Raw genomic sequence first — 44,247 nt, forward strand, 5'->3', positions numbered from 1 at the left:
GAATCGCTGTTGAGCATCCACGACCAGGTCGAGGCCGACACGATCAGCGGCAGCAGCCACGGCACCAGGAACAGCGCCCGCAACGTGGCCGACAGGTCGCCGCCGGTCGGCGCGGGCGCCGTGCCGCCGGCCTTGCCCGGGATCGGGATGATGCCGTAGTCGAAGCCGGTCTCCTTGGCGTTGGCCAGCTGCCAGGTGCCGTTCTCGGCGAAGGCGAAGTCGCCGGTGGGAGCTCCTGCCAGCTGGTGGTCTGGGTGTTGTTGATGACGGAGTTGGGCGCCGCGCGGGGTGTGGCCGAGGCGCTGCGGGCGGTGGGGCGGCGGGTGCCGCAGGACGTGGCGCTGGTCGGGTTCGACAACTGGGGCGTCATGACCGAGGCCAGCCAGCCCCCGCTGACCAGCGTCGACATGGACCTCGAAGGGCTCGGCCGGGTGGCGGCCGAGATGCTGCTGGCCGCCATCAACGGCGACCCGTCTCCGGGCCGCCATGCCCGCCCCTGCCGGCTCGTGGTCCGCGAGTCCACCACGGTCCCGCTGGTGCCCGAAACCACCCCGTGATTCCTATGCTTGGCGGTATGGGACCGCTGCCCCCATGATCGTGCCCATGATCCCGCCCCTGACCCGCGCCGCCGACGGCCGCCCGGCCGCCCCCGTCCGCATGCTGCACCTCGGGCTGGGCGGGTTCTTCCGCGCCCACCAGGCCTGGTACACCGAGCACGCCCCCGACGCCGCCCAATGGGGGATCGCCGCCTTCACCGGCCGCAGCACGGACCTCGTCGCGCGCCTGGCCGCCCAGGACGGCGTGTACACGCTAGTCGCCCGGGGCGGTGACGGCGACGCCTTCGAGGTGATCAGCTCGGTCACGGCGGCGCACCCCGGGAGCGATCACGGGGCCTGGCTGGCGTACTGGCGGCGGCCCGAGCTGGCCGTGGTCACCCTGACGGTCACCGAGGCGGCCTACAGCACGGGGGACGACGTGCGCGCCGATCTCCTCGCGCTGCGCGCGGACCCGGAGGCGCCGGTGGGCACCGTGGCGGGGCGGTTGACGGCCGGTCTGGCGGCGCGGCGGCGGGCCGGGGGAGGGCCGGTGGCGATCGTGCCGTGCGACAACCTGCCGGGCAACGGCGAGGTGACCGCGCGGCTGGTCGAGGAGCTGGCCGACGCGGCCGGGCTGCGGACCTCCGCCTCCTACGTCACCACCATGGTGGACCGGATCACGCCGTACCCGGCCGGGGAGGACCCCGGCGTGGTGGCCGCCGCCACCGGCCGGGCCGACGCCGCGCCGGTGGTCGCCGAGCCGTTCGCCGAATGGGTGCTGTGCGGGGACTTCCCGGCGGGCAGGCCGCGCTGGGAGGACGCGGGCGCCCGCTTCGTCCCCGACGCGACCCCGTACGAGGAACGCAAGCTGTGGCTGCTGAACGGCGGCCATTCCCTCCTGGCCTACGCCGGGCCACCGCGCGGGCACGCCACGGTCGCCGAGGCCGTCGCCGACCCGGCCTGCCGGGCCTGGCTGGAGCAGTGGTGGGCCGAGGCCGCCCGCCACCTCGACCTCCCCGGACCCGAGCTGGCCGCCTACCGGGCCGCGCTGCTGGACCGGTTCGCCAACCCGCGCATCCGCCACACCCTCGCCAAGATCGCCGAGGACGGGTCGCGGAAGCTGCCCGTACGCGTCCTGCCCGTCCTGCGCGCCGAGCGGCGGCGCGGGGCGCTGCCCGCCGGGGCCGTCCGCATGATCGCGGCCTGGCTGCGCCACCTGCGCGGCGGCGGCGCCCCGGTACGCGACGCCGCCGCCCCGTCCGTCGCCGGCCCCTTGCGGGAGGCCGCCAGGACCGTCCTGGCCTGCCTCGACCCGGCGCTGGCCCACGACGCCGAGCTGATCGACGCCGTCACGGCGCGGGCCGCGGAGTTCGAGTGACGCGTGGCCGCGCCTCAGGCGGCCGGTGGCTTGGTGGCGCGGATGACGGCCGAGTGCATGCCGTCCGCCACCTGGTGGGTGGGACGCCCAACCGGCCGCCGGGCCTGAGCACCCGGTACGTCTCCGCGAACACCGACGGCTTGTCCACGGACAGGTTGATCACGCAGTTGGAGATCACCACGTCCACCGCCGCGTCGGGCAGCGGGACGGCCTCGATCGTGCCCTTGAGGAAGCTCACGTTCGCCGCCCCGGCCGCCGCCGCGTTCGCCCGGGCCAGGCGGAGCATCTCGTCGGTCATGTCCAGCCCGTACGCCATGCCGCCGGGCCCGACGCTCCGCGCCGACAGCAGCACGTCGATGCCGCCCCCGGAGCCGAGGTCGAGCACGGTCTCCCCCTCGCGCAATTCGGCGACGGCGACCGGGTTGCCGCAGCCCAGGCTGGCGGTCACGGCATCGGCGGGCAGCGCCGCCCGCTCCTCGGCGTCGTACAGGCCCCCGCCGAACACCTCCCCGCCGGCGGGACCGTCGCAGCCAAGGGCTCCGGTCCGGTCAGCTGTCCTTACGTGCATCTCACCCGATCTGGATAGATTCGAGCCGACAGGAAGGAGTCATGGAATGGCCTTGGCTAATGTCGGCATGCGGCGATTACTGGCGGACTCGGGGGAGGCCCGCGAGTGGGTCTCGCCGAGAACGGACCTGGTGACGGCCCTGTTCGGCGTCTGGTTCGGCGTCGGCCTGATGATCGACGCGTGGGCGCACAGCAACCTGGCGGAGCTGGAGACGTTCTTCACGCCCTGGCACGCGGTGTTCTACTCCGGGTTCGCCGTGGTCTCGGGCTGGATCATGTGGCAGGTGTGGCGTAACGTCCGCGCCGGGCGGCAGGGGCTGGCCGCCGTGCCGTCGGGATACCTGGCCGGGCTGGTGGCGGTGCCGGCGTTCGCCGCCTTCGGGTTCGCCGACATGATCTGGCACACCGTCCTCGGCATCGAGACCAGCCTCGACATCCTGTTCAGCCCCTCGCATCTCGGGCTCATCGTGACGATGCTCCTCATCATCACCACGCCGCTCCGCTCCGCGTGGAACGCCCCCGACGTGGGCGCGAGCCCGTCCCTGGTCCGCCTGCTCCCGGCGCTGATCGGGCTGGCGTTCGCCACCACGCTGGTGTCCCTCTTCCTCTCGTACGGCGACGCGATGCAGTACCGTTCCATGCGCATCGTCGAGGCGTTCTCCTCGGCGGACGACCAGGGCGCCAGCCGGCTCGCCCTCGCCATGGTCGTCACCAACGTCATCGTGCTCGCCCCCGTGCTCTTCCTGGCCCGCCGCTGGGCCCTGCCGTTCGGCTCGGTGACCGTCATGTACGCGATCGGCATCCTCATGCCGGGCGCGCAGACGCAGTTCGAGAACCTGCCGATGCTGCTGTCGTTCGTGGCCGCCGGATTCGTGAGCGACCTGCTGATCCGCTGGCTCCGCCCGTCCGGCGCGCGGCGGGGCGCCTACTGGACCTTCGCCGGGCTGTCGGCCTTCGCCACCTGGTCGCTCTACATCGGGGTCGCCTCGGCCACGGGCGGCGGTCTGCCCGGCGTGCCGGAGCTGTGGACCGGCGCCCCGATCATCGCCGGGCTCATCGGGCTGGCGCTCGGGGCGCTGATGCTGCCCAACGCGGTCGACGCAGAGCGGGCATGATCCGAGCCCTGTGCCTCGCCGCCGTCCTGGTGCTGGCGCTGGCCGCTCCCGCCGCGGCGCACAACGTCACGGCGGGGGCGGACCTCCGGATCGCCCAGACCATCGCCGGCGCCGAGGTCACGGTGGTGATCAAGGGCACGTCCCGGGTGCCGGGGCCGCTGCGGATCGGGGTCATCGCGTACCAGCCGGTCGCCGGGCTGCCCGTCGGCCTGGAGGTCCGCTCCGTCGAGGACGGCCGCACCGTGACGGGCACGGCCACGGCCGCGGCGCGGGACCCGCAGTACGCGCAGCTCAGAGTGGAGCGGACCGGGCCGCACGAGCTGAAGCTGAGCGCGGGGAACGAGGTCGCCGTCGTCCCGTTCCGCGTCCTCGTCGAACGCGGCTCGGCGGGGGACCTCCTGATCTACGGCGGCCTGTTCGTGGCAGGGCTGCTGCTGGTCGGCGGCCTGCTCACCGGGGGGCTGGCCCGGCGGGCCACGGCGATGCTGCTGTCGGCGGGCGCCGCGGCCGGGGTGACGGTCGCCGCCATGGTCATCGTGTTCGAACCGCAGCTGCCCCCCGCTCCGCCCGACGGTGCCGCGCCGGTGGCCGGGACGCCGGCGGGCGGGCGGCCGTACGCGCAGGCCCGGGTGGCCACGGTGCCGGCCCGGCCGGCGGCGGGACAGGACTTCACACTGCGGGTCGACCTCGTCGACGGCTCCACCGGGCGACCCGTGGACGACCTCGCCGTGCATCACGAGGCGCTCGCCCATGTGGTCGTCACCAGCGAGGACGGCCGGTACTTCCGCCACCTCCACCCCCTCCGCACGGCTCCCGGCCGCCTGGAGGTCAGGCTGCGCGCCGACCGGCCCGGCCGGTACCTGGCGTACGCCGAGCTGGAACGCGAGGACTCGGGCGGTCAGCTCGTCACCGCCGGCTTCGAGATCGGCGGCGAAGCGGTCCCGGAGACCTCCGTGCCGGCCGGCGAGGCGGTCTCGCCGCTGCTGCGTCCCGCCGTCCCGGTGGCCGGCCGTCCGGCGACGATCGAGCTGCCCGCCGCCGGCGGCGTGCGGCCCTGGCTGGGCATGACCGGCCACCTGCTCGTACGCAGCCAGGACGGCACGTTCTTCGGCCACGTGCACGAGATGGGCACCCCCGGCTCCCGGCTGCGCTTCACCTTCAGCTTCCCCGAGCCGGGCCGCTACCTCGCCTGGGCCCAGTACGCCACCGCCGACCGCATCGTCACCGCCCCCTTCACCGTCGACGTGACGGCCTCGGGGACCCTGCGATGAACGGCAGACGCGCACCGGCCGTCGCCGCCGCCCTCGTCGTGGCCGCCGCCCTCGTCGTGGCCGCCGTGGCGCTGTTCGTCGTGGGCAGGAGCGTGGCGGCCGAGCCGCTCAGCCTGAGCACCACGGGGACCCGCTACGCCGCCACCGTCCTGATCGAGGACCCCGCTCCCGGGCCCGGCACCGTGGAGGTCGTGGTGAACGCGGGCGACGCCGACACCGTGACCCTTTCGGCGGTGATGGCCGACATGGGGCACTCCACGCCCGAGCTCGCCGCCGCCGAGCGGGAGCCGGGCCGCTTCGTGGCCACCGGCGAGCTGTTCTCGATGAGCGGCGTCTGGGAGCTGTCGATCCGGCTCGACGGCCCGGCGGGCGAGGAGCAGCTTGCCGTCAAGGCACTGATCACCGACTAGACCGGCCGTTCCGCCCCTGGTCAGAGGGCGGGACGGCCGCGCTCGCGGAAGCTTCCTGCGGACCAGGGGTTGACAGAACGCCCGGCTCCTTAAATTATTATTCCTACTTGTATAGTAGGAATGGTAGGGAAGGGGAGATCGTGCGAGCGCTCATCCTGCTCGGGCTGGTCGGTCTCGCGGCCCAGCTCGTCGACGGCAGCCTCGGCATGGCCTATGGCGTCACGTCGACGACGCTGCTGCTGGCCATCGGCACCAACGCGGCGGCGGCCTCCGCCACCGTCCACCTCGCTGAGATCGGCACCACGCTGGCCTCGGGCATCTCCCACTGGCGCTTCGGCAACGTGGACTGGAAGGTCGTCGCCAAGATCGGCATCCCTGGCGCCATCGGCGCGTTCGCCGGCGCGACGTTCCTGTCCAGCCTGTCCACCGAGATCGCCGCCCCGGTCATGTCGCTCATCCTGCTGTCGCTGGGCGTCTACATCCTCATCCGCTTCACCGCCTTCGGCCTGCCGCGCGGCAACCTGGGCAAGCCGCTGCGCAGGCGGTTCCTGACCCCGCTCGGCCTGCTGGCCGGCTTCGTCGACGCCACCGGCGGTGGCGGCTGGGGCCCGGTCGGCACGCCCGCCATCCTGGCCAGCGGCCGCATGGCCCCGCGCAAGGTGATCGGCTCCATCGACGCCAGCGAGTTCCTCGTCGCCATCGCCGCCAGCGTGGGCTTCTTCGTCGGCATCGGCTCGGAGAACATCAACTTCGCGTGGGTGGGGGTGCTGCTGCTCGGCGGCGTCATCGCCGCACCGATCGCCGCCTGGCTGGTCCGTCACATCCCGCCGCGCATCCTGGGCTCCGCCGTGGGCGGCGTCATCGTGCTGACCAACGTACGGACGCTGCTGCGCAGTGACTGGATCGACGCCTCGGGCGGCGTCCAGGCGGTCGCCTACATCGCCATCGCCGTCATCTGGGCGGCCGCCATCGCCTACTCGGTCCGCGAATACCGCCGCGACAAGGCCAACGAGTCGGTCGAGGCCGTGGAGAGCGAGCTGCGGCAGCGTACGTCGGCCGAGGAGGAGACGGCCCCCGCCTGAGATCGCCCATGAGAATCTCGGCCCGCACCCAGTACGCCCTCGGCGCCATGCTCGCCCTGGCCGGGGCCGACCGCCCGGTGCACGCGGAGTGGATCGCCGGCTCGCAGGAGATCCCGCGCCGCTTCTGCGACAACATCCTGCTCCAGCTCCGCCGGGCCGGGCTCATCCGCAGCCAGCGCGGCCCGGACGGAGGCTACTGGCTGGCCCGCCCGGCCGGGGACATCGCCCTCGCCGACGTCATCCGCGTCACCGAGGGCGTCGAACCGGCCGCCCGGCCCTTCCCGGCGGCGGCCGCGCCGCTGGCCGAGATCTGGGACCGGCTGCGCAGCCACGAGGACGCCCTGCTCAGCGAGATCACCCTCGCCGACGTCGTCGCCTCCGGCACCCACCCGAGCGCCCTGGCCCAACAAGAAACCCACTGACCGCCCCCGGCCCCAGACCGGCCCTCGGGGCCCCGACCGAAGGCCCGGCGACCGCCCCCGCCCCCTGCTCGGGGCCATCGGCCGGAGGCGCGGTGACCGCCCCCGCCCTCACACCGGGCGCATCGGCCGGAGGCGAGCTGAGCGATCCAGACGCCCATGCCAGCCAGATCCCGGTCGCGCCGCGTCCGCCGGGTCACGCCGGTTACACCGTGCCTGCCGGGTCGCGCTGGCCGGGTCGTGCCCGCTCACCGTGCCCGCCGCTTCGAGCCCGGGCACTGCGTCCGGGCAGATTCCCGTCGTCGTGCCGGGGCGGTCGGAGGTGGGGGCGGGGGCTGGCAAGCTGGAGGGCATGGTCTTCGGGGTGCGGGAGTTCGAGCTGGCGCTGATGCACCGCATGCGGGACCTCAACCAGGCCAGGGTGGAGGAGGCGCTGCGCGACATGGGCGCCTCCCGGGCCGAGTTGCGCGAGGCGCATGCCCACTGGACGCGGCTGGCCCACGCCCCGAGGGCGCCGAAGGGGGTGGCAGCGCTGCGGATGGCCCTGGGCCCGGCCCCCTACCGGGGCAGGCGGCCGGTCGGCAGCCTCACCTGCGACGTCCTGCGCTGGCCGCTGCCGTCCTGGCCGGGGCTGGAGTTCGAGGCCCTGGCCGGCCCCGGCGGCGAGGTGTGGAACCAGTGGTTCGTCCGCCCCGCCGGCGCCGCCGCCCTGACCTTCGCCGACCTCACCCCCTGGACGTGCGTGGTGGCCGACCTCGGCGCGAGCTTCCCCGGCGCCGTACAGATCGAGGGCCCGGCACCGCACCACTGGAGCGTCGACTTCCCCCACGACGGTGTGACGTACCGGGCCCGTTTCGTCTACGGCCTGCATCAGGTCCTCACGAAGCCGTGAAGGGCCGGGCCTAGCGGGGGCTCTTCACCGCCAGCAGTGCCTGGTACGCGGGCTTGGGCGCCAGGTTCTCGTCGAACAGGCACGCCGAGCCCTGCCCCTCGAACCAGCCCGGCACCCACGAGTGCCGGTCGGTGAAGCCCCAGACGGTGAGCTCGCGGCAGGCCCGGACGCTGAGGCAGTCGGTGAGCGCCCGGCTGTAGTACGTGGCCTGCGTGGCCAGCTTCTCCGGGGTCACGGGCAGCTCCATGCGCACGTCCAGCTCGGTGATCGCGATCTCCAGACCCAGGTCGGCGAAGCGGCGCATGACGTTCGCCCAGTCGCCGGGGTAGTCGTACTGGATCCCGAGGTGGCCCTGGAAGCCGGCGCCGTGGATCGGCACGCCCTGCGCCTGGAGGTCCTTGACCAGGGACAGCGTGGTCTCGATCTTGGGGGCGTTCCATTCCAGGTTGTAGTCGTTGATGAAGAGCTTGGCGTGCGGGTCGGCGCGGTGCGCCCAGCGGAAGGCGTCGGCGATGTAGCCGGGGCCGAGGTGGGTGAGCCAGAGGCTCTGCCGCAGGGTGCCGTCCTCCTCCACGACCTCGTTGACCACGTCCCAGGCCCGGATCTTGCCCTTGTAGCGGCGTACCTGGGTGGTGATGTGGTCGCGCAGGATCGACCTGAGCTCGGCCGCGTCGATCGAGCCGTCCTCGACGCCGGTGGTCAGCCAGGCGGGGAGCTGGTTGTGCCAGACGAGGGTGTGGCCGCGTACCTGCTGGCGGTTGCGGCGCGCGCTCTCGACGAGGGCGTCGGCGTCGGCCCAGGTGAACACGCCGCGCTCCGGCTCCACGGACTCCCACTTCATCGCGTTCTCGGCGGTGACGTGGCTGAACTCGCGGTTGAGCACCTTGCGGTAGTCGGGCTCGGCGCGCAGGGCGGCGATGTCGACGGCGGAGCCGATCTTGATGCCGTGCTGCTGCGCCAGGGCCCGCAGGTCCCGGGGCGGTCGCGGGTGGGCGGACGCGGGCAGGGGGGCGGCGAGGACGAGTGCGAGGGCGATGATCAGTGGCTTCACCGAAAGACCTCCGATGCCGAAGCCGAGGGGGTGCCAGAGGGGGACACGCTTCCGAAAGTTTCGGGATTGTGACGATAATTTCACCGGTCGCCGGAACGGTATGGGTTCAGCGACGCTTCGTCAACCTCTGGCGCAGGCGGGAGACGGCCGATCTCGGCCGGGCCGCCATCCGGGAGGCCCCGGCCCGGCCCGCGAGCCGGGAAACGAGCGCGGTGAGCCCGACCGCGGCCAGGACGAGCAGCAGGTTGCGGAAGTAGTCGAGCGGCAGGATCGACGGGTTGTCGGCCCGCCGGCCCAGGGCCAGCACCGTCGGCAGGGTCGCCAGCGTGACCGCGCCCGCCACGATCAGGGCCGCCCTCGGCGCCGGGCCCAGACGGCCCGCGACCAGCCCGATCAGCAGGATCGCGGGCATCAGGACCGCGTCGTGCGCCACCAGGAGGACGCCGAACCACAACGCCCAGCCCACCGGATCGGTCTCCATCACCAGCCCGGCCAGGCCGAGCACCACGAGCCCGCCGCCGACCGCGTGACCGAGCCACCTCATGAGACCCTCACCCTCGCGACCCACTTGGTCTGCATGACACCCGGCCGGTTGGGCGCGATGAGCCGGGCCGGGTAGCCATGGTCGGGGTCGAGCGGGCGGCCGTTGAGCGTGAGCGCGAGCAGGGTGAGGGGGTCGTTCCAGTGCGGGGGCCGTACCTCGCTGGTGCGGTAGTAGCCGGACCGCTCCAGGGACTCGACCGTCAGGTACGCCTCCTGCGACCCGCCGGCCCGGCCGATCAGGTCGCGCAGGCGTACGCCCGACCACTCGCACTCCACGCTCCAGCCCTCCACGCACGCGATCGGCAACCTGACCGTGTGCTGCGGCAACCGCTGGAGGTCGGCGTAGCTGAGAGACAGCTCGGTGCGTACGGCTCCCGTCACGACCAGCCGGTACGCCGGGTCGCGCAGCACCTCCGTCACCCCCGCCGCGGCGGCCGACCGGTTCACCGGCACACCCTGCGGCCCCGCGTCCGGATCGCGCGGCGCCAGCACGGCCAGCCGCTCCAGGGGCGTGAGCGCCTCCCCTGCGGTGACCAGCGCCACCAGGCCCGACGCCGCGGCGACGGTGTACAGGAACCGGCGCCGCCCCGGTTCCTCGACGCGGGTGAACAGGTGCCGCCGGACCTTGGCCCACTCGTTGACGACGTGGATGACGAGCGCGCCGTACACGATGTACGCGGTCCAGTAGTGCGCCTGGAGGAAGCCGAACGGCCACGGGTACAGGTAGGCGATGTTGAACAGCCCCGTGACCAGCTGGAACAGCGCGCCCGCCACGAGCAGCAGCACGAACAGCCGCTCGACGGCGTGTCCGGCGGAGCGCAGCGGCGGCCACTGCCACAGCTTGGGGTAGACCGTCCAGAGCTTGGCCAGCAGCAGCGGGACCGTGGCGATGCCGCTGATGACGTGCAGGCCCTGGGTGACCCGATAGAGGTTGACCGGCCGGGACGGCCACAGCAGCCAGGCGGGCGGGTGCTGGGTGAAGTGGCTGAACAGACCGGTCGCGAAGGCGACGGTGAAGCTGATCCCCAGCCACGTGCCCAGCCTGGCCGCCACCCGCTCCGAACGCAGCGGGCTGGTGAACCGGCCGGACAGCGACCGGCCCATGCGTGTCAGGTGCCTGCTCATGTCTCGGAGCCTGACATCCCGGTGCCCGGGAAGGGCCGCCGCGGCCCGTACCGTCCGCGTTCCGTAAGAAAGCGGCGTCAGATCAGCACCAGGATGGCCACGCCGAGCGTGAGATCCAGGACGGCGCAGAACTCCGCCAGCGACCGCGCCACGACCTTGTTCGCCCGCCAGACGACGATGTCCAGCGTTCCGTGGCCGATCAGGGCGGCGGCGACGAGGTAGCCGCCGACGGCGGGGGAGAGGGACACCGCGATCAGGGCGGCGCCGCCGAAGACCAGCATGGCGGGGAACTGCGCGGCGGTGAGCCGGGGCCGCCGCAGCAGGCCGTTCACCAGCCCGATCACGGCGATCGACACCGCACCGCCCACCAGCGCGGGCCACGGGTCGGCGTCGAGCAGCCGCAGCAGCGTCACCGCCACCACGGACACGCCGAACAGCGGCCACACCACGCCCGGCCGGCCGACCACGGCGGTGCCGAGGTAGATGAGCGCGGCGAGGAACACGACGAGCGCCTGCCCGCGGCCGTCCCCCAGATCCAGGGCGCTCAAGACGGCGGCGGCCAGCCCGCACCACGTGGGCCAGCGGCGCGCGACGCCGATCACCGCACGGCGCGCCGCCCCGGTCGCCGGGACGGTGGACTCGGAAGAGATGTCACTCATACCCCAGACCCTCGCCCGCCGGCCCGCCCACCACCGAGCCCCTCCGGCGGGTAGGTCCAGAATCCTGGGCCACCTGTCCGATCGATCCACCGCCCGCAGCCCGCCGCGCTCAGGTGGGGCTCAGGCCGCGGCAGCCCGGAGACCGGCCTTGCGCCAGACCTTGAGCAGGCGCCTCGCCGAGCCGCCCACCGGCCCGACCGCCTCGTAGAGCACCTTCCGCGAGACCGGCTCGGCCGACTCCACGGCGGTGACGGCGTCGTCGGCGGAGGTGATCGTGTGCGTGCAGACGCTCAGCAGGTAGCCGGGGATCTGCAGGCGCGGGTCCGTGCACCCCACCAGCGGGACGCCCACCGCGGCGACGACCGGGAAGACGGTCCCGGGGATCCCGATCGCGGCCTCCGCCCGGGCCGACGCCTGGACCGAGGCGACGGTGCTGATCTCGTACCGCTCCCACAGCGAACGGTCCTCGCGTGGGTGCAGCCCGACCAGGATGTGCTTGCCGGCCGTCGCGAGCCGTTCCGCCGCGGCGAGCAGCAGCTCGGTGCCGGGCGCCGAGCCGCCCGTCTCGCTGGAGCGGGTCACGCTGGTCAGCACCAGTACGGTCCCCGCCTCCGGAGCGTGCCTGGGCAGGTCGTCGGTCTGCGGCGTGCCCACGACCTCGATCGGGCGGCCCGTGCCCAGGTAGTCGTCGAACACCTTCGCCTCGGCCGGCGACGACGCGGTGATCGCCCGCAGCCGCCCCCTGAACTCCTTCGCCCGGGGCGCCTCGACCGGCAGCTGGTAGGCCAGCGAGCTCGCGACCAGGGGCAGGCGGGGGAACCTCGCGGCGCAGTCCGCCGGCCAGTCCCCGGCGCCCGTCACCACGAGCAGGTCGGCCTCCGTGACCTCGCCGGGGAGCGCGACCGGCACCGGATCGCCGGGCTTGATCCCCGACCGGTCGGGGATCAGCTGGACCAGGTCCCACCCCAGGCGCCGGGCCTCGGGCAGCAGCGGCGCGGAGTGGTAGGTGCCCCACGGCTCGTTCGTGGCGATCAGGACGCGCGGCGCCTTCCCGCCGCCCGGCCGTGCCTGCGCCTGCGCCGGGACGCCGCCGCCCAGTACGGTGGCCCCGGCCCCGCCCACCAGGCCGGCGAGCAGGGACCGCCGGGAGAGGCCACGGTCCATCACGGGGGACATGTCGTTAAATGCCATGGAGTTGGAACCTATGGGATGGTTTGGGCTTGTTTGTGAACATAGATCATCATTCAGGCGAACGGGAAGAGGGATGAACTGTTCACCCGACCCGGGACGTCGTACGGGCATGGTCCTTCGTTCGCTCGCTCTCCTCGCCATCATCGCCTCCTTCCTGGTGGGCACGTCCACCGCCGCGTACGCGTGCTCCTGCGCGGACCTGACGCCCGCCGAATCGGTCGAGCACGCGGACACCGTGTTCACCGGCACCGTGACGGAGGTCCGGGAGAGCGAGGGCGACCCGCTCGGTCCGCGCCCGCCGATCGTCTTCACCTTCCGGGCCGACAACGTCTACAAGGGTGCTCCCGCCGCCGAGCTCACGCTCGCGACCAGCGCCGACTCCGCCTCGTGCGGCTACCCGTTCGAGCGGGGCACGCGTTACCTGGTGTTCGCGACCTCGGGCCCGTCGGGCCTCTTCGACCCGGTCCCGGGCGTCGGCCTGACGTCCAACCTGTGCTCGGGCAACGTACCGGTCGACCCGGGCACGGGCCCCCTGCGACCCGGCGACGAACGGACCACGAGCCACGAAAGCCTGGCAGGCCCGGTCAACACCGCCCTCCTCACCGCCCTGGGCACCCCTTCACCGGTCACCTCGACGCCCGCCACGTCGGGGGCGGCGGCACCAACAGTGGCCGCCGGCGGCGACACGGCCCCTGGCCCGGCCCTGACAGCCGCCGGCGTGGCCGCCGCCCTCCTGCTCCTGACCGGCGTACTCATCCTGCTCATCCGCCGCCGTCCCACGCGCAAAGGCTAGACACCTCCGCTCCGCACCACCCGGGCGCCGCCTACCGCCGCACCTGGTCGCGCGCCCGCCACGGCGCCTGGTAGGCCCACTGCCAGGCAAGTTCGAGGGGCCCGCGCTCGAACCGGCGCAGCCACAACGACGACAGCACCATGAACGACCCGCAGATCGCCGCCCACGCCACCGGCACCCACCACGGCCGCAGCCCGTCGAAGCGGGCGGCCAGCCCCAGGCCCCAGCCGTAGCAGAGCGCGCTCGCCGCCAGGTTCTGGAAGACGTAGCAGGACAGCGCCGTCCGGCCGACGTTCGTGATGCCCCGGCGCAGCACGCCGGGGGATCCCCGCATGCCGAGCACGATCGAGGTGATCAGCGCGAGCAGCCCCAGGGCGACCAGCGGCGCCAGGAGGTAGCGGTCCACCGCGAACCAGGCCGGCCCGGCGAAGGACGTGGCCAGGTTCAGCGGCACGCCGAGGCCGAGCCCGACGGCCATCAGCCGGCCGCGCAGGCGCGCGCCGCGCTCCTCGAACACGCCGGCGCGCAGCAGGCGGGCGCCGAGCAGGAACAGGACGATGCCCAGGGGCACGATGAAGACCAGCTCGGCGCGGAAGAGCACGGCGTTCCGCAGGCGGAGGTGCACCTGGTCGAGCCAGCCCGCGGGGTGCGCGAGCAGCGGGCCGCCCGCCGGCGCCGCCGTCAGCGCCATGGTGACCAGGCCCACCATGGCCAGATGCAGCGTCCCGGCCGCGACCATCCACGCCGTGACCACGCGGTCGCTCCGGCCGATCAGGTACGCGACGATCATGGAGGTGAGCGCGTAGCCCATCAGCACGTCGAACTCGAAGACCAGGACGTAGTGCAGGGCCCCCTCGGCGAACAGCAGCGCCGCCCGCCAGAGGTAGCGCCCCGGCCAGGACATGCCCCGGCGCACCGCGCCGCGGTACTGCAGTTCGAGCCCGACGCCGAACAGCAGCGTCAGCAGCCCGAGGAACTTGCCGTTGGACAGGAACCGCAGGAACGTCTCCACCACCCCGGCGTCCCCGCCGGAACTCAGGAACGCCGTGGGTCCGGCAGGATCGGTAAAGATCCAGATGTTGGTGCCCAGCGTGCCGATGATGGCCACGCCGCGCAGCACGTCGAGTGCGCCGATGCGTCTGTCCACACCGTCAACTCTGCTGGCGCGCTCGCCCGCCCCGATCATCCCGTGGAGCGAAATATCCGGTACATCGATCGATGTACGGCCTCAATACTCTGGTTGCGCGTGTGATGGCCGCGGGGCGCTCTCACCGGCGTCAGACCTGGCCGAAGCGTCAAGAGAGAAAGAGGAGCCGCCGTGAGCGCGTACTTCGAGGCGCCCGACCCCTACGAGCCCGCGCCCGGCGACCCGCCCGCGGTCTTCCTGGCGGGTGGCATCACCGGGGTGGCGGACTGGCAGAGCGGGGCGGCCCGGGAGCTCGGCCGGCTCGGTGTGATCGTGCTCAACCCGCGCCGCCGCGACTTCCCCATGGGGGATCCGCGGCAGACGCCGGTCCAGATCGCCTGGGAGCACCGTCACCTGCACCTGCCGGGGGTGCTGACGATGTTCTGGTTCCCGCCGGGGGACAGCACGCAGCCGATCGCGCTGCTGGAACTGGGGGCGGCGCTGGACAACCCGGCCCGGCGGATGGTGGTCGGCGCCGATCCGGGCTATCCGAGAGTGGCGGACGTGCGCTGGCAGACTCGGCTGGCCCGGCCCGGCGAGGTCGTGCACGCCACGCTCGGCGACACCCTGGCCGCCGTACGGGCCCGGCTCGCCGGGTGACCGGACGGGCGCCCTCCGACCCCCGCGAGGACGCCCGCCCGGGAGGACGCCCGGGAGGGCGTCCTCCTGCTACGTCATGCCGGGACGCCGGCCTCCTTGGCGGCCCGCTCGATGGCCGACAGCTCGTCCTCCGTGAAGTCCAGCCGGTCCACCGCCGCCACGTTCGCCTCGAGTTGCTCCGGGCTGGAGGCGCCCACGAGCACCGAGGTGATCCGGGGGTCGCGCAGCGCCCAGGCCAGCGCGAGCTGGGCCACCGTCTGGCCGCGCGCGCCGGCCAGCTCCGCCAGCGCCCGTACGAACGCCAGCACCTGCGGCGTCACCCGGTCCGGCGTCAGGAAGCGCCCCTCGGCCGCCCGCGAGTCGGCCGGGATGCCGTTCAGGTACCGATCGGTCAGCAGGCCCTGGGCCAGCGGCGAGTACACGACGCAGCCCACGCCCTCCTCCTCCAGCACGCCCAGCAGGGACGCCTCGATGCCGCGGTTGAGCAGCGAGTAGGACGGCTGGTGCACCAGGAGCGGGGTGCCGAGGCCGCGCAGGAGGCGGGCGGCCTCGGCGGTGCGCTCGGGGGAGAAGTTCGACACGCCGACGTAGAGGGCGCGGCCGGTGCGGACCATGTGGTCGAGCGTGGCGACCTGCTCCTCCAGCGGCGTCTCGTCGTCGTCGCGGTGCAGGTAGAAGATGTCCACGTAGTCGAGGCCGAGCCGGGCCAGCGAGCGGTCGAGGGTGGCCAGCAGGTGCTTGCGCGAGTTGCCCTTGCCGTACGGGCCGTCCCACATGGGGTTGCTGCCCTTGGTGGTGACCACGGCCTCGTCGCGCAGCGACCGCGGGAAGATCCGCCCGAACGCGGACTCGGCGGCGCCGATCGGCGGGCCGTAGCGGTCGGCGATGTCGAAATGGGTGATGCCGAGGTCGAGCGCCTTGTGCAGGATCGCACGCTGGCTGTCGAGCGGCTTGCCCTCGCCGAAGTTGTGCCACAGGCCCAGCGAGACGGCGGGCAGGAGGAGTCCGCTGCGGCCGCACCTTCTGTACGGCTGGCGTTCGTAGTCCAAGGGGGACCTTCCGCAGAGATCGTAATGAAACGTTTTACGAACCCCAGTTAAGCACCTTCTCCACCTCGTCCGCCGCCGCCCGGGCCCCGCCGGCCGCCGCCAGCTCGCCGCGCATCCAGCCGAGCCGCTCGCGTACGCCCTCGTCGGCCGCCACCTGCTCCACCGCGTCCCACAGCGCGGCGCCGGTGAGCCCGGCGGGCGGCAGGAGGCGCCGGAGCCGCAGCGCCATGCGCAGGAAGCCGAGGCTCAGCGGATTGAACGTCGTGTACTTCCGGTGCATCGACCAGTGCTCGTTGCCGACCAGGTTCGGCCAGGTCTCGACCGAGGGGACCCGCCAGCACTCGGCCAGGATCCGACCCCACCAGCACAGCGGGCCGTCGTGCACCACCAGGTCGGGAGGCTCGCCGTCGCCGAGCTGGGCCAGCGCCGCCCTGGTCTCCTCCAGCAGCAGCCCCATCGCCCTGATCAGCTCCTTGCCGTGCATCTGCGGCACGTCGTCCACGTCCAGCGCGTCCCAGGTCGAGGTCCAGGGGATGATCTCGGCGCCGGTCTCGGCCACGCGCTCCGCGTTGGCCTCGGTGGTGGCGTACGTGACCCGGTGACCGCGCCGGACGAGCTCGACGGCCAGGCCGAGGCCCATGCCGAAGAAGGTCGACCACGACGAGTGGCGCCGCCACATCGCCGAGGTCGTGCTGCGCATCGCCGGTCGCGACGGGCTCGACCAGGCCAGGCTGCGTGACGTCGCGGCCGAGGCGGGCATGTCGCTCGGCTCCGTGCAGCACTACTTCGCCGGCAAGGCCGAGATGCTCCGCTACGTGGTCGGTTACCTGGGCGAGCGCGTCACCGAGCGGATCGTGGCGGGGATGTGCTCGGTCTCCGAGGCGTCCCCGGTGCGGGTGTTCCTGCTGTCGATGGCGGCCGAGATGCTGCCGCTGGACGACCGCCGCCGGGCCGAGCGCCGCGCGGGGCAGGCGTGCGCGGGCAGCCAGGCGGAGTCGGCCCGACAGTCGTCCCCCGGGCCACCGACCCGGGGGACGGGTCCAGGGGGGTCGGGTCAGGCGGGGCCGGCGACGCCGATCAGGTTGCCCTCGGGGTCGGTGAACCGGCCGACCACGAGGTCCCCGCCCGGTGCCCGTTCCGGGCCCAGCAGGCGCGTGCCGCCGAGCCGCTCCGCCTCCCGCAGCGCGGCCTCCACGTCGGGGACGCCCACGTAGAACAGCACCCGCCGCTCGTACCCGGCCCCACCCCCGACCCCGCCGTTGAGCCCGGCGGACGCCGCGCCCACGAACCCGTACGCGCCCGGCGCGGAGACCTTCTCGGTGGCCGCGTCCCCCGTCGCGAACTCCCACCCGAACAGCTCGCCGTAGTAACCGCGCAGCCGCTCCGGCTCCTGGCCGATGATCTCGAAGTGCACCACTGGCAGTCCCATGATCCATCCTTCCCGGGAGCGCCCGCGGTGGCCGCCCCCGGAGCAGAGGTCGGAGCGGCCGCCCCGGTTTCGACATCCCAGGCACCCGTCCCCGATGCCCGCTACTCTTCCGCCACCCGCTTCGCGGGCACACAGAGATGGACGGCACCGGCGCGGGAGGATGGGATGGCCGACTCATCGATGGCGCGGTTCTACCAGGACCATGGATATCTGCTGGTCAAGGGGCTGATCGGCAAGGAAGAGGCGAAGGCGTACCGCGAGGAGTGCCACGCGGTCCTGTCGCGGTTGCGCCCGGCCGACCCCACGTGGGGGAGCGCCAGGCAGCTCGCCGGGCGCGCCACCGAGCTGCGGCACTGCCACGACGCGCAGTTCCACTCGGCGGCCTTCGCCCGGCTCATGGTCGATCCGCGCTTCACCGACGTGGCGGCGGCCGTGATGGGTTCGGAGAACGTCCAGCTCCACCACACCAAGATCTTCGTCAAGCCGGCCGAGAAGGGCTCGCCGTTCCCGCTGCACCAGGACGCCGCGCACTTCCCGCACACCCGCCACACGGTCGGCGCGGCCATCTTCCACTTCGACGACGCGCCCGAGGAGAAGGGCTGCGTGCGCGTCGTGCCGGGCAGTCACAAGAGCGGGCCGCTGCCGCACGTCGAGGAGGGCGGCTGGCACCTGCCGCCGTCGGACTGGCCGCTGGAGGCGGCCGTGCCGGTCGAGGCCGAGGCGGGGGACGTGCTGTTCCTCGGCTACCTGACCGTCCACGGCTCTGGGGTGAACACTGCGGACGAGGCCAGGACGACGCTGCTCATCCAGTTCCGCGACCCCCTGGACCGGCCCGCCGACGACGTGCACCGCTCGCGGGGGCAGGGGATGATGCTGCGCGGCTTCGACCCGCTGGCCGGGCGATGAAGGGCTGGGCCGCGCTGGTCACCGCCCTCGCGGTGCTGCTCGGCGGGTGCGGCCTGTCCCCGGCGGAGACCGGGCCCGGGGTGGCCGGGGCGCAGGTCGTGGGGCGGGAGAAGGCGGGGGAGCGGGGACAGGACCTCACCGTCCGGTCGCCGGCGCTCGGCCGCAACACCCCCGTACGCGTGCTGCTGCCGTCCGGCTGGACCCACGGCTCCGGGCCCTGGCCCGTGCTCTACCTGCTGCACGGCTGCTGCGGCGCCGGCCATCTCGGCTGGGTGGACGAGGGCGGCGCGGAGCGGCTCACGGCCGCGATGCCCGCCATCGTGGTGGTTCCCGAGGGCGGCCGGGTGGGGTTCTACTCCGACTGGTTACGCGGGCCGCGCTGGGAGACCTTCCACATCAAGGAGCTGATCCCGCTGATCGAGGCGGAGTTCGGCGCCGGCGCCGAGCGGGCGGTGGCCGGGCTGTCGATGGGCGGGCTCGGCGCGATGGGGTACGCCGCCCGCCACCCCGGCCTGTTCCGGGCCGCCGCGTCCTTCTCCGGCGTCCTCGACACCACCGGCGACCAGGCCGGGGTGCGCCGCCTGGTCCGCGAGAACGGCGACGACCCGGCGGCCCTCTGGGGCGACCCCGAGCGGGACCGGAAGGTGTGGGAGGCGCACAACCCCGCCCAGCTCGCCGGGCGGCTGGGCGGGATGCCGATCTACGTGTCGTGCGGCGACGGGCGGCCCGGCCCGCTGGATCCGCCGGGCGCGGCGGGCGACTACGAAGGGGCGCTGCTGGGGCAGGCCACGGTCTTCGCCGAGCGGGCGCGGGCGGCCGGGGCCCGGGTCACGACCGACTTCTACGGGGCGGGGACGCACACCTGGCCGTACTGGGAGCGGGCGCTGGAGCGGGCCCTGCCGATGCTGCGCGCGGCCATCGGCGCGTGACCGGCCCGCTCGCCTCCAGGTGGCGTTGACCGTCGCGAGCTGCCGACCTTGCTGGTCAGGCTGTCGCCGGCGGGCTGATGGACGTCCCACCACCCGGCGCCGCCCATGGTGAGGGAGCCAGCGCGCCGAGGATCGTCACCATTCCGTTATCTTTGGGCTCGTATCGCCGCCCGCGATCCGCTCTCGTTAGGCCACAGAGGGAAGAACGGAGACGGCGAATGACCATCGACTACATCCCCGAACCGGCCAGAGCCGGCGAAGCCGAGAAGTTCGGGCCGCCCTGGCAAGGTGTCACCCTTCCCCGCGAGCTCCTGGACCGGCACGGGGCCAAGGTCCTCGACCCCTGGGCCGTCGGGCTGGACCCGGGCGAGCCCCGGCCCGACTCCACGGTCTACCGCGCGGACGTGCTCCTGATCCCCGGGCAGGTGCTGACCTCCCTGGCGGCGACGGACTGGATCGACTCGGCGCTGTCCGGGGTCGGGCTGAGGCTGTCGCCCGAGAGCGTCGAGCGGGCCCGCAACAGGCAGTACCCCGAGGACACCGTCTGGGTGCCCGCGGTCCTGGAGATCGACGGCGAGAGCCGGGACGTCAGAGCCGACGCCTGGCCGGCCCTGCGGGCCGTGCGCAGGGCGCTGCGCGAGACGTCCGACGACCTGTCCTTCGCGCCGGGGCTCGCCGACATCTCGCTGGACCACCTGTTCGTGGGGTCGGCCACGAGCGGGATCGGCTCGCTCAACCTCGGTGGCGAGCCCGCCACCAGCGGGCACGCCGTGATCGACGAGCCGGGCGGGAGCACCCGTCACGGGTACGGCCGCGTCCCCCTGACGGTCGTGGCCGGGCCGCCGCGCCGCCGGTCGCTCGGAGAGCTCGGCGGGCCCCGCATCACCGTGGTCACGCTGGACACCGGCGTGGCCGCGCACCCCTGGTTCAAGCCGGTGACCGACCCGGACGCGTTCCTGACCGTCGACCCCGCCGGCCAGCAGCTCATCGAGGACACCCACCCCGCCTACGCCGGCCGCGACATCGCCAGGCTGGTCGGCTACGAGGATCTCGGCCACCTGCCCAACCCGCTGGTCGGCACGCTCAACTCGCACACCGGCCACGGCCTCATGCTGGCCGGCCTCATCGCGCAGATCGCGCCCGACGCCCGCGTCCTGATGTACAAGGTCATGCACAGCGACGGCATCGTCCCCGGCGAGGCCGTGCACGCGGCGCTCGACCGCCTGCTGGAGCTGATGGACGCCGGCCAGGACGTGCACGTGCTGTGCTGCTCCTTCGGCGGCTTCGCGGAGACCGGCGACGCGGCCATGGCGGCGTTGTTCGCCAAGGTCAACCAGCTGCGGGCGCGCGGCGTCGTCGTGGTCAACGCCGCCGGCAACTACGCCACGACCAGGCCGTTCTACCTCGCCGCCCTCTCCGAGACGGCCGTCCCCGGCCCGCCGCTGGCACCCATGCTCGGCGTCGCCGCCAAGAACCCCGACGGCACGATCGCGATCTTCAGCAACGAGCACCCCGCCGTACGGTGGCGCGCCCCCGGCGCCATGGTCGTCAGCACCTTCCCGCCCCATTTCCGCGGCGCCCAGAACGCCATGCTCTCCACCGGCGACCGGGCCTCGCTGGACTGCGACGCCATGGGCCCGTTCTGCGGCTGGAGCGGCACGTCGTTCGCGGCCCCGATCGTCGCGGGAGCCGTCGCCGCCGAGCTCACCAAGACCATCGGGCAGGTGGCCGTCGATCCCGTCGAACGGGCCAGGACGGTCATCGACACGATGATCAACGACAAGGTCGCCCGGCCGGAAATCGTCCCGATCTGATGACTCGGGAACCCGCGACCGAGCGCCCGCCGAACCCGCGCGCCCAGCGCCGTGACCGGCTGGCCGCGCTGCTGATCGAGGCGCGGCAGGGCCACAGCGGCGCGCTCGACGCCATCGTCGCGGAGCTCACGCCCGTGCTCTGGCACACCGCCAGGAACCAGGGGCTGAGCCCGCAGGCCGCCGAGGACGTGATCCAGACGACGTGGCTGACCCTACTGCGTCATCTGCACGCCATCTCGGTGCCCGGCGCGCTGATCGAGTGGCTCGTCACCACGACCCGCCGTGAGGCGTGGCGGGTCAGTGCCGCCTCCCGCAAGGACGATCTGCCGGGAGACGACACGTTCGACGAGCTGCCCGACGGCGTGCTCACCCCCGACGAGCTCCTCGTGGACGACGAACGGCGGCGCGCCCTCTGGCACGCCGTCGAGAGCCTGCCCAAACGGTGCGCCGAGCTGCTCAGGATCATCGCCTTCGTGCCGCGCCCGCACTACGACGCGGTGGCCGCGGCGCTGGACATGCCGCTCGGCAGCATCGGGCCCACGCGCGGCCGGTGCTTCGCGAAACTGCGCCACGTGCTCGCGAAGGACCCGGATTGGAGTTCGTGATGAACACGGCAGAGGGGAGCAACTCTCCCCACTTCACCCCCGAGGACCAGGCCCTCGCCGAGGAGATCGCCGACGTCTACCGCATCGTCGATCCCGTCCCGGCGACCCTGGTCGAACGCCTGCAGTTCGCGCTGGCCCTGGAGTCGCCGGACTTCGCGGTCCTGCGGCCGTACGAGGACACCGTGCTCCCGGCCGGCGTCCGCGGCGGCGAGGACAGCCGGACGATCACCTTCGACAGCGAGATCGTCACCATCATGATCAGCGTGAGCGCCCGCGACGATCACGCCGTACGCGTGGACGGCTGGCTGGCGCCGCCCGCCGATCACCTGGTGGAGCTGCGCACCGGGGCGGGGGCGCACGTCGTCAGGGCCGACGATCAGGGCAGGTTCGTCCTCGACGTGGTGCCGAGAGGGCTGTCGCAACTCGTGGTGCGCCAGGGACTTGATGATCCGGCGCAGGCGACGATACTGGCGGTGACGCCCTCACTCATCCTCTGACCACCGCGAGGCGGGATGCGCGACAGCGAGCGTGCGGCGACGCTGCGCGAGCAGGTGGAGCGCCTGCACAGGCTCAGTGTCCAGGCGACCGACAACGGCCGCCCGGCGCTGGCCGCCCGCAGGCTCCGGCAGGGCCTCGAACTGCTCGGCCGGGGCCCGGCGGCCGGGAGCGGCGAGCCCGGCGGCGGCTACGACGACCTGCTCGCCCGCCTGCTGACCAGCCTCGCGCACGCCGAGGCCGAGCAGGGCAACTCCGGCCTCGGGATGGAGCTGCTCGACGAGGCCGCCCGTCGCGCGCCCCGCGCCGAGCTGGCCCTCGTGCACGCCCAGCGCGGCCTGCTGCACCTGCGCCTGGGCGCCGGCGCCGAGGCCCTGCGGGAGCTGGACATCGCCGCTCCCATGCTCCTCGAGACCGACCGCGTCGAGCTGGCCAGGGTGCTGCTCAACCGGTCGGTCCTGCACGCCACGACCGGCCGCGTCCGGCTGGCCAGGGACGACGCCCGCAGGAGCGCGCAGCTCGCGCAGGCCCACGGACATCGCGTGCTCGCGGCCAAGGCCCTGCACAACGACGGCTACTGCGACCTGCTGCTCGGGGACGTGCCGGCGGCGCTGCGCGTGTTCGCCCGGGTGGAGCGGCTCTACCAGGAGGTCAACCCCGGCTTCCTGCCCGTGCTCGCGCTCGACCGGGCCCGGGCGCTGCTCGCCGTGGGGCTGACCGACGAGGCCGGCCGCACGCTCGACCAGGCCATCGACGGGTTCCGCAGGCAGCGCCTGATGCAGGACTACGCCGAGGGCGAGCTGGCCAGGGCGCAGTGCGCGCTGGACGCGGGGCGGCACGCCGAGGCGCGGGACTGGGCCAGGCGGGCGGAGACCCACTTCCGCCGCAGGGGGAGCACGGCGTGGGCGCTGCGCGCGACGCTCATGCGCCTGCGCTCGCAGCTGGCGCACGGCTCGGCGCCGGGATCCGTGGCCAGGCGCGCGGGCGAGCTGGCGGCGCGCCTGGCCGAGCTGGACATGCGCGACGACGCGGAGATGGCCCGGCTGGTCTCGATCCGCGCGCTGATCGCCGCCGGCCGGGTCACCGAGGCCGCCACCACCGCGGCGTCCGGCCAGGCATCCGGCGCCACGTCCCGGGGCGCGCCGCTCGACGTGCGTCTCATGCGGCACCTGACAGGGGCGGAGCTGGCCGGCGCGCACGGGCAGCGCGGCCTCGCCCTGCGCAAGGTACGGTCCGGCCTGGCCCTCATCCACTCCCATCGGGGCCGGCTGGGCAGCCTCGACCTGCTCACCGGCGTCGCCGCCCTGGGCGCCGACCTGGCCGCCCACGGCCTGCGGGCCGCGCTCGACGGCGGTTCGACGCGGCAGGTGTTCGCCTGGTCGGAGCGGTGCCGGGCGCAGGCGTTCCGGTTCCGGCCGCCGCAGGCGCCCGAGGACGACCGGACCGCAGAGGCGCTGGCCGAGCTGCGCCAGCTCGCCCAGCAGATGCACGCCGACGAGGCCGCCGGCCACCGCCGGCCCGCTCTGCGCCGGCGGTGCCTGGAGCTGGAGCAGGTGATCAGGGAGCGCGGCTGGCAGCTTCCAGGGGTCGGCGAGCGGCTGGCCCCCGCCTCGGCGGCGGCCGTCGAGGCGGCGCTGGCCGCGGACGACCTCGCGCTGGTCAGCCTGCTCAACGTGGACGGCGGGCTGCTGGCGCTGGTGCTCGTCCGCGGGCGGTGCCACCTGCACCGGCTGAGCGCGTACGAACCGGTGGCGGAGGCCGCCCGGCGGCTGGCCGGGGACCTCAACGCGCAGGCGGGACGCAACCTGCGGCCCGCGCTGAAGGCGGTGATCGAGGCGTCCGTCCAGCGGCAGCTCGGCGTCATCACCGACGCGCTGACGGCCCCGCTGCGGCAGGCGCTGTCCGCCGCCCGGGGGGTCGTGCTCATCCCGACCATGGGCCTGTCCGCGGTGCCCTGGGGGCTGCTGCCCGACCTGCGCGGCCGGCCGCTGGTGGTGGCCCCGTCCGCGCTGGTCTGGCTGGCGGCCAGGCACGCCGGCGAGCCGTACGTGAGCGACGGCAGCTCCTCCGTCCTGGTCGCCGGGCCCGACCTGGAGCACGCCGAGCGGGAGGTCGAGCAGCTCGGCACCGTGCACCCGAAGGCACGCCGGCTCAGGGGCGACCGGGCCACGGTGTCGGCCACCCTGGAGGCGCTCGACGGCGCGTCCTTCGCCCACTTCGCCGCCCACGGGCACCACGAGCGCGAGAACGTGCTCTTCTCCCGCCTCGACCTGGCCGACGGCCCGCTCATGGCCTACGACCTGCAGCTCCTCGACAAGGCGCCGGGGCACGTCGTGCTGTCGGCCTGCGACGTAGGGCAGGCGGTGGTGAGGGCGGGCGACGAGCAGCTGGGCTTCACCGCCGCGCTGCTCTACCTCGGCACGCCCACCGTGATCTCCAGCCTCACCCGCGTGCCCGACCACGTGGCCGAGCGGGTCATGATGGCCTACCACCGGCGCGTGGCCGACGGGGCGAGCCCGGCCGACGCGCTGGCGATGGCCTCGGTGGACGAACCGGCCTCGACGTTCGTGTGCTTCGGCGCCGGCTGAGGACCCCGTCAGCCGTTCAGGACGACAGCAGGCGCCGCTGCTCCTCCTCGATCACCTGCCGGGCCAGCGACTGCTCCGAGACGTCCATCGCGTCGCCCGAGGACTCGGCCAGGTCGCTGCGCCTGGCGTAGGCGTCGAAGAGCTCCGACTTGTGCCGCAGGATGTCCAGCATGCGCTGGTCCACCGAGTCCACGGAGAGCAGCCGGTGCACCTGCACCCTGCGTACCTGCCCCATCCGGTGCGCCCGCCCCACGGCCTGCGTCTCCATGCTCGGCTTGACCTGCGGCTCGCACAGGATCACCACCGACGCCGCCTGCAGGTTGAGCCCCACCCCGCCGGCCTGGATCTGGCTGAGCAGCACCGCGTGCCCCGCCGCGGCGGAGAACTCGTCCACCAGCCCCTGCCGCCGCGCCGCGCCGACGTCCCCGGACAGCGGCCCGTGCGCCCGCCCGTCCAGCGCGGCCCCGACGGCGGCGAGCACCGCGCGGAAGTACGAGAACACCACCACCTTCAGCCCGTTCGCCTCGGCGTCCTCGACCAGCTCCAGCAGGCGCTTGAGCTTGGCCGAGGTGGCCGGCTCGGCGTACGCGGCCCGCCGCATGGCCATGAAGTTGCCCTCGGCCACGGCCTGCTTGTACGCCTCGAAGTCGGCGCCGCTGAACTCCACCCACTCGTCGGCCTCCACCCGATCGGGCAGCTCGGCGAGCACGTCCTGCTGGTTGCGCCGCAGGTAGACGGGCGCGACCGCCTTGCGGAACGCCTGTGCCCCCGCTACCACGTCGCTGTTGCGCAGCCCGGCGGCCAGGTCGGGCCGCAGGTACGAGATCAGCGTCCGGAACTCCTCCACCCGGTTCTCCATCGGCGTGCCGGTCAGGAACAGCACCCGCCGCGCCCGCCCGCACCAGGCCGCCACCGCCCGGGACCGCTTGGTCTCCGGATTCTTGACGTAGTGGGCCTCGTCCACGACGAGCAGCCCCACCTCCGGCAGCCCGCCACCCAGCCGGTGCAGACCGTCGAGCGTGGCCACGGCCACACCGCCCCGGCGGGCCCACTCCTCCTGCGCCGCGAGCCGGTCGGGGCCGTGCAGCGGGTAGGCGTGCAGCGTGCTGCGCGACTCGATCTCCCGCACCCAGTTGATCAGCACGCTCGCCGGGCAGGCCACCAGGAAGTGCGTCGCCCCGTCCGCCCGGAGGTGCGCCAGCGCCGCGATGGCCTCGATCGACTTGCCCAGCCCCATCTCGTCACCGATGATCACGCGTTCCTGCGCGAGCGCGAAGCGGGCCCCGAACGCCTGGTAGCCGCGCAGGGACACCCGCCGGTGGGTGTCGTCGAGCGGCTGCGCGGCGACGTTGGCCGCCAGGTCGTCGGGCAGCAGCCCCTGCCCGCTGCCGACCGGCTCCCCGGCCAGCTCCGCCAGCAGGCCGAAGTATTCGGGCGAGCGGGACTCGAAGTCCGCCCACGCCTCGAAGTCCCGGGCCGGCGGCCGCAGCAGGTCGGTGGTGACCTGGGCGAGCAGCAGCCGCGTCTCCCCGGCGCCGGCCAGCAGCCCGTCGATCGCGGCCACCGCCTCGCGCGCCTGCCGGCGCCGCGCGGGCAGCGTGAACATCATCCGCAGCCGGCTGCGCGCCGGCCGTGCCTGCGCCAGCAGCGGCGCCAGCCGCCCGTCCAGGTCGCGGGCGGCGTCGAGGGCGCGGGGCAGGTCGGGGCCCACGTTCACCAGGCGGTGCAGGGCGATCACCAGCTCCGTGGTGTGGTGGTCGGGCCGGTCGACGTCCAGGCGCAGGCTCGCGGCGTCCACGGCCGCCTGCTCGATCTGCCGGGCGGCCGCGTGGACCTGCCCCGCCGTGCGCGCGCCGATGCCCGGCAGCAGCTGCAGCGCGTACGGCGTGGCCTCCAGCACCTGCCGGACCGTGGTGTACCCGGCCTTCTCCAGCGTGCCGATGCGCAGCCGCCCGTCGGTCACGTCCTTCAGCCGCGAGACGGGCACGCCCTCCAGCCCGGCCCTGGCCACGTCGCGGCGCAGCGCGTCGAGGGTGCGGGCGGCCTGCGCGCGCACGGCGGCGTGCTCGTCGAGCAGGGCGCGTGCGTCGGCCAGGAGCCGGTCCGCGTCACGGATTTCCACCGGACCAAGGATGCCGTAGCCCGAGTGCTCGCGTACATCGGTGCGGATCGGCCCAAATGCCGGCCCGGATCTCAGCTCAGGTGCACCCCGATGAGGCAGGTGTCGTCGTCGGTGTCGGAGTTGCAGTGCGTGAGCAGGTCGTCGAGGCGATGGTCGAGCGTGCTCGCCGCGCGCCTGGCGATGGCCAGCAGCCGGTCCTGGGCGTGGCGCAGGTTGTGGTCGCGCCGCTCGATCAGGCCGTCGGTGTACATCAGCAGTGTGTCCTCGGCCCGCAGCTGGAGCCGCCCCTCCTCGTAGCGGGCGTCGGTGAACGCGCCCAGCAGCGGCCCCTTGACCATGGGCAGCTCCGCGCCGTCCCCCTCGCGCAGCAGGATGGGCGGCAGGTGACCGGCCCTGGCCCAGCGCAGCATGCGGGTGGGCGGGTCGTACAGGGCGCAGACGGCGGTCGCGGTCATGCGGTCGGTGAGGTGGTGGGCGACCATGTTGAGCCAGGCCATGAGCTGGGCCGGGCCCGCGCCGGTGGTGGCCAGGCCGCGCAGCGCGTTGCGCAGGATCACCATGCCGGTGGCGGCCTCCACGCCGTGCCCGGCCACGTCGCCCACCGACAGCAGCACCCGCCGGGACGGGAGCGCGACGGCGTCGTACCAGTCGCCGCCGACCAGGTGCTCCTTCTGCGCGGGCCGGTAGCGGACGGCGATGTGCAGGCCGAAGGACTCCATCGTGCCGTGCGAGGGCGGCATGATGGCCTGCTGCAGCTGCAGTGCCAGGCGGCTGCGCGCGGCGGACTCCTGCTCGGTGTGGGCGAGCTGGTCGCGGGTGACCGCGAGCGCGACCTCCGTCCAGTGCTGGGAGGAGATGTCCTGGTACGCGCCCCGGACCGCCATCAGCCGCCCGTCCGGCCCGAAGACCGGCTCGGCCACCACGCGCATGTGGCGGGCGACCCCGTCGCGACGCGTGAGCCGGAACGCCGTGGCCGCGAAGCGCCGGTGGTGCAGCACCGTGCGCAGGAAGCGGCCGATCGCGATCTCGTCGTCGGGGTGGGCGTGGTCGCGCAGCCGCTCCAGCGGGACCGGCTGGTCGCCGGGGGACAGGCCGTACAGGGAGTAGAGCTGGGCGTTCCAGGTGATCTGGCCGGTCACCGTGTTCTCCTCGAAGCCGCCGATGCGGCCCAGCCGCTGGGCGTGCTCCAGGAGCCCGGCCAGCCGCCCGTCCTCGTCGTGCTCGCGCCACACGAGCAGCACGCTGTCGCCGTGCCGGGTGATGCTGACGTCGGCCACGCCCGTCGTGCTCAGGCCGAGCGCCATCCGCTCGGCGCGGAACGACTCGCCGGTGGCGTGGACCTGCTCCAGCTGCGCGAACATGCCGCCCGCCGCGCGGGGATAGGCCTCCAGCAGCAGCGCCCCGGACACCAGCGGGTACGCCTCCAGCAGCAGCCCGTCACCGGCGGTGATGCGCGCGTTGACGTGCCGGACGCGGAAGTCGGCGAGCTCGCCGCGGGCGTCGAGGTGCGCCTGCAGCACCAGGGCCGGGTCGGGCAGCGCGTCGGCCAGGTCCACCAGCTCCGTCAGGCCCGCCGCGGCGGGCGCCAGCGGCGCGAACGGCGCGTCCAGCGTGTGCGCGCACAGCTCGGCCAGGGCCTCGACCTGCCGCTCGATCCTGGGCGGGTGCGGCGGCAGCGTGTGCGGCCAGCAGATCTCCAGCACGCCCTGCACCCGCCCGCCCGAGAGCATCGGCACGGTGACGCGGCCGCCGGCGACGTGCCGGCCGATGGCGGGCAGGCCCGCGTCGGCGTGCCAGATCGTGCGCCGCTCCGTCAGCGCGCGCCCGGCCGGCGTGACCACGCCCGGCGGCATGTGCCGCCACCGCCTGGCCTCCTCGGTGGCGAACCCGGCGTAGCCGGCCAGGGCGAGGGCGCCGCCCGGCTCGGCCGCCCACACCGCCACCGCCGTGGCGCCCAGCGGGGCCAGCGCGTGCTCCAGGAGCGCGGCGGCCACGGTCTGGGTGTCGCGGGCGCCGAGCACGGCGCTCTCGGCGACGCGCAGGCGTACGGACACCTCGGGAGCGGCCTCGCCCGCCTCGCCGACGCGGTCGCGGGCGACCTCGTTGACGACGTCGGCGGCGATCTCCAGCCGCGTCACGCCGGCCTTGGCGGCGAGCGTGGCGAGCTGCTCGGCCGCCTGTACGGGGCCGCAGCGCAGCCGCTCGACCAGGATGCCCTTGGCCAGCTCGAGCAGGGCGCGGTCGTCGGCCGCGCGGCGGGTCCGCTCGGCCTCCCGCCGCAGCCGCTCGACGGTCGCGGCCAGCCGGTCGAGATCCTGCCCGCCGTTCGGCTCGCCGGCCATCAGGACAGGTCCATCCAGTGCTGGATGCGTTCGATGAGATGGTCGGCGTCCACCGGTTTGGTCACGTAGTCGCTCGCCCCCGCCGCCAGGCTCTTCTCCTGGTCGCCCGGCATCGCCTTGGCGGTGACCGCGATGATCGGCAGGTCGGCGTACTGCGGCATGGCCCTGATCGTCTCGGTCGCGGTGTAGCCGTCCATCTCCGGCATCATGACGTCCATCAGGATCAGGTCGGTCTCGGCGTGGGCGGTCAGCGTGTCGATGCCCTTGCGGCCGTTCTCGGCGTGCAGCACGTTGATGCCGTGGATCTCCAGCATGCTCGTGAGCGCGTACAGGTTGCGGGCGTCGTCGTCCACGACCAGGACCGTGCGGCCGGCGAGGGCGTTGTCGATCTCCCGCCCCGCCGCGGTGCCCACGGTCTCGGCCCTGACCAGGGGCAGCACGTCGCCGGGCTGGTCGGCGGTCAGGTGCAGCGCGATGCGCTCGCGCAGCTCGTCGAGGCTGCTCAGCAGTTCCAGCGGCTGGTGGGCCAGCCGCACCTCCTGCTGGGTGCGTGAGCGCCAGTTGTTGTACGCCAGCACGGGCACCCCGTGCAGCCGCGCGTCACCGTTCATGACCTCCAGCAGCCGGTATGCCGACATATCGGGCATGTCGAGATCCAGCACGATGCAGTGGCAGGGCTGCCCGGCCAGCAGCCCGGCCGCCTCCTCCGCACCCGCCGCCGTGACGACCTCCATGACCCCGCCGAGGTCGCGCGCCCCGGCCAGGTCGCCCACGACGCTCTCGGAGACCAGCGACAGCAGCCCGTGCCGCCGCTCCTCGATCACCAGCAGCCGCCGCGCGGCCACCGGCTCCCGCTCCGCCGCCTGCGCCGGCTCGCCGCCCTCCGCCGGCGTGAGACCGGCCTTGGGGTCGGGGTCGAACCCGGGCCGGGCCACCGGCAGGAAGAGCGTGAACATACTGCCCTGCCCCGGCGTGCTCTGCACGGTGATGGCGCCGCCCAGCAGGTAGGCGATCTCGCGGCAGATCGACAGGCCCAGCCCGGTGCCGCCGTATTTGCGGCTCGTGGTGCCGTCGGCCTGCTGGAACGCCCCGAAGATCACCTCCAGCTGCTGCTCGGGAATGCCCACGCCGGTGTCCACGACCCGCAGCGCGATGGCCGGGCCGTGCGCGCGTACGGAGGCGGGCAGCTCGGCCGGCGCGGCCGGCTCGATGCGCAGCTCCACGCCGCCCGTCTCGGTGAACTTGACCGCGTTCGACAGCAGGTTGCGCAGCACCTGGCGCAGCCGGGAGTCGTCGGTGAGCAGCTCGGCGGGCACCCCGGGCGCGGTCGTGATGCGGAAGTCGAGGCTCTTCTGGCCCGTCAGCGGCCGGAACGTGGCCTCCACGTAGTCCAGCAACCCGCGCAGCCGCACCCACTCGGGGTTGATGTCCATCTTGCCCGCCTCGACCTTGGACAGGTCGAGGATGTCGTTGATGAGCTGCAGCAGGTCCGAGCCGGCCGAGTGGATGATCCCGGCGTACTCCACCTGCTTGGGCGTCAGGTTGCGGGTGTGGTTCTGGGCCAGCAGTTGGGCCAGGATGAGCAGCGAGTTGAGCGGGGTGCGCAGCTCGTGACTCATGTTGGCGAGGAACTCGCTCTTGTACGTGGAGGCCAGCGAGAGCTGGTGCGCCCGGTCCTCCAGCTCCTGCCTGGCCTGCTCGATCTCCAGGTTCTTGGTCTCGATGTCCTGGTTCTGGCTGGCCAGCAGCGTCGCCTTCTCCTCCAGCTCGGCGTTGGAGCGCTGCAGCTCCTCCTGCTGCTGCTGGAGCTCCTCCGAGCGCGCCTGCAACTCCACCGCCAGCCGCTGCGACTCATTGAGCAGCTCGTCGGTACGCGCGTTCGCCACGATCGTGTTGAGGTTGACGCCGATCGTCTCCATGAGCTGGTCGAGGAAGGCCCGGTGCACCGGCGTGAACGCCTGCACCGAGGCCAGCTCGATCACGCCGAGCACCTGCTCCTCGACCACGATCGGCAGCACGATCACCGAGGTCGGGTCGGTCCTGCCGAGCCCGGAGGAGATGGTGATGTAGCCGGGCGGCAGGTCGGTCATGGCGATGGTCCTGCGGCTGCGCGCCGCCTGGCCGACCAGCGCCTCGCCGAGCCGGAACCGGGCCGGCCGCTCCGGGTCCACCGGGTAGCCGTAGGCGCTGATGAGTTTCAGCTCGCTCTCCTCGGCCAGGAAGAACGCGCCGTACTGCGCCGAGACGAGCGGCGCCAGCTCGTTCATCACCAGCTCGGCCACGGTGGCCAGGTCGCGGTGCCCCTGCATGAGGCCCGACATGCGGGCCAGGTTGGACTTCAGCCAGTCCTGCTGCTCGTTGGCGCTGGTCGTCTCGCGCAGCGACTTCACCATCGAGTTGATGTTGTCCTTCAGGTCGGCCAGCTCGCCCTCGGCGTCCACGGTGATGGACCTGGTCAGGTCGCCGGAGGTGACGGCGCTGGTCACCTCGGCGATGGCGCGGACCTGGCGGGTGAGGTTGCCGGCCAGCTCGTTGACGTTCTCCGTCAGCCGCTTCCACGTGCCGGACACGCCCTCGACCTCGGCCTGGCCGCCGAGCCTGCCCTCGCTGCCGACCTCCCGGGCCACCCGGGTCACCTCGGCGGCGAACGAGGAGAGCTGGTCGACCATCGTGTTGATCGTGGTCTTCAGCTCCAGGATCTCGCCCCGGGCGTCCACGTCGATCTTGCGGGTCAGGTCGCCCCTGGCCACGGCCGTGGTGACCTGGGCGATGCTGCGGACCTGGTTGGTCAGGTTGTCGGCCATGGAGTTGACGTTGTCGGTGAGGTTCTTCCAGGTGCCGGCCACGTTGGGGACCCGGGCCTGGCCGCCGAGCTGGCCCTCGGTGCCGACCTCGCGGGCCACCCGGGTGACCTCGTCGGCGAACGCGCCCAGCGTGTCGACCATGGTGTTGATCGTCTGCGCCAGCGCCGCGACCTCGCCCTTGGCCTCGACGGTGATCTTCTGCGACAGGTCGCCCCTGGCCACGGCGGTGGCCACCTGGGCGATGCTGCGTACCTGGTTGGTCAGGTTGGAGGCCATGACGTTGACGTTCTCCGTCAGGTCCTTCCAGGTGCCGGACACGCCCCGGACGGTGGCCTGGCCGCCCAGGTTGCCCTCCGTGCCGACCTCGCGGGCGACCCGGGTGACCTCGTCGGCGAAGGAGGAGAGCTGGTCGACCATCGTGTTCAGGGTGTTCTTCAGCTCCATGATCTCGCCGCGGGCCGAGACCGTGATCCGCTGCGACAGGTCGCCGCGGGCCACGGCGGTGGCGACCTGGGAGATGTTGCGCACCTGGTCGGTGAGGTTGCCGGCCATGAAGTTCACCGAGTCGGTCAGCGCCCGCCAGGTGCCGGCCACCCCCTTGACGTCGGCCTGGCCGCCGAGCTGTCCCTCGGTGCCGACCTCGCGGGCGACCCGGGTGACCTCGTCGGCGAAGGAGGAGAGCTGGTCGACCATCGTGTTGACGGTGTTCTTCAGCTCCAGGATCTCGCCGCGCGCGTGCACGGTGATCTTCTGCGACAGGTCGCCGCGGGCCACGGCGGTGGTGACCTGGGCGATGCTGCGTACCTGGTCGGTGAGGTTGCCCGCCATCGCGTTGACGGACTCGGTGAGGTCCTTCCAGGTGCCGGAGACCGCCGGCACGTCGGCCTGGCCGCCCAGCCGGCCGTCCGTGCCGACCTCCCGCGCCACGCGCGTCACCTCGGAGGTGAACAGGGAGAGCTGGTCGACCATGCCGTTGAACACCGACGCGATCTCCCCGAGCAACCCGTCGGCGTCGTCGGGAAGTCTGGTGCGGAAGTCGCCGTCCCTTACCGCTGTCAGCCCCGCCAGCAGCCGGCGCAGCTCCGGCTCCTCGCCGCCCTCGCCGGGGCCTCTGGCGCGCTTGCCGCGCGCGGGCGGACGGGACGTGCCGACGGTGGGGTCGCTCATGACCGGTCCTCCGTTGTCGCCCGGGTTTCCTCAGGTAGCGGAGAGAGTAACCGGCCGCGCCTGCAGTGCGCGCTAGCCGCAAGTTGTCATCTGTCTATCACACGACGTACACGCAAGGTGAGGCGGAACTTTCGCAGGCGCCTACCAGCCCTGCGATCAAATGGAGCGTTCCGAGGTGAGGGCGGCGGTGATCGCGTCCTCCACCGTGTCGTGCACCGGAATGTGCGCCACCACGCCCGTGATCTCGAAGAGGCGGGCGGGCAGGGGCTGCACGCCCGCCAGGTGGACGGCGCCGCCGTTCCTGAGGCAGTCGGTGAAGCACGTCAGCAGGACATGCAGGCCCGAGCTGTCCATGAACGGCACCCGCGACAGGTCGAACACCAGCCTTTCCGAGGGATCCGTCCGCGACTTGCGGAGGTACGTCTCGAGCTGGGCTCGATTGGTGGCGTCCATCTCGCCGGTCACAGCGATCACGATCACTCCGGGCAGGTGCTGGTGCGCCAGCGTTAATGGCGGCATTTACGGGTTCACCGCTTTCGCCGGCGGAACATGACCATCAATGAAGGATAGTCTGCCGGAGTCGTCGGCGATATCCCGGTTTTCGGGCCGTGACGGCGAATCCCCGCCGATGGGCGCGGGTGCGGACGGCCTCTCTTACCCCCCGCGACCCGCCGGAGTGGCGCCCTCCTCACCCGCGCCGATGCCTGGATCAGTGGCCGTGACCGTGCCCCACGAAGGCGGTGGCCGGCTTGCCCGGCGGCACCAGCCCGAGCGCCACCACCGCCGCGACCCCCGCCACCACGGCGCACAGCGTGAGCCCGGACACGAACCCCCCGATGCCGGCCCCCGACCCGGGCACGAGGCTGGCCGCGGCCACCGTGGAGACCACGGCCACCCCGATGGAGCCGCCGAGCTCGTGGAAGGTGTTGATCACCCCGGAGGCGACCCCGTTCTCCCCCGGAGGGATGTTGGCCATGGTCGTCGTGGTGGCCGTCACGAACGCGGGCCCGATGCCCAGCGAGGCCAGCACGAAGCCCGGCAGCAGCGTGGTGTACGCGCTCGCGTCCGGCGAGATGCGCGTCATCAGCGCCGCCCCCGCCGCCGTCACCACGAACGCCGCCACCGCCACCGGCCGCCCGCCGAGCCGGCCGATGAGGTGCCCGCCGAGCTGCGCGCCGACGGTGATGGCGACGGCCGCGGGCAGGAAGATCAGGCCGGTCTCCAGGGCGCTGAACCCGAGCACGTGCTGCAGGTAGAGCGAGCTGAGGAAGAACAGGCCCAGCATCAGCCCGGTGGCCACCAGCATGACGAACGTCCCCGAGATCACCGGCCGCCGGGCGAGCGTCTCGGCACGCATGAGCGGCGACCGCACGGACCGCTGGATGACCACGAACAGCACGTACAGCAGCACCGACCCGACGAGCGGCAGCATCGTGCCCGCCGCCGCCCATCCGGCGTCGCCCGCGGTCACCAGGCCGTAGATGAGCAGCGCCGTCGCCAGCGTGACGACCAGCGCGCCGGGCACGTCGACCCGCTCTGGGCGCCCGGCCGCGGGCGGCACGACGGCGGGTACGGCGGCCAGCAGCGCCAGCCCGATCGGCACGTTGACGAAGAACACCCAGGCCCACCCGGGCCCCGCGGTCAGCAGACCCCCGAGGAGCACGCCGAGGGCCGCCCCCGTACCGCCGATGGCGGCCCACACGCCGAGCGCGCGCCCGCGCCGCTCGCCGTGGAAGGTGGCGGTGATCACGGCCAGGGCGGCGGGTGACAGCAGCGCCGCGCCGACCCCCTGCAGCGCCCGCCCCGCGATCAGCACGCCGCCGCTCCCGGCCAGCCCGCACACCAGCGACGCCGCCGTGAACAGCCCGAGCCCGGCCAGCAGCGTCCGCCGCGCGCCGAGCGCGTCGGCGAGCCGCCCGCCGAGCACCATGAGCCCGCCGAAGCACAGCGTGTACGTGGTCACCACCCAGGTCAGCGCCTCCCGGTCGAGCGCGAGGTCGGTGCCGATGGTGGGCAACGCGACCTGTACGACCGTGATGTCGACGATCAGCATGAACTGCGCCAGGCAGAGCAGCACCAGCACGGCCCATCCGCCGGTACGGGTCTGGGCTCGAGTCGGGTCGAGACTCATCCGAAACTCCTTAACTTGAACATTGATGTTCAAGTTAACACACGTAAACGATACGTGGGTAGGGTGTCCGAAGCGCAGAAGCTGGTGCCTTTGGGGGAGGCCGGCTCGGAAGGAAGCGGGCCCTGCCGTGGGAAGGGCGCGCGGGAAGGGCGCGCCGGTTCAGCGCGAGGGCGTGCGGGGAGGGCGCGCCGGTTCAGCGTAAGGGCGTGCCGCTCCGGCGGGAGGCACTCGCGCTGTGCGGCGCCGTGCTGTCGGGCGCCGTGCTGTTGGGCGCCGTGCTGCGGTCAGGCGGGGGAGGCGCCGCTCGTGGACGTCAGGAGGGACAGCATCGTCTTGATCAGCACGTGCTCGACCTCCTCCGGCTTCAGCCGCCCCAGCTCCCGCTCCTGCGCCGCGCTGTGGATGATCGAGAAGAACGCGGTCACCAGCCACTGCAGCGGCAGGTCCGTACGGAAGTCGCCGTCCCGCTGCCCCCGCGCGATGAGCCGCTCCACCCGCCGCAGCGGACGCTCGTGGTGCTCCCTGATCCGCTCCGTGGCCAGGACCCGGTCGGCGGCCAGGAAGAGGCGGCGATGCCGGTCGAGGACCTCCCAGGACGACCGCAGCAGCCCGGCCATCGCCTCCGGCGCCGGGGTCTTGTCGATCGACTCGTCCTCCAGGACGGCGTCCGCCATGTCCACCGCGTGGTCGAGCACGGCGTCCACCAGCGCCTCCCGCGAGGGGAAGTGCCCGTACAGCGTGACCCGGCCCACCCCGGCGGCCTTGGCGATGTCGGCCACGCTGGCCGTGGGATCGGAGCTGAGCAGCCGGGTGCCCGCCTCGAGGATCGCGGCGATGTTGCGCTCGGCGTCCGCACGCCGTGCGGGTACGGGCTGTCGTGCCGCGGTCTTGACCATATGACCACCCTACGGCGTCGGCCCGCGTTTCCCCGTCAGGGGGCGCCGACACGCCTTGGCCGGTGCGGCCAGGTCAGGGTGGTCGAGCGGCCCGCCCGGGAGGTGTATCTTCGTGGTCAACCCGCTCCCTGGGCCGGCCGAGCCATCTGCCGGCGGCCCTGTGTCGATTCCACCGGGTTTCTCCTCGTATCTGGCTCCGTCCGTGCGTTGTCCCGGCCGGATTCCAGCGATCATCGGCCGATCCCGCGACCGCGATCACTCCTGCGCCCGATCAGAAAGGCGGCCAGACCACCATGAAGCGCTACATCCTCACCGGCACCCCCGGCTCCGGCAAGACCACGATCCTGCGCAGCCTCGCGGCACTCGGGTACGCGACGGTCGAGGAGGCGGCCACGGCGGTGATCGCCGACGAGCAGGCGCGCGGCGTCGCCGAGCCCTGGACCCGGCCGTCCTTCATCGACAAGATCGTGACCCTGCAACGGCGGCGGCAGCTGCGGCCGGCCATCACCACCACACCGCCGGCCGTGCAGTTCTTCGACCGCTCGCCCATCTGCACCCACGCCCTCAGCACCCACATCGGCCACCCGATCTCCCCGGCCCTGTCCGCCGAGATCGACCGGATCACCCGGGAACAGGTCTACGACCGGCACGTGTTCTTCGTCCGCAACCTCGGCTTCTGCGAACCGACCGAGGCCCGCCGGATCAGCTTCGAGGACTCGCTGACGTTCGAACGCCTGCACGAGCAGACCTACCGGTCCTTCGGCTACCAGCTCATCGAGGTCCCCGCGAGCCCGCTGCCCGAACGGGTGGCCATGATTCGTACGCAGGTCTCCCGGCTCTAGGGGCGTCGTCAGCCTCGGCATCGGGCACGGACTGCCTCCACCACCTGACGGCCCCGGCCGTGCTGGCCCGTACACAGCCGTCCCGATCGAACCGCTCGCCCAGGTGTGACGTCCGGCGGAAGGGCGGATGCCTTCATGCCCGCGGTCTCCTGGGGACGATCACGGTGGACAGGCCGTCCAGCAGGCGTTCGAGGCCGAACGCGAACAGCGACTCCAGGTCCAGGTCCGCGCCCGGCTCCAGGACCTGCCCCGGCACCGGCGCGCCGGCCGGGAACCGGGACCGGACCCACTGCTTGCTGGTCATCCCGGTGTCGCGCTCGGCGCCGTACTCGCTCTCGATGCTGAACGCCGTGCCCCGCACGTAATTGACCATCGTGCCGTAGACGTGGAGCCGGGTGCCCGGGTCGAGGTCCAGCCCGTCGAGCGCGCGCAGCGACCACTGCCCGTACGCCACCAGCCCCGGCAGCGGAGCCGGCCGCACGACCGAGATCACCCGGGGCAGCCAGGGGTGACGGTGATAGAGCGCCCACTGGAGCTGGGCGGCCACCCGCAGGTGGGAGCGCCATCCCGGGGGCGGCTCCGGGTAGTCGATCCCGGCGAACGCGGCGTCGGCCATCAGCTGGGAGAGCTCGGCCTTGGCGTCGAGGTGCCGGTAGAGGGCCATGGTGGCCACGCCGAGCCGGGTCGCGACCGTCCGCATGGACAGCCCCGCCAGCCCGGCCTCGTCGGCGACCTCGATGGCGGCCCGGACGATGCGCTCCAGCTCCAGCCCGCCGCCGGAGCGCGCGGGCAGCGGCCGGGCGGCGACCACGGCGCCGGACCGGGGCGTGCCCTCGATCGTGCCCGCCTGTTTCAGCGTGGTCAGCGCCTTGGTCGCGGTCGCCATCGCCACACCCCACTCCCGCATGATCGTCCGGGTGGTGGGGACGGGGTCGCCCGGCCGTAGCTCGCCGCCGGCGATGCGGCGCTCGATGTCGGCGACGATCCTGAGGTACGGAGGCCGCGTATCGGTCACGACGCCCACTCTGCCACGGCTCAGCGGTCGGGCAGCCAGTTGCCGTGCAGGCCGAGCGGCACCCGTACCGGGAGGTGGACCCGGGCCACCGGCTCGCCGGTGAAGTCCTGGGCGGACAGGATCACCAGGTCGGCGGCGCCGCGGCCGGCGTCATGCACGTAGGCGAGCAGGTAGCCGTCGTCCTCGCCCGCCCCGGTGGCGGCGAACACGGCCTCGCCGACCGCCTCGTCCCTGCCGAACCCGTGCACCTCGCTGGTGCCCCGCTCCAGGTCGTGCTTGACCAGGGCGTTGGTGAAGGCGTCGTCCGGCGGCGGGCCCTCGGGCGCGAACGGGACCCCGTACAGAGCGGCGGCGGCGGAGTAGCCGTAGCGATGGGGGAGCGAGGCGCGGGCGTCGTTGACGCGCGGGAAGTCCTGCGGCCGGTCGTCGATGCGCCGCTGGTGGATCTTGCCGTCGTCGATCGTCCAGCGGTCCAGCATCGGGCGGATCGCCCCCGGATCGGCGGGATCGAACGGCCCCTCGGCCGTGACCACGTCCACCACGATGACGCCGTGGTCGTCCTCGTAGGCGTTGAGGGTGTGGCTCACGTGCACGGGATCGATGTCCAGCCAGCGCACCTCGCCGCCGTCGCGCGGCATGACCCCCACCCGCGTCGGGTGCCCGGGCAGCCACCGGCACTCGAACCCGTCGAACCCCAGCGGCGTGTCCCACAGCACGACGTGGTTCCCGGTGAGCGCGAAGTCGTGCATGAACGGCGTACGGGTCATGGGGATGCCGGTCGAGCGCACCACGTTCCCGTCGGCGGCGGTCACGATGTGCTGGACGTGTTCGCGGCCCACCATGTACGAGAGCGAGTGCAGCTCACCGGTGCGCGGGTCGTGCTTGGAGTGAGCCCCGGCCGTGAACCCCTCAGGGGTCAGGCCCAGCTCGCACACGCCCACGGTGTTCAGCTCCTCGTCCAGCTCGGCGGGCGGCGCACCGCCCTCCACCAGCGCGAAGGTACGCCGTGCGTGCTCGATCACGTGCACCATGGGCGCCAAGCCCGGGGTGCGGACGAAGCGGTTGCGGTACCACTCGGCCCGGCCGTCGCGCAGGCGGACGCCGTGGACCATGCCCTGGCCCATGCCCCAGATGTGCACGAGGGGGTCCTCCACGCCCAGGGCGTTGGGGCCGTTGCGCAGGTAGCGGCCGTTCAGCTCGGCGGGGACGCGGCCGGTGACGGGGAGGTCGTAGGCGGTGATCTCTTCGGTGACGGGCGCGAACGCGCCTTCCAGGTACTTCATGGTGACAACGTACGCAGAGCGCGCTTCCAGGCCGGTTCTGCCTGGAGGAATACCGGGATCTGCACTAGTGCAGGCGGGCCCTCGTGTTCGGCGGGTCAGAGCTGGAGGGCGTGGTCGAGCAGGGACTGGAGGGTGACGGCACCGATCAGCCGGCCCTCGTCCAGCACCGCGACCAGCGGGCTGCGCGTACGGGCCATCAGCGCCGCCAGCTCCAGCACCGTCGCCTTCGTGTCGGCCACCGGCAGCTCGCGCGGCTGCTCCGGCAGGCACTCGCGGACGGTCCTGCCTCCGAGCCGGTGCAGGAACCGGTCGGCGTGGGCCTCGTCCACCACCCGGGCCAGCGCCGGATCGTCCTGGCAGTAGGCCGGCACCGCCAGCCGCAGCACCTGCGTGCCGGGCAGGATGCTGAGCGGCCGCCCGCTCTCGTCGACCAGGATGAGCCCCGGCAGGTCCCGCTCGGCCAGCAGCCTGGCCGCCTCCAGGGCCGGTGTGTCCAGCGTGACCGTCGGGAACTCGACGGCGAGATCGCGTGCGCGCATCAGTGGCCTCCGCGCCCCAGCCTAGCCAACCTCGTACGGAGGCACGGGTGACGGCGGCGGACCGGCCGGCTACGGCAACTCGGCGAAGCGTTCGACCTGTTCCGTCCGGCCCGATACCAGGATGACGTCGCCGTACGACAGCTCCGTCTCCGCCGTCGCGTACGTGAACTCCTCGCCCGGCGGTTTGACCGCCACGATGGTGACGCCGTACTTGCGGCGCAGGTTGGAGCGGCCGAGGGGGATGCCCACGTACTCCTTGGGCGGGCTGGTCTTGGCCAGCGCGAAGTTCTCGTCCACCTGCATGTAGTCGAGCATGCGCCCGCTCACCAGGTGAGCCACCCGCTCGCCCATGTCGTGCTCGGGGAAGACGACGTGGTGGGCGCCGATGCGGCTCAGGATGCGGCCGTGCTGGGTGCTGATCGCCTTGGCCCAGATGTCGTTGATCTCCAGCTCGACCAGCAGCGACGTGACCAGGATGCTGGCCTCGATGTCGCCGCCGATGGCCACCACCGCCTGGTAGAAGTCGGGCACGCCGAGCTGGCGCAGCGCCTGCATGTCGGTGGCGTCGGCGGTCGCGATCTGGGTGATCTGGCCCGCCAGGCTCTGGGTGATCTTGGGCCGGTTGTCGATGGCCAGGACCTCGGTGCCGCGCCTGGTGAGTTCCAGTGCCAGTGACGTGCCGAACCGGCCCAGGCCGATGACGACCACCGGGTCGCCTTTGTACTCAGCCAACGATGACTCGCTCCTCGGGTAGCTCGTAGTGCCGGGCGCGACTGTTGAGGGCCAGCGCGGAGCCCAGGGTGAGCGGGCCGATGCGGCCCACGAACATCAGCATGACCAGCAGCAGGTGCCCGGCCGTGCCGACGCTCGCGGTGATGCCGGTGGACAGGCCCGCCGTGCTGAACGCGGAGATCACCTCGAACAGCACCTGGTCCAGGTTGTGCGGGGTGAGGGCGAGCAGCACGTATGTGGCGACGCCCACCAGGGATACGCCCAGCGCCGTGACCGTGACGGCCTGGCGCTGCGTGGAGTCCGGCAGGCTCCGGTAGCCGATGTTCACCCGGCCCTCGCCGCGCATCTCGGCCCACACGACGAAGGCCAGGAGCCCGATCGTGGTCACCTTGATGCCCCCGGCCGTGCCCGCGCTGCCGCCGCCGATGAACATCAGCAGGTCGGTGGTCAGCCAGCTCGACGGGTACATCTGGGAGATGTCGAGGGCGTTGAACCCGGCCGAGCGCGGCATGGTCGCGGCGAAGAAGGCCGCCAGCAGCTTGCCGGGATCGTCGAGCGCCCCGAGCGTCCTGGGGTTGCGCCACTCGGTCACCAGGAGGACCACGGTGCCGAGCGCCAGCAGGGCCAGGGTCACGCCCACCGTGATCCTGGTCAGCACGCTCCACTTTCGCGGGTGCCGCCAGGACCGGGCCAGTTCGAACACCACGGGGAAGCCCAGCCCGCCCACGATGCAGGTGAACGCGATGGTGAGGCAGATCCACGGGTCGGCCACGAACCGCATGAGGCTGTCCGGCCAGAGCGCGAACCCGGCGTTGTTGAAGGAGGCGACCGCGTGGAAGACGCCGAGGTAGACGGCGCGGGCGAGCGGCTCGCCGTACCCGATCAGGAAGCGCCCGGTGAGCACGACCGCGGCGACGGCCTCGCACAGCAGGCTGAACAGCACCACCTTGAGCACGACCTTGCGCACGTCGCTCATGCTCAGCGTCTTCGTCTCGGCCTGGGCCACGATCCTGGCCCGCAGACCTAACCGGCCCGAGACGAGCAGCGTGAACAGGGTGGCCAGCGTCATGATCCCCAGGCCGCCCACTTGCACCAGCCCGGCGATCACCAGCTCGCCGAACACCGTCCAGTGCGACTCGGTGTCGACCACCGCCAGCCCGGTCACGCACACGGCCGAGGTCGCGGTGAACAGCGCGGCCACCCAGTCCGCGGGCTCGCCGGACGTGGTGGCGACCGGCAGCATGAGCAGGGCCGTGCCGATGGCGATGGCCAGCCCGAATCCGGCCACCACGACCTGGGCGGGATGCCGGAAGCGGGCCGAAAGGGGTGACAACACGCCCATTACCGAACTCCGATGCAACGGTCACGCATCGCGAACGCCTCCCCCGAAGATCTGACCGCCAGTTCCTGCCGACCAGACTTCCCGGCGCACCGCGCACTACCGTAACAGGCCCTCTGAGCGCCAGCGCACCTACGCCTCCTTGACGCGAAAACCATGCCTTCTTGACGCGCCCCCGCGCGGGCGGCCATGGGATTCCTAGGGTGGAGACATGTTCTTCGAACCCCCGCCGCCCCAGGAAGAAGTGATCCGCCCGCAGGTCGGGCTGCCCGACTGGTTCGCCCCGCCGGGCGACGAGATGGGCGTGGCCGTGGCGACCGGCCTGACGCTGGCCCGCGGCCCGAACGTGGTCGTCGCCCTTCCGCTGATCCGGGCGTACCGGAACGGCTGTGTCCTGGACGTGGAGGTCGTCCTGCGGCAGCGGAGTCTCTCCGCCGACGACTTCTGGAACCTGCACGTGTCCCTCTACCCGACCGCGGCCATCAGGACGCTCGGCGGCGGCGGGCTGCCGGACCGGCTGCTCCGGTTCGGCGTGCGGTACGCCGACGGCACCACGGTCACCACCATCGGGGAGAACGCGCCGCTGCCGGACCGGCCGGCGGGCCCGCGGCTCCAGTGGCAGCCCAGCGGCATGATGCTGCGCGGCGGCGCCGATCTCGGCGCCAACACGCTGGGCCTGTGGCTGTGGCCGCTGCCGCCGGCCGAGCCCTTCGAGTTCGCGGTGGAGTGGCCCGTCGGCGGCATCGAGCTGAGCATCACCCGGCTCGACGGCGCGGCGATCGGGTCCGCCGCCGGGCGGGCGGTCCCGTACTGGCCGGATCCCGAGCCCGGCCAGTGACCCGCGGGAAAGTCAGGTGAGGGAGCGGAAGAACTCGCGCAGCTCCGTGACCAGCACGTCCGGCGTCTCCAGGGCCGCGAAGTGCCCGCCGTGGTCGAACTCCGACCAGCGCACCACGTTGTGCACCTGCTCGGCCAGCGGCCGCACCGAGTAGTCCGCCGGGAACACCGCCACCGCCGTGGGCACGGTCCCGCGCTCCACCGGCCCCCACGCCGCGAAGTCGTTGAACCGCTCGAAGTACGTGTGCGCCGACGACCCCGCCGTCTCCGTGAACCAGTAGACGCTCACGTCGGCGAGGATCCGGTCCCGGTCCACCGCGTCCTCGGGCAGCTTGGCGGCCGGGTCCGTCCAGTCCTTGAACTTCTCCACGATCCAGGCCAGCTGCCCGGCGGGGGAGTCGTGCAGCGAGGCGGCGATGGTCTGCGGGCGGGTGCCCTGCAGGCGCATGTACGCGCCGAGCCTGTCCTGCCACTCCTCCATCCCGGCCAGCCGGCCGCGCTCGGCCTCCGTCAGCGCGCCCATCACCGCGGGGTCGCCGGTCGGGAACGTGAGCAGCGCGTTGACGTGCACGCCGATGACGTTGTCCGGCGCGGCCCGGCCCATCAGCGGCGCGATGAAGGCGGAGACGTCGCCGCCCTGGACGCCGTACCGCTCGTATCCGAGCCTGGCCATCAGCTCCACCATCGCGGCGGCCGTGCGGCCGTCCGTCCAGCCCGTGTCGCGCAGCGGGCCGGAGAAGCCGTAGCCGGGCAGCGACGGGATGACCAGGTGGAAGGCGTCGGCCGGGTCGCCGCCGTGCGCCGCCGGGTCGGTGAGCGGGCCGATGAGGTCGAGGAACTCGATCACCCCGCCCGGCCAGCCGTGCAGGAGCAGCAGCGGGGTGGCGTGCGGCGCGGCCGAGCGGACGTGCAGGAAGTGCACGTCCGCGCCGTCGATGGCGGTGGTGAACTGCGGGTACGCGTTCAGCGCCGCCTCCTGGGCGCGCCAGTCGAACCCGTCGGCCCAGTACGCGGCCAGGTCGCGCAGGTAGCTCGTGGGGACGCCGCGCTCCCAGCCGGTGCCGGGCAGGTCGGGGGCCCAGCGCGTACGACGGAGCCGGTCGCGCAGGTCGTCGAGCTGCTCCTGCGGGATGTCGATGCGATACGGGCGGACCTGGGGGGTGCTGTCGCTGTTCGTCATGTCTCCGACGGTAGAAGGGATTGGTGTCAGCTCCTGGCACCGATGAACGGCAAAATGAGCCCCATGCTGGAAACCTCGGCGCGGCTGCTCCGCCTGCTGTCCCTGCTCCAGTCACGGCCGGACTGGACCGGCGCCGAGCTGGCCGAACGCCTCGACGTGGGCCTGCGCACGGTGCGGCGCGACATCGACCGGCTGCGTGAGCTCGGCTATCCCGTGGACGCCACGCCCGGCGTGGCCGGCGGATACCGGCTGGGCGTGGGCGCCGCGCTGCCGCCGCTGCTGCTCGACGACGAGGAGGCGGTCGCGGTGGCGATCAGCCTGCGCACCGCCGCGACCGGCAGCGTCGCCGGGCTGGAGGAGGGCTCGCTGCGCGCGCTGGCCAAGC

At 73.1% G+C, this 44,247-nt stretch carries 41 protein-coding genes and 1 pseudogene; 20 read left to right on the forward strand and 22 right to left on the reverse strand.

Annotation, left to right across the window (positions count from 1 at the left end; genetic code table 11):
* Positions 1-263: 263 nt before the first annotated feature.
* The gene (locus AB0J69_RS52205; protein WP_364134462.1) at positions 264-557 is read left to right on the forward strand and encodes a substrate-binding domain-containing protein; all 294 of its coding nucleotides are present in this window, start codon (positions 264-266) and stop codon (positions 555-557) included.
* A gap of 46 nt (positions 558-603) precedes the next feature.
* On the forward strand, positions 604-1,914 hold the full coding sequence (locus AB0J69_RS52210; RefSeq protein ID WP_364134465.1) for a mannitol dehydrogenase family protein: 1,311 nt from the start codon (positions 604-606) through the stop codon (positions 1,912-1,914).
* On the opposite strand, the gene AB0J69_RS52215 is transcribed toward AB0J69_RS52210, so the two are convergent.
* Positions 1,886-2,482, reverse strand: coding sequence for a methyltransferase domain-containing protein (locus AB0J69_RS52215; protein WP_364134468.1), 597 nt, complete (start codon positions 2,480-2,482; stop codon positions 1,886-1,888). The genes AB0J69_RS52210 and AB0J69_RS52215 overlap by 29 nt on opposite strands.
* A gap of 46 nt (positions 2,483-2,528) precedes the next feature.
* Between AB0J69_RS52215 and AB0J69_RS52220 the strand changes: the two genes are divergently transcribed.
* From AB0J69_RS52220 to AB0J69_RS52245, 6 genes are all read left to right on the forward strand, one after another.
* A complete protein-coding gene (locus AB0J69_RS52220; protein WP_364134471.1) occupies positions 2,529-3,596 on the forward strand; it encodes a hypothetical protein in 1,068 nt (355 codons plus the stop codon).
* Entirely contained in the window at positions 3,593-4,867 is a 1,275-nt protein-coding gene (locus tag AB0J69_RS52225) for a hypothetical protein (protein WP_364134474.1), read from the forward strand. Before AB0J69_RS52220 ends, AB0J69_RS52225 begins: the two co-directional genes overlap by 4 nt.
* Positions 4,864-5,277: a hypothetical protein gene (locus tag AB0J69_RS52230; protein WP_364134477.1), complete on the forward strand. Its 414-nt coding sequence runs from the start codon at positions 4,864-4,866 to the stop codon at positions 5,275-5,277. Before AB0J69_RS52225 ends, AB0J69_RS52230 begins: the two co-directional genes overlap by 4 nt.
* Positions 5,278-5,417: 140 nt before the next feature.
* Positions 5,418-6,359 (forward strand): sulfite exporter TauE/SafE family protein, encoded by a 942-nt coding sequence (locus tag AB0J69_RS52235; RefSeq protein ID WP_364134480.1) that lies wholly within the window; start codon positions 5,418-5,420, stop codon positions 6,357-6,359.
* 8 nt (positions 6,360-6,367) lie between these two features.
* Complete coding sequence (locus tag AB0J69_RS52240; protein WP_364134483.1) at positions 6,368-6,781, forward strand: Rrf2 family transcriptional regulator; 414 nt, start codon at positions 6,368-6,370, stop codon at positions 6,779-6,781.
* A gap of 301 nt (positions 6,782-7,082) precedes the next feature.
* Positions 7,083-7,670, forward strand: a complete 588-nt coding sequence (locus AB0J69_RS52245; protein WP_364134486.1) for a hypothetical protein — start codon at positions 7,083-7,085, stop codon at positions 7,668-7,670.
* 10 nt (positions 7,671-7,680) lie between these two features.
* Here the strand turns inward: AB0J69_RS52245 and AB0J69_RS52250 are convergent, their stop codons facing one another.
* From AB0J69_RS52250 to AB0J69_RS52270, 5 genes are all read right to left on the reverse strand, one after another.
* Entirely contained in the window at positions 7,681-8,721 is a 1,041-nt protein-coding gene (locus tag AB0J69_RS52250) for an endo-1,4-beta-xylanase (RefSeq protein WP_364134489.1), read from the reverse strand.
* A 106-nt stretch (positions 8,722-8,827) separates the two neighbouring features.
* Positions 8,828-9,265, reverse strand: a complete 438-nt coding sequence (locus tag AB0J69_RS52255) for a hypothetical protein (RefSeq protein ID WP_364134492.1) — start codon at positions 9,263-9,265, stop codon at positions 8,828-8,830.
* A complete protein-coding gene (locus AB0J69_RS52260) occupies positions 9,262-10,389 on the reverse strand; it encodes a molybdopterin-dependent oxidoreductase (RefSeq protein ID WP_364134495.1) in 1,128 nt (375 codons plus the stop codon). Before AB0J69_RS52260 ends, AB0J69_RS52255 begins: the two co-directional genes overlap by 4 nt.
* Positions 10,390-10,466: 77 nt before the next feature.
* Positions 10,467-11,048 (reverse strand): hypothetical protein, encoded by a 582-nt coding sequence (locus AB0J69_RS52265; RefSeq protein WP_364134498.1) that lies wholly within the window; start codon positions 11,046-11,048, stop codon positions 10,467-10,469.
* Between the two features lie 120 nt (positions 11,049-11,168).
* Positions 11,169-12,239, reverse strand: coding sequence for a hypothetical protein (locus AB0J69_RS52270; protein WP_364134501.1), 1,071 nt, complete (start codon positions 12,237-12,239; stop codon positions 11,169-11,171).
* 109 nt (positions 12,240-12,348) lie between these two features.
* Here AB0J69_RS52270 and AB0J69_RS52275 point away from each other — a divergent pair, with 109 nt between their 5' ends.
* Complete coding sequence (locus tag AB0J69_RS52275; protein ID WP_364134504.1) at positions 12,349-13,032, forward strand: hypothetical protein; 684 nt, start codon at positions 12,349-12,351, stop codon at positions 13,030-13,032.
* A 31-nt stretch (positions 13,033-13,063) separates the two neighbouring features.
* Here AB0J69_RS52275 and AB0J69_RS52280 read toward each other — a convergent pair whose 3' ends face one another.
* Positions 13,064-14,179, reverse strand: a complete 1,116-nt coding sequence (locus tag AB0J69_RS52280; RefSeq protein ID WP_364134507.1) for a DUF418 domain-containing protein — start codon at positions 14,177-14,179, stop codon at positions 13,064-13,066.
* A gap of 171 nt (positions 14,180-14,350) precedes the next feature.
* On the opposite strand from AB0J69_RS52280, the gene AB0J69_RS52285 reads away from it, so the two are divergent.
* Positions 14,351-14,818, forward strand: coding sequence for a nucleoside 2-deoxyribosyltransferase domain-containing protein (locus AB0J69_RS52285; protein ID WP_364134510.1), 468 nt, complete (start codon positions 14,351-14,353; stop codon positions 14,816-14,818).
* Between the two features lie 74 nt (positions 14,819-14,892).
* On the opposite strand, the gene AB0J69_RS52290 is transcribed toward AB0J69_RS52285, so the two are convergent.
* On the reverse strand, positions 14,893-15,867 hold the full coding sequence (locus AB0J69_RS52290; RefSeq protein ID WP_364134513.1) for an aldo/keto reductase: 975 nt from the start codon (positions 15,865-15,867) through the stop codon (positions 14,893-14,895).
* A 34-nt stretch (positions 15,868-15,901) separates the two neighbouring features.
* A complete protein-coding gene (locus AB0J69_RS52295; protein WP_364134516.1) occupies positions 15,902-16,507 on the reverse strand; it encodes a hypothetical protein in 606 nt (201 codons plus the stop codon).
* On the opposite strand from AB0J69_RS52295, the pseudogene AB0J69_RS52300 reads away from it, so the two are divergent.
* Positions 16,506-16,625: pseudogene (locus AB0J69_RS52300) on the forward strand (TetR family transcriptional regulator); the annotation flags it as partial. The gene AB0J69_RS52295 and the pseudogene AB0J69_RS52300 overlap by 2 nt on opposite strands.
* A gap of 296 nt (positions 16,626-16,921) precedes the next feature.
* Here the strand turns inward: AB0J69_RS52300 and AB0J69_RS52305 are convergent.
* Complete coding sequence (locus AB0J69_RS52305) at positions 16,922-17,296, reverse strand: VOC family protein (RefSeq protein ID WP_364134519.1); 375 nt, start codon at positions 17,294-17,296, stop codon at positions 16,922-16,924.
* Between the two features lie 165 nt (positions 17,297-17,461).
* Between AB0J69_RS52305 and AB0J69_RS52310 the strand changes: the two genes are divergently transcribed.
* The 6 genes from AB0J69_RS52310 to AB0J69_RS52335 all read left to right on the forward strand — a co-directional run bounded on the left by AB0J69_RS52310 (position 17,462) and on the right by AB0J69_RS52335 (position 24,633).
* Complete coding sequence (locus AB0J69_RS52310) at positions 17,462-18,202, forward strand: phytanoyl-CoA dioxygenase family protein (protein ID WP_364134521.1); 741 nt, start codon at positions 17,462-17,464, stop codon at positions 18,200-18,202.
* Positions 18,199-19,131, forward strand: coding sequence for an alpha/beta hydrolase family protein (locus AB0J69_RS52315; RefSeq protein WP_364134524.1), 933 nt, complete (start codon positions 18,199-18,201; stop codon positions 19,129-19,131). Before AB0J69_RS52310 ends, AB0J69_RS52315 begins: the two co-directional genes overlap by 4 nt.
* Positions 19,132-19,349: 218 nt before the next feature.
* A complete protein-coding gene (locus AB0J69_RS52320) occupies positions 19,350-20,945 on the forward strand; it encodes a S8/S53 family peptidase (protein ID WP_364134527.1) in 1,596 nt (531 codons plus the stop codon).
* Positions 20,945-21,550: a sigma-70 family RNA polymerase sigma factor gene (locus AB0J69_RS52325; protein WP_364134530.1), complete on the forward strand. Its 606-nt coding sequence runs from the start codon at positions 20,945-20,947 to the stop codon at positions 21,548-21,550. Before AB0J69_RS52320 ends, AB0J69_RS52325 begins: the two co-directional genes overlap by 1 nt.
* Positions 21,550-22,047: a hypothetical protein gene (locus AB0J69_RS52330; protein ID WP_364134533.1), complete on the forward strand. Its 498-nt coding sequence runs from the start codon at positions 21,550-21,552 to the stop codon at positions 22,045-22,047. The genes AB0J69_RS52325 and AB0J69_RS52330 overlap by 1 nt, the downstream gene beginning before the upstream one ends.
* Before the next feature lie 15 nt (positions 22,048-22,062).
* Positions 22,063-24,633, forward strand: coding sequence for a CHAT domain-containing protein (locus tag AB0J69_RS52335; protein ID WP_364134535.1), 2,571 nt, complete (start codon positions 22,063-22,065; stop codon positions 24,631-24,633).
* A 16-nt stretch (positions 24,634-24,649) separates the two neighbouring features.
* Here AB0J69_RS52335 and AB0J69_RS52340 read toward each other — a convergent pair whose 3' ends face one another.
* The 6 genes from AB0J69_RS52340 to AB0J69_RS52365 form a co-directional block, all read right to left on the reverse strand.
* On the reverse strand, positions 24,650-26,755 hold the full coding sequence (locus AB0J69_RS52340) for a DEAD/DEAH box helicase (protein WP_364134538.1): 2,106 nt from the start codon (positions 26,753-26,755) through the stop codon (positions 24,650-24,652).
* Positions 26,756-26,826: 71 nt separating this feature from the next.
* Positions 26,827-29,097: a SpoIIE family protein phosphatase gene (locus AB0J69_RS52345; RefSeq protein WP_364134541.1), complete on the reverse strand. Its 2,271-nt coding sequence runs from the start codon at positions 29,095-29,097 to the stop codon at positions 26,827-26,829.
* Positions 29,097-33,068 (reverse strand): HAMP domain-containing protein, encoded by a 3,972-nt coding sequence (locus tag AB0J69_RS52350; RefSeq protein WP_364134544.1) that lies wholly within the window; start codon positions 33,066-33,068, stop codon positions 29,097-29,099. Before AB0J69_RS52350 ends, AB0J69_RS52345 begins: the two co-directional genes overlap by 1 nt.
* 156 nt (positions 33,069-33,224) lie before the next feature.
* On the reverse strand, positions 33,225-33,587 hold the full coding sequence (locus AB0J69_RS52355) for an STAS domain-containing protein (protein WP_364134547.1): 363 nt from the start codon (positions 33,585-33,587) through the stop codon (positions 33,225-33,227).
* A gap of 190 nt (positions 33,588-33,777) precedes the next feature.
* On the reverse strand, positions 33,778-35,199 hold the full coding sequence (locus AB0J69_RS52360; protein ID WP_364134549.1) for an MFS transporter: 1,422 nt from the start codon (positions 35,197-35,199) through the stop codon (positions 33,778-33,780).
* 284 nt (positions 35,200-35,483) lie between these two features.
* Complete coding sequence (locus AB0J69_RS52365) at positions 35,484-36,095, reverse strand: TetR/AcrR family transcriptional regulator (RefSeq protein WP_364134552.1); 612 nt, start codon at positions 36,093-36,095, stop codon at positions 35,484-35,486.
* Between the two features lie 293 nt (positions 36,096-36,388).
* On the opposite strand from AB0J69_RS52365, the gene AB0J69_RS52370 reads away from it, so the two are divergent.
* Entirely contained in the window at positions 36,389-36,937 is a 549-nt protein-coding gene (locus AB0J69_RS52370; protein WP_364134554.1) for an AAA family ATPase, read from the forward strand.
* A 133-nt stretch (positions 36,938-37,070) separates the two neighbouring features.
* Here the strand turns inward: AB0J69_RS52370 and AB0J69_RS52375 are convergent, their stop codons facing one another.
* From AB0J69_RS52375 to AB0J69_RS52395, 5 genes are all read right to left on the reverse strand, one after another.
* Positions 37,071-37,952: a GntR family transcriptional regulator gene (locus AB0J69_RS52375; protein ID WP_364134557.1), complete on the reverse strand. Its 882-nt coding sequence runs from the start codon at positions 37,950-37,952 to the stop codon at positions 37,071-37,073.
* A gap of 20 nt (positions 37,953-37,972) precedes the next feature.
* A complete protein-coding gene (locus tag AB0J69_RS52380) occupies positions 37,973-39,235 on the reverse strand; it encodes a carotenoid oxygenase family protein (protein WP_364134560.1) in 1,263 nt (420 codons plus the stop codon).
* Positions 39,236-39,330: 95 nt separating this feature from the next.
* Positions 39,331-39,774, reverse strand: coding sequence for a CBS domain-containing protein (locus AB0J69_RS52385; RefSeq protein ID WP_364134563.1), 444 nt, complete (start codon positions 39,772-39,774; stop codon positions 39,331-39,333).
* A 69-nt stretch (positions 39,775-39,843) separates the two neighbouring features.
* Positions 39,844-40,506, reverse strand: coding sequence for a TrkA family potassium uptake protein (locus AB0J69_RS52390; protein ID WP_364134566.1), 663 nt, complete (start codon positions 40,504-40,506; stop codon positions 39,844-39,846).
* Positions 40,499-41,848: a potassium transporter TrkG gene (locus AB0J69_RS52395; protein ID WP_364134569.1), complete on the reverse strand. Its 1,350-nt coding sequence runs from the start codon at positions 41,846-41,848 to the stop codon at positions 40,499-40,501. The genes AB0J69_RS52390 and AB0J69_RS52395 overlap by 8 nt, the downstream gene beginning before the upstream one ends.
* A 208-nt stretch (positions 41,849-42,056) precedes the next feature.
* Between AB0J69_RS52395 and AB0J69_RS52400 the strand changes: the two genes are divergently transcribed.
* Positions 42,057-42,683: a hypothetical protein gene (locus AB0J69_RS52400; RefSeq protein WP_364134572.1), complete on the forward strand. Its 627-nt coding sequence runs from the start codon at positions 42,057-42,059 to the stop codon at positions 42,681-42,683.
* A 12-nt stretch (positions 42,684-42,695) separates the two neighbouring features.
* Here the strand turns inward: AB0J69_RS52400 and AB0J69_RS52405 are convergent, their stop codons facing one another.
* A complete protein-coding gene (locus AB0J69_RS52405; RefSeq protein WP_364134575.1) occupies positions 42,696-43,862 on the reverse strand; it encodes an epoxide hydrolase family protein in 1,167 nt (388 codons plus the stop codon).
* 63 nt (positions 43,863-43,925) lie between these two features.
* On the opposite strand from AB0J69_RS52405, the gene AB0J69_RS52410 reads away from it, so the two are divergent.
* A partial coding sequence (locus tag AB0J69_RS52410; protein ID WP_364134577.1) for an HTH domain-containing protein occupies positions 43,926-44,247 on the forward strand: 322 nt, incomplete at its 3' end.

The organism is Nonomuraea sp. NPDC049709, from assembly GCF_040674815.1.
In the GTDB taxonomy this organism is placed as follows: Bacteria; Actinomycetota; Actinomycetes; order Streptosporangiales; family Streptosporangiaceae; genus Nonomuraea.

Coding starts and splice junctions, on each gene's coding strand:
- AB0J69_RS52205 (WP_364134462.1), top strand. CDS start 264: ATGACGGAGTTGGGCGCCGCGCGGGGTGTGGCCGAGGCGCTGCGGGCG.
- AB0J69_RS52210 (WP_364134465.1), top strand. CDS start 604: ATGATCCCGCCCCTGACCCGCGCCGCCGACGGCCGCCCGGCCGCCCCC.
- AB0J69_RS52215 (WP_364134468.1), bottom strand. CDS start 2,482: ATGCACGTAAGGACAGCTGACCGGACCGGAGCCCTTGGCTGCGACGGT.
- AB0J69_RS52220 (WP_364134471.1), top strand. CDS start 2,529: ATGGCCTTGGCTAATGTCGGCATGCGGCGATTACTGGCGGACTCGGGG.
- AB0J69_RS52225 (WP_364134474.1), top strand. CDS start 3,593: ATGATCCGAGCCCTGTGCCTCGCCGCCGTCCTGGTGCTGGCGCTGGCC.
- AB0J69_RS52230 (WP_364134477.1), top strand. CDS start 4,864: ATGAACGGCAGACGCGCACCGGCCGTCGCCGCCGCCCTCGTCGTGGCC.
- AB0J69_RS52240 (WP_364134483.1), top strand. CDS start 6,368: ATGAGAATCTCGGCCCGCACCCAGTACGCCCTCGGCGCCATGCTCGCC.
- AB0J69_RS52255 (WP_364134492.1), bottom strand. CDS start 9,265: ATGAGGTGGCTCGGTCACGCGGTCGGCGGCGGGCTCGTGGTGCTCGGC.
- AB0J69_RS52260 (WP_364134495.1), bottom strand. CDS start 10,389: ATGAGCAGGCACCTGACACGCATGGGCCGGTCGCTGTCCGGCCGGTTC.
- AB0J69_RS52265 (WP_364134498.1), bottom strand. CDS start 11,048: ATGAGTGACATCTCTTCCGAGTCCACCGTCCCGGCGACCGGGGCGGCG.
- AB0J69_RS52270 (WP_364134501.1), bottom strand. CDS start 12,239: ATGGCATTTAACGACATGTCCCCCGTGATGGACCGTGGCCTCTCCCGG.
- AB0J69_RS52275 (WP_364134504.1), top strand. CDS start 12,349: ATGGTCCTTCGTTCGCTCGCTCTCCTCGCCATCATCGCCTCCTTCCTG.
- AB0J69_RS52295 (WP_364134516.1), bottom strand. CDS start 16,507: ATGGGCCTCGGCCTGGCCGTCGAGCTCGTCCGGCGCGGTCACCGGGTC.
- AB0J69_RS52305 (WP_364134519.1), bottom strand. CDS start 17,296: ATGGGACTGCCAGTGGTGCACTTCGAGATCATCGGCCAGGAGCCGGAG.
- AB0J69_RS52310 (WP_364134521.1), top strand. CDS start 17,462: ATGGCCGACTCATCGATGGCGCGGTTCTACCAGGACCATGGATATCTG.
- AB0J69_RS52315 (WP_364134524.1), top strand. CDS start 18,199: ATGAAGGGCTGGGCCGCGCTGGTCACCGCCCTCGCGGTGCTGCTCGGC.
- AB0J69_RS52320 (WP_364134527.1), top strand. CDS start 19,350: ATGACCATCGACTACATCCCCGAACCGGCCAGAGCCGGCGAAGCCGAG.
- AB0J69_RS52325 (WP_364134530.1), top strand. CDS start 20,945: ATGACTCGGGAACCCGCGACCGAGCGCCCGCCGAACCCGCGCGCCCAG.
- AB0J69_RS52330 (WP_364134533.1), top strand. CDS start 21,550: ATGAACACGGCAGAGGGGAGCAACTCTCCCCACTTCACCCCCGAGGAC.
- AB0J69_RS52335 (WP_364134535.1), top strand. CDS start 22,063: ATGCGCGACAGCGAGCGTGCGGCGACGCTGCGCGAGCAGGTGGAGCGC.
- AB0J69_RS52345 (WP_364134541.1), bottom strand. CDS start 29,097: ATGGCCGGCGAGCCGAACGGCGGGCAGGATCTCGACCGGCTGGCCGCG.
- AB0J69_RS52350 (WP_364134544.1), bottom strand. CDS start 33,068: ATGAGCGACCCCACCGTCGGCACGTCCCGTCCGCCCGCGCGCGGCAAG.
- AB0J69_RS52355 (WP_364134547.1), bottom strand. CDS start 33,587: ATGCCGCCATTAACGCTGGCGCACCAGCACCTGCCCGGAGTGATCGTG.
- AB0J69_RS52360 (WP_364134549.1), bottom strand. CDS start 35,199: ATGAGTCTCGACCCGACTCGAGCCCAGACCCGTACCGGCGGATGGGCC.
- AB0J69_RS52365 (WP_364134552.1), bottom strand. CDS start 36,095: ATGGTCAAGACCGCGGCACGACAGCCCGTACCCGCACGGCGTGCGGAC.
- AB0J69_RS52370 (WP_364134554.1), top strand. CDS start 36,389: ATGAAGCGCTACATCCTCACCGGCACCCCCGGCTCCGGCAAGACCACG.
- AB0J69_RS52380 (WP_364134560.1), bottom strand. CDS start 39,235: ATGAAGTACCTGGAAGGCGCGTTCGCGCCCGTCACCGAAGAGATCACC.
- AB0J69_RS52385 (WP_364134563.1), bottom strand. CDS start 39,774: ATGCGCGCACGCGATCTCGCCGTCGAGTTCCCGACGGTCACGCTGGAC.
- AB0J69_RS52395 (WP_364134569.1), bottom strand. CDS start 41,848: ATGGGCGTGTTGTCACCCCTTTCGGCCCGCTTCCGGCATCCCGCCCAG.
- AB0J69_RS52400 (WP_364134572.1), top strand. CDS start 42,057: ATGTTCTTCGAACCCCCGCCGCCCCAGGAAGAAGTGATCCGCCCGCAG.
- AB0J69_RS52405 (WP_364134575.1), bottom strand. CDS start 43,862: ATGACGAACAGCGACAGCACCCCCCAGGTCCGCCCGTATCGCATCGAC.